Consider the following 57,671-nt stretch of genomic DNA (forward strand, 5'->3'; position numbering starts at 1 on the left):
GAGAACTCTAGAAGATTTTGACCCTTAAAAATATTCATATTTCTATATGTTTACTAATAACAAAGATAGGTGTTTATCTATTGACCTCTATAATTTAGATTAACAACTGCATATTTTTCAATCAAAACAATCTAAATGAGCTTTTCAAAACCAATAACTTTGCCCTTCCAAAAGATGGTAACAAAGTTATTTCTAAGGCATTCATTACCATTGAAAGTGCATTTTGACTTCTTCTCCTTGATTAATTGTAATCCCATCAACAATTACTCGAACTTTAGATTCTTCTTGTTTAAAGTCTACCTGTTTCTTGGTGCCATTAAATTGCATTAAAACATTTTTGATTTTTGCTTTTAAAGGCATCTCAAGAGAAATCTCGTTAAGGTTTAGTACTCCCCATTCTACCTTCAATATACATTCTTGGGTATTTTCAAATCGTTTTTGACTATATGAGCCCCATCCCTCAGCTGCGCTGTAAAAACACTTAAAATTTTCTGGTGTTAAACGAGGTGCAAAGCCAATTTTACCAGCGGGTCCATCGTATTCAAACCCCGAAATACCGAGTAACATACCCCATGCTGCCATCGCACGTGTATAATGATCTCCACCTTCAATCTCGTTCCAAGGGTTATTTGTTTTACCGTCGTAGCGCAAATGCGCACCATAAGCAATTGACATACCTTCTGTTAGCAGACCTTCCCTTAACATATGCGAGGCAACCTGATATTCATAGCCAACCCATGGATCGTCATTTTGGTGTAACGCATTAACTGGAATCTCACCATATGGATAAGTTAATCCAACCATTCCGGGTTCTCCCACATCAGCCAAGTGAATAAACCTTTTATTCCTGACTTTGTAGATGGTTCCAACATCGGGAGTCCAATTGTATTTATATACACTTCGCAAAGCGGCTTTAACTTTTGGTTCGGGATAGACATAGCCTAAGCCCAATTGATGTGCCCAGTTTTGTCCGAATAACTGATCAGACAAACACCCATTACCATAAGAATTACCATAATTAATACTATCTGAATTTGTTAACAACTCAGAAGGTAAAACTCCTGCTGGTGCTGGACTATATTTATGTATAAAATATTCTCCGTTCCATAGATTTTTTAGTGTCCAATCACTTCCATTTTGATACAACTTATTGCATACATCAGCAAAAGTAGTATCCCCCATTTGTAAAGCCATTGTTTCAGAAGCCCTTAGCGAGGCTAAATATAACGAACCTGTAAATGTATTTGGACCCCATGCAAGGTTATCTGTTAAATGCTGTAAGCCTTCCAAAACACCATCGGTTTCTCCATATCTTCCATCCCTTTTTATCAAATATTGCATAGCTAATTTTATATTTGGCCATAGCTCTGTTAAAAATGAATAATCAGGAGACACCAAGTGCTCACGATATGCCTTTAAAACATATCCAGCCTGGGCATCTGGAATATAACCCCAATTCATAAAAGACTCACTATTATCATAAAAACCTCTGAAATTTATTCTCCCCGATTGCTTTTGGGCTAAATCCATATTGAAATCCTGCATACGTCTAACGGAACGTTCTAATTCCGGGAATAAGCGGGAAACCGTTTGTACATAATTCCAAACATGACCACAGGTACCATGACAAAACCCTACGCCCTCGAAAGAATAAAATCGCCCGTTCTTCCACCATTCAACTGAAGCCGAAGCCAAATTAGCAGAGGATGCTGCAGTTCGTTGAACAAACCAGTATGGCAGAGTACTTTCCAGATACATGGCATCTCTATACTTATGAGTACTTTGATAAAGCATTTCATAATGATCGGCAATATAATTTACCACATCCAATGAGTTGTTATACCAGTTGGAGTACATTCTTCCTACATTACCAGGACATCCTGGACTATCATTTTTATAGTTAGGGAAATACCAACTAATTACAAAGCTTATAGTTCTACTTTCATGAGGTTTTAATGAGAAATATTTTGAAACTCCCCCGCTAATTTCATCGTTAAGTGATGATATATGTTCATTAACCCCTTTTTGATTTATCCAGTTAGCATTGGCCTTACCATCATTATCCAACAATGCAATGGCCATGTTTCCAAAACCAACATGATTAACAGGAAACATATGTTCTTTCTCTAACTTATCATCAGAAAACCTAAAATAATCAACCGCTAAAGCACCATTTTCATCAGTATCAATAATTTCAATAGTTGCATTTTGCCCACGATAGTTGGACACGTCCCAGGATACCAGGCTCATTTTCCAATTATCTTCTCCGGTTGCTGTCCTAACAACTTCCCCATCGACCAACAAATTAACGCAACACGATCCTCCTTTGCTTTCGTGAGCTGAGTTTTTACCGGCTATCAAAAATGAGATATAGTTTTGAGTTATATTTACTTTACGTTTAGCTTTTCCAACTTTATCAATTCCATTCAATTGACTAAAAAGGAAATGACTGCCCTCGTGCCCTTTAAATCCCCATACGAGCTCGCCATCATTACCTTGCTGTACCTGATAAATACTTGCGGCTTTGTCTCCAAATGCATCTCCCTCAATATTCCAATTTATTAAACTACCTAAATCTCCTGGTGTTCCATCAGCATTTACTATTGTCGTCTCAAAATCTTCTATAAGGTCAATTGATTCAGAAATTTGGTTTTTACCGTCAGAATTCACAAGATTCATATATGCGGCCACAAAGCTTTCGTTATTGTAAACTGAGTTGTAACGTTTTGCTTTAACTTGAGTATTGTACTTTTTTAAAATAGCATTTTCGAGCCATCCGTCAATTTTAACATCTACTTCTTCTTTTGATGAATTTGTTACTTTATAACTAAAAATAGTAGCCGGTATTGCCGAATTACGTGCATCTAATGGGATAAAAGGAGAGAACACTTCAAGCTCAATATCAACAGGGATATTCTCTTTGGGTTGCTCATACATGATAGTTGCAATGGGGTATTCACCTATAAATCCTATATCGTTAAACCCTTCCTGACTTAGGGGCAGCTTTATAACCTGTCCTTTTTTTGTTTTTGTTTGAATAGCAAAGCCCTGATTAACATCCGATTCTGGTCTATAAGTTTTATAACCTTTTTCATGTGTAGTTTCCTGATAAAATGTTGTGTTGTAGTTATCGTTAAAAATCCACCAACGTGCCAGTGTTCCATCTCCTCTCACATACAGCTGACCGGCACCAATACCTCCGCACGGCATACCAATTGTAAACAACTCGTCACCCCGATACACTTTTCGCTCTCCCCTTGTATAAATCATTTCTAACCATTCCTTACTCAGGTTTTTCTCTGCAGGCACATAATGCTCATAACTGTTGATAGCATCCTGGGCATTGCTAGGGTAATTAATACCTATAATACTTATTGTTATAAGTATTAAACTATATTTAACATTACTAATCTTTACTCTCGTAATAAAAACAAACATCTGAATTTTATCATTTTATATCTGTATGATTGATTCTTAAATAATTACCCTCCCATTTCGGAAGTTTACAAATTATAGCCAAACAAATTAATTTACTTCGACCTGGTTAATGTATAATGTTCTCCTGGTTTCGTTTCAAAATACACAATCCCATTGTCGTCGACCTTTATTTCCTGAAGCATAGCGTTGTTATCGTTTTTTATCTGGGTCACTTTCCAAGGACTTAAAAAACGGAACGTACCACCCACAGTGGACTTAACCTCAACAACTTTAATCTCTGAATCTTCTTGACTCGCCGAAACTAAAAAGCCTCCGGCGGTACGAAGCGTGGAAAATTCAGCATCTTTATTTTTTGGCCAGGCAGGAAAAATGCGAATGATATTATCAACGCTTTGAAGAAGTAGCTCTGATACAGCACCTGAAACAGCAAACATTTCCGTGTAATGCCCAAAACCATTGAATGCGGCATTTTGTCCAGATAAATTCAAACTCCCGTTTGGTTTTTGCCGCATTCCTATTTGTTCCTTTAGCCAGGATAAGGCATCTGGGGTACTTAATCTTGCTTTTGCAACGGCAAGCATTATGGTAGAATTATTACCATTGGTTTTAATATTCTGTAAGGTTTTGGTAAAAAGTTCCCTGTCGTCCTCAGAGGAAAAAAATGTAATTTGTTCTGCTGGAAATATAGGTGTCGTTGGTACAGGTATGTTATACTCCAATGGTTTCCCTGCATTTCTGTCCACTAAATAACCCGACTCCTTATCTATAGGGTACGGAGGAAGTCTCTTTAAATATTTCCTTACTTTTTGTGCCAATTCCAAATCCGCATTTAGTTTTTCGGAAGCTTCAAGAAAACCTACAAACATTAATTTCATGAAAGCAATATCAAAAGGGCAGTTATATACTCCAAAAGGCATATGCTCTGGGGACACAGTCGGTCCTAAAATTAAATAGCCTTCATTATCAAGGCTACATTGTTCAGAAAAAGCGGCATAAAATCGAGCCATTTCACGAATGGCAGGATATATCTTGTTCAATTGCGCTTCTGTTGGACAATATTTATAGGAGAGCCATAAATTGTGCATTAAAAAACCTGAGAGCCCCAACGTATAAGCCCAAGGACCTCCAGCAAACATCCTGTTATTGTTGGATTTACATTGCTCAGGATTAACAGGCTCATGGCGATAAATATTATGGGGATAGAATGCCCCTTCTACTCCATAAGTTTGTTTTGCAAACCATTGAGCACGCGGCAAATAATCCAAAACCACTTTATTGTAAGGATTAAGAAACTCTATATGATTTGTATTTAGGAAGCTCCAAAATGTTTGTTGAAAATTGTAGTTTATGGTATAATTATCGTGCCAACCATCAAGTGGCTGAAGTAACGGACCTATAAACAGGCCTATAGCCTGCGATTTTGGGTTTTGTGCACAACGCGCAAAATAAAGATTTCTATACCATACTTTTGATAACTCCAAATCGGATAGCTTTATACCACTTGCCTGCCAATAGTTATACCAAAGTCCCTCATGCTTCTCAACTACGGCAACTTCCTCCTTTTGCACATATTGCTTTGCTAAAGCAATGGCTTTATCCAAAGGATTTTCGGCTTCAAGAGAACTTACTACGGCGATATAATGATTTTCTCCTTTACTGGCCATAGCGGTGACTACTTGCATACCTTTCCAATCGCCACTTTCATCAGGTGGCAGTTCTTGTTTCACCCATTGTACCCCATCATTACTTCCTGTTAAAGCAGGTGGAATTGGCTCCCAGGGCTGGGCTTTTAATTTAAGGTTACGAGCTGTTTTTATATAATAAACGTTGTCCTGCAACAATGCCCTAACAATTATCTCTCCCCCATTAATATTAGCATTGGCACGAAAAACATCGATAGTTGTCTGTTGGCTTCCCGAATAATCAATTTCAACATTCGCAAAGTTAATCGACAAAGGATAGGGTTTATTCCAACTTGGCGGCAAATCAAGTTCACGGGATGTTTTTCCTGTTTTTATATCAATTCTTGCAAGCTCTTTATCTTCTTCAGTATCAATGCGTGCATCATAAACATCATTTTTGGCTAGCCTTAAAACAATTAGATTTTCTTTTGCATATAAAATGGAATGCAAATCTCCATTGCCTTGTATAACTGCATCTTCAGATGCAGAATCTAACCTATCTAATGTAATTTTTGCCTGTTCCAGCATTTCGGGATATGGAACTCCCCCTGCTAGCCATTCTTTAACAATTTGATCAGAACACGCCATTAACGTGCCCACTAAAAATACGGATATGATCCCTGTAATCCTGAAGCTCCTCCTCATTTCAAACTTAATTTACTTAATAAAAATTGATTCTGTAAGTAGTATATCCTTAGATGAACTTCCTACCATAATTTCAAATTCACCAGGCTCAATAACGTATTCCATATTTCTGTCCCACAGCCCCAGTTCTGAAAGAGGTATCTCGAACTCAATTGTTTTAGATTCCGATGGGTTGAGGGCTACTTTCTTAAAAGCCTTTAATTTTTTAACGGGTGTTGCCACCGAGCTTATTTTATCATTAACATAAACCTGAACAACTTCTTTACCGGCACGCCTTCCTGTATTTTTTATGCTTAGAGAAAGCTTAACACTTTGCCCATCAGATATCTCATCTTGCGCTATTACCAAATCTGAGTATTCAAACTTCGTATAACTTAGTCCATAACCAAACGGATATAAGGCATCGGTTGAGCTAAACACATAATCACGTCCTGGCGCCTCTCTTGTTCCCGGCTGATGGTAAAATCCCCTTCCTGATGGCTGGTGACTATAAAATACCGGGACATGACCAACACTTTGTGGGTATGAAACAGGAAGCTTACCTGATGGATTAACATCGCCAAAAATTATATTTGCTACGGCATTTCCTCCTTGTTCCCCAGGATACCAAGCGTCTAAAATGGCAGGTATATGCTCACTTTCCCATTTTATATCATAAGCCCTTCCATGAACCATAACCATTACAATGGGCTTTCCTGTTTTTTGAATTGCTTTTATTAATTCTGGCTGAACACCTGGAGGTCTTAAATCTGCCCTGTCAAACCCCTCACCGCATGTTGGATGGTCTTCAGAAGAATCCTCTCCCCAGCCTATACCAGAAAGCGTCATACTTGTACCACCGATTACCAAAACTACAACATCACTTTTTGTTGCTACATCTACTGCTTCGGCAATGCCCTCTGTACTCAAATCGGTAATATCACAGCCTTCCGCATAATTTATAGCTACCCTATCTCCTACATAATTCTTTATCCCTTTCAAAACCGTAACTCCAGAAGATTTTGCCTTAGTAGCACTATAATCTCCGTACTGCACCCTATCTGCATTAGGCCCGATAACCGCTATGGATTTGTAGTCTGAAAGGTTTAATGGCAACAGATCATTTTCGTTCTTTAACAATGTAATGGATTCTTCAGCTATGTATCGCGCTACGTCTATAGACTCCTTTGTATGTACTATTTTAGACATATCCTCGGGAGCCTTATAAGGTTTTTCAAAAAGCCCTGCTTTAAATTTTACAGTTAAAATGTTTGTAACGGCTTCATCTATTAATGCTTCTGACAAACGTCCATCTTCTACCAATTTCTTTAATTCTGAATAAGCATATGGCTGTGGAGCCTCTAAATCGACCCCTGCAGTAATGGCCTGCAATGCCGTTTCTGATTTATTTGCCGATGTTTTATGAAAAAACTCCAACATGTGTATGGCTCCATAATCGGAAAACACATAACCGTTAAACCCATATTCCTTTCTTAAAATATCGCGTATAAGATATGCATCGGCATGTAATGGAATTCCATTGACTTCGTTGTATGAAGGCATAACCGAATAGATATTGGCATCTTGCACGACTTTTTTAAATGGATACAGATGAAGATCTCTTAAGTTTCTCATCCCAACTTCATTCGGACCTAAATTAATGCCCGCTATAGGTGTGCTATAGGCTACAAAATGCTTGGCGGTACACATTAAATGGTTCTCTGGAATGTGATTTTTTGTAACCTCTGGATCGCCTTGCATACCGATTACAAATGACTTCCCCATCTCAGCCACATGAAATGGATCCTCTCCAAAACATTCTTCAACACGCCCATACCTTGGGTCTCTGGCTAAATCAAATAAAGGAGATAGTGCCTGGTCGACGCCTCCCGCAGTGGCCTCTTGTGCTATGATTTGTCCCATTTTTTTTATCAACTCAGGATTCCAGGTACTTCCTTGCGCTATGGCTTGCGGAAAAATGGTAGCTCCAAAGGCCAATTGCCCATGCAGGCATTCTGCAATTTGTATCCCAGGAATTCCCAATCGGGTGTTTTCTCTCAAGTATTTATCTGCTGCTTCCGAAAACTTCGCGATCTCCTCTACGCCAATAAAAGGGCTTTCCAGACATCCAACACTGTTTCCTTTAAACAACTTTTTAAGAGACTCATCCATTACCTTTCCATTCTCATCTGTTTCTAACTTACTTAAACTTAGCATTGACATTTGAGCTATTTTTTCTTCTAATGTCATCCGTCCCAGCAAGTCTGACACCCTTTCCTTTGTGGAGAGCTCAGGATTTTTATATGGCAAAACAATTTGGCCAAATCCTAATTGAACCACACAACAAAAACAAACTACAAAAATAAATTGTATCTTAACTATATTTAGGAATTCTCTCCTCTTTATCATGTCAGAATAAAATTTTAATTACACTACAAAAAACTATTATTAACAAATATGAACTTCAATCACTTATGGCTTCTAGAAAAATATCTAAAATTATAAAATGCTGCCTTCATATAAAAGACAGCATTTTATCAAATTGAAAAAAAACTAACTCAAACTAAACTTTTATTTTTAGTACCCTGTCTTCTGATCTAATTCGGGGTTTCTATCTATCTCAGACTGAGGAAATGGCCAATTATAATGATGGGATTTAAAGTTAAGACCACCAACACCTAAACCAGGCTCATCAACCGCACTTAAAACATCTTGTATGGTTCCCCATCTTTTAAGATCCAAATACCTATGTCCTTCGAAAGCTAATTCAATACGTCTTTCTAATCGGATATGATCCCTCATCTGATCTTTTGTTAATCCTGTTGGAAGATCTGGCATGTTAACACTTGGTCTAGAGCGCACTTCGTTAACCGCATCATGCACCGATTGATCAGGTCCAACAGCTTCATTTTGTGCCTCTGCATACATTAACAATACATCGGCATATCTTAAATGAATAATATCCATATCACTAAGAACATCATATCCAATAGGGCCAATTGTCTTATCAATTCCTTTCTGAATAGCATATCCTGTTTCCGTAGGCTCTTGTTGAATTAATTGCCCATCAATATACCAAGGTTCTACTTGTACGGTTTGCAATAATCTTGGATCCCTGTTAACATAAGGATCTGCTGGATTATATAATGGAGATGATGTAATAGGCAATCCATCTGTAGCCTGATATGCATCAACCAGTTCCTGTCTGGGGTTTGGCTGTAACCACCATGCCACATAAATTTGATACCAATGGGTATTGTCTGGTGCTAAAAATTTTGTAGAAAACAAAATCTCATCTGGATTGGATTCCTGCCCAGAGGTTAAGAAAAGTCCTGTAAAATCATTGTAAAGACTCGTTTTCCCTGAAGCCATAACTTGCCCTGCTAATGTCGCAGCCTGAGACCATTCCCCACTATGTAAATGCACTTTAGCTTTTAATGCTAATGCCGAATTTTTTACAATATTACCAGTATAGGATTCATTGGGAAGACTAGCAATGGCATCATCTAAATCACGATGAATTAAATCCAAAACCTGCTGACTAGAACTTTGCTTAATCCTAGACTCTTCAACTGTAGGAGGTGTTTCATAAATTACAACATCTCCATAAAATTGTTGCAAATTAAAATAGAACCAGGCACGAATAAATTTTACCTCTCCTACATAACGACTTTTTGTAGTTTGACTCATTTCTAAGTCGGCTATATTTTGCAAAAACACATTACAAGAAGAGATACCTTTATATGCGTCATTATACATGGTATTAATTACTCCTCCAGTTGAAGGCAATATATCACCCCTTGAAATATTCTGTACCTGATCTGCGTTTTGAAAATTATAACCATTGTCTGTCAGGCAATCTAAATTGTATCGTGTTACACTATAAATACTTGCCTGCAAGCGACTATAAACTCCTACTAAGGCAATATAAGCATCATCTTCACTTTTCCAGAAAGTTTGGCTGGAAACTTCGTCTAATGGGTTTTTATCCAAAAAATTATCACTACAAGAAGAGCACATCAAAAGAATGGATAACCCAAATATTATTATATTATTTTTCATATCTTTTTTTATTATAATTTAAGTTTAACTCCCATAGACAATATCTTTGTTTGTGGGTACACACTTCCTCTAGTACTCCACCATTCAGTCCCCAGTCTTTCGGGGTCAACATGTTTCATTTTAGTAAAGGTAAATAGGTTATCCCCTGAGAAATAAATTCTCGCATCTTTTAATTTTATCTTCTCACAGACTTCTTTTGGCAGGTTGTAACCAATTTGAAGGTTCTTAATTCTCATATAGGATGCATCTTGCAAGTAATATGTATTCTCGGTACCAGACATTGGTGTATAACCATAGGTAGAAAATGTCCACAAGGCAGGCATAGTTTGACTTGGGTTTTGCGGTGTCCAGGCATTTCTCCAATCTGTTGTAGGAGCAGTCCCTTGGGTAAAGGGCCAAAACGCCCACCAGGTTAAATAGTATTTTTGTCCTTCAACACCTTGAAAAAACACAGACATATCCCAATTTCTCCATTGAAGGTTAATATTGCCTCCATATGTAAAATCTGGTTGCACCCCATCAACAAAAACTCTATCATCTCCATTAATAACCCCATCACCATTAGCATCTCTAAATCTTAAATCTCCTGGTTGTGGATTCCCTGGGTGGGTAGGTGCCGAATTTATTTCGGCCTGAGATTGGAATATCCCATCCCATTCTATCATATAATATTCTCCTATAGGATGTCCTTCAACCGTAGAGTTTCTTCCATAACTAGGAGCACTTACTTTAGTTACTTCATTTTTGTTTTTAGAAAAATTAAAATCAACAGCATATGACAATTCACCTACTTTATTTTTATGACCCAATAAAAGTTCTATACCTTTGTTTTCCATTGAGGCGAAATTGATAGTCGGTGCAGAAAGTCCAACACTAGCAGGTATTTCTGCTCGCCTCAAAATACCTGTCGTTTCTTTCTTGTACCAATCAAAAACCATTGAGAACAATCCATTACCAAATGATAAATCCACACCTATGTCGGTGCTGGTCGTTTTTTCCCACTCCAAGGTTTTATCGGTTAGGCGATTTTGAACAACCCCTTGGTCTAGACCAGAACCTAATGGATAAGCAACCGTTGACAAAACATCTTGATAAGGATAGTTGCCAATATTTTGGTTACCCAATTCACCCCATGATGCTCTAAGTTTTAAATTATCCACCCAATCCACATCCTGCATAAAAGCTTCGTTGGAAACGCGCCATCCAGCGGAAACCGACGGAAAGAACCCCCACCTATTATCTTTAAAGATTCTTGATGTTCCATCATACCTCGCATTGGCTTCAAACAAATAGCGCTCTTTATAATTATAGGTCAGTCTACCAAAATAGGATTGAATAGCCCACTCAGTCGCTGTACCACCAAGACCTTGACCATCAGAATTTCCGGCATTTATCTCAGTTAATTGAGGAAAATTAAATGCCCTTCTAGAGCCTTCTAAATATCTCCAATGGAATTCCTCTTGATTATAGCCCACTAAAGCCGACACATTGTGTCCTCCAGAAAACTCTTTTGAATAATTTAATGTTGTATAAAATGTTGGCAACTGGCTTTTTTCAAACCTGTTACGCACTCCATTAAACACTGGCCACCCATCAGAATAATACTCACCAGTAGCAAAAGAATAGGCTTCTATGGGATAATTTACAAATTTATTAAAGGAATCGGAATAATCGATAGACCCTTTAATCTCCCAAGTCAACTCAGGAAGGATATCATATTTCAAAAAAGCATTAACCCTTATGTTCTTTGACTCAAAAAAGTTCCCTCCTTCATTGGCTACAAACTCGGGATTTCTATTTACCCAAAACTCTGGCCAAGCGTTATGGCTATACCTTCCACTGCCATCAGCTAAATAAGGACTGTACATAGGTTGTGCTCCATATACAATTAAAAGAAAATCGGAATCGGTTAACCACGGCTCTTTTCTATCTCCTATTGCCATGCTAATATTAGTACCGAAAGTAAGTTTATCAGTTATTTTTGTATCTAAATTCAACTGTCCCGTATACCTTTTGTAATTATGACCAATAACAGTTCCTTCTTGATCCCAATATCCTAAATTAGCATAAAAATGAGTTTTTTCATTGCCTCCAGAAACACTTAAGTTATGTCTATGAACGGGCACAGTTCTAATAGAATGGTCCAACCAATTAAAATTAGGATATTGAGGGTCGTTCGGCCCTGCATTTCTGTAAGAATCAATTTGTGATTGAGAAAAAAGGTTAGGTATACCCTGTCTTGAATGTGCAGTATTCCACATTTCCATATACTCAACAGAATTATTAACAAAATCCGGCAATACTGCAGCAGAATGATAAGCCACATTTCCATGGTAACTAATATCAATACCTTCCTTATTTCCTGTTTTGGTAGTGACAACAATCACACCATTAGCCGCTCTGGCACCATAAATTGAAGCAGAAGCCGCATCCTTTAAAACGGAAATAGACTCTACATTCTCAGGATCAATATTATCTAAAGAACCTGCAATACCGTCAATAATCACCAAGGGATTACTACCAGCGCCACTAAATGTACCCGTACCCCTTATCCTTATATAAGTATTTTCCTTTCCAGGTTGCCCTGACCCCTGGTTAATCCTAACTCCTGTTAACTTTCCCTGCAACATATTGGCTACATTATTTATTGGGCGCTTGGTAAGTTCTTCATCATCAATATTAGCAACTGATCCTGTTAAGTTGATTTTCTTTTGCTTACCATATCCAATAACAACAATTTCATCCAATTGCGATATTGTTAATACAACATCTATTGTTGTGTCAGACCCTACTGTGATTTCTTTGGTTTGCATTCCTACATAAGAAAACTGCAAAACATCACCTTGAGACGCAGAAATAGTATACTTACCGTCAAAATCGGTTGCAACGCCATCGTTTGTTTGTGTGTTTAATACCGTTACACCAGGCAGAGGCATGCCCGAATCGTCTGTTACAGTTCCCGAAATATCCGACTGTAACACAGAAGTATCGCCATCTACCAATGCATTTGCATTAAAACAGAAGAGAGATACTAATACCAAAATGCCTAGAAATGGCTTTTTTAGTTGATTTAATTTCATAAGATTTTTGTTAATAGGTTATTAATTGTTGTTTAATTAGTTAGCACCGCTATTAAAAGCCAATACTTGAAATAGTTTTTTTATACATATTAAGATTGTTTTTAAATTTAGAGAGGCAATTTACAAAAATTATTCATATATAAACAATTTATTCAGAATATTTTTTTCATATATAAATAACTAACCTCATTAATTAGGCTAATCAAATTTTAAGAAATGGAAAAATTAATACAGAATAAAATACCTTCCCCTATAGATCGACCCCCAAATTCTTCTTGATTGATTTAACGGTCTCTTTAATCTTATTGAGAATTTTATCCGAGCCAAGAAGCTCTTGAACCTGACCTGACAACATAGTCACAACTAAAGCCCCAAGAATATTAATCTCAGGAATATAAATTGGCACTCCAATATCAATAACACCTTTAGTCGTTTCACTTTCTTTTAAATCATACCCTTTTTCAGCGACCAACTTTATTTCACTTAAATAATCTAACTTATCAACCTCATTCAAATCACTGAAATTCGCATTCCTATTTAAATAGGTCAATTGCTCCTCTTCTTTTAATTGAGACAACATAATACGACCCGAGGTAGAATTAAACAAAGGAAACCTACTCCCCACTTCCACCGAAAGCGACACAGGGCCAGGACTAGAGCATTCAGAAACAATTAGAAGCTCATCAAAGTTTAAAATAGACATGTGACATGATTGCTTTGAAAAACCTGCCAATTCTTGCATCGGATAAAAAGCGGCAGACCTTAACGCATATAGAGGAGGGTGCCTATGAGCCAGGTAATACAATTTCAAAGACAGTTTGTACTTGCCAGAAACATGACTCTTTATTATATACCCCCTTTCCTCCAAACAAACCAACATACGATAAATTTCATTTGGTTTTTTATTGATCCCCGTAGCAATCTCAGTTTGCGACTGATCTACGGCCTGCATCGAAAGATATTCAATAATATCTAAGCCCTTAACCAGAGCTGGAGAGTTATACTTAGTCATACTTACAATAATATAGCTTCATTGTTATACAAACACACCTAAGCCATAAAAGTATAAAATTAATTTAACGTGATTATGTTTTTAAAAATAAAATCAAAACATTTTATCGTATTTAAATTTTATATTTATATTTGAAAACATGAATTCACTAAATACTATAATAGGCATTTTTCATCATTCCCTAGGAGGTATATCGGCTTCAACCTGTTACTTGCCGTTTCAGAAAGTTAACAAATGGTCTTGGAATAGCTACTGGCTGGTTCAGGCCATATTTGCCTGGTTGGTTTTCCCACTTGTTATTGGTTACCTAACGGTTCCAAACTTATGGAAAGTATTTATTGAGTCCCCTTCGCCAGTCATGTTTAACGCATTTTTACTGGGGGCTGTATACGGTTTTGGCGGTATGGCATTTGGTTTTGCCATAAAACATATTGGGTTTTCACTTACTTATACCATTTCAATTGGGCTCTCTGCTGTTTTGGGCACTATAGTCCCTTTAATCATACACGGCACACTTATAGAGCAGTTTTCAAAACCAGGAAGTATGGTTGTTTTAGCAGGCATGCTATGCTCTTTGCTTGGTGTTTTTTTATGCGGATTGGCAGGACGTAAAAAAGAGAAAGATTTGAAAGCATCCAACCAATTAAATGCCAACGGTTTTAATTTAAGGAAGGGCTTGGCCCTAGCTATATTTGCTGGTGTTTTTTCTGCCATTTTTGGTGTTTCCCTTGAATTGGGGGCTCCGGTTGCAGAAATTGCCCATAAATATGGAGCAGGTCATTTTGAAGGCAATGCCAATCTATTCCTCTCCACTTCGGGCACTTTTGCCACAAACTTTATCTGGTTTGTTGTTTTGGGCTTTCGAAAAAACACCATAAAGGAAGTAGTTGCCGTAAAATCTTTGGGTTACAAAACATGGGGCTTAAACACGTTTCTCTCCATACTAACAGGAGGATTGTGGTATTTACAATTTTTCTTTTATGGCCTGGGGCATGTTAGAATGGGTAATTTCAAATTTGCAAGTTGGGCCATCCATATGGCCATGCTTATCTTTTTTAGTTACCTCGTTGGGGTATTAATGAAAGAATGGAAAAACGTCTCCAAACAAACCTACATAGTACTAATTACCGGATTGATTGTTTTGGTATGCTCTTTCGTAATAATTACCTATGGAAGCACGCTTGGATCCCACTAGCACAAACAATACCCGTAAAAGCATAAGTTAAAAATGGACACAAATAAAAACAACATATCCTTAAAAGGCATTGCCTGGAATCATACCCGGGGATTCACCTCTGTAGTGGCCACTGCGCAGCGATTTGAAGAGTTAAACCCAAATATGAGAATTACATGGGAGAAAAGATCGCTTCAAGCATTTGCCGATGCTTCGCTTGATGAATTAACAAATAACTACGATTTGTTGATTATGGACAACCCTCATGTTTCAATAGCAGCTCGTGACAACAACCTACTGGCTTTTAATGATTATTTAAATGCCGAATTTATTGAAGAATTAGCGAACAACAGTGTGGGAAAATCACATGCCAGTTACAACGTCAATGGCAAACAATGGACATTGGCAACTGATGCAGCAACCCCTATAGCTACCTGGAGGGAAGATTTGATACATCAACAGAACATTCAAATTCCTAATACATGGGAAGATTTATTAACACTAACCAAAACCGGAAAAGTAGCTTTTGCATCCATCCCTATAGACACATTAATGCATCATTATATGCTATGTGAGGCCTTAGGCGCCTCTGTTTTCACTAGCAAAATCGTAGTAGCCCCACGGGAAATCATGATAGATGCCATAAAAATGTACAAAAAGCTGGTTGACTTAGCACCTTCATATTGTTTAGAAATGAATCCAATACATATCGCTGAACTTATGACCAGTACAGATGAGATCGTATATAGTCCATTTAATTATGGGTACTCCAATTATTCGAAAAAGAATTATGCCGACAAGGTCTTAAAAGCTGGAAGTTTGGTGACTTTAAACGGCAAAAGGTTACGCTCTGTTTTAGGTGGCGCCGGAATAGCGGTATCTTCTAAAACCAAACACGCCAAAGTTGCAATGCAGTATGCCGAATTTAACGCTACTGAAAAAATACAATCAGGTTTATATTTTGACTTTGGAGGACAACCAGGACATAGGAAGTCATGGTTGAACGAAGAAGTAAACAAACAAAGTAAAAACTTTTTTAAAGACACATTACAAACCTTAGATAAAGCTATAATGCGCCCTCAGTACTATGGATACATGTATTTTCAGGACAATGCAAGTCCAGTAATACATGAGGCTGTTTCTGGAAAAGTTTCTATTGAAGCTGCTGTAGATAAAATGAACGCTTTATATGCTGAATCCCTTAAATTATAAGAAATACATCAAATGAAACCTTTAGAAGGCATATTAGTTATTGAATTTAGTCAGTTCATGGCTGGTCCGTCAGCTGGATTGAGATTAGCGGATTTAGGTGCTCGTGTCATTAAAATTGAACGTCCTGAGGTTGGCGAAGGGAGCAGACAACTGGCAATTAAAAACCTATTTATTGACGATGACAGCTTGTTGTTCCATACAATTAACAGAAATAAAGAATCCTATACTGCAGACCTAAAAAATCCTGAAGACTTAAAACGAATAAAAAAATTAATAATATCTGCCGATGTCATGACTCATAACTTTAGGCCAGGAGTTATGGAAAAGATTGGTTTGGATTATGAAACAGTAAGAGGTATAAATCCAAAAATGGTTTATGGTGTTGTTTCTGGTTATGGACCGTTAGGCCCCTGGGCAAAAAAGCCTGGACAAGACTTATTAATTCAGGCTTTGTCGGGCTTAAGCTATTTATCCGGATCCGCAAACGACCATCCAACCCCTATGGGATTAGCCGTATGCGATATTTTAACCGGTATACATCTAGCACAGGGAATTTTAGCGGCACTTATTAGACGTGGCAAAACACAAAAAGGGGGCCTGATAGAAGTTAGCCTTTTAGAATCTACCCTCGATTTTCAGTTTGAAGTTTTAACAACTCACTTTAATGATGGCGGCAAACACCCTAAACGTGCAAAGCAAGGGAATGCACATGCCTACTTAAGTGCTCCTTATGGCATTTACAAAACCAAGGATGGCTATTTATCTTTAGCAATGACACCGATCACCAAACTTGCAACATTGTTGCAAATAGATATTCCTAGAGCCTATAAACTAGAGAAAAATTGGTTTGACAAACGTAACGAAATAATGGATCTGCTGCGCAGTGTCTTTATTACTAAAACTACCGAACAATGGCTTGTATTACTTGAAAAGGAAAATATTTGGTGCTCCAACGTTTACAGCTACAAAGATCTTTTGGAACATGAAGGCTACAAAGCTTTACAAATGGATCAAGATATTATAACATCCAACGGAAAAAACATTCGCACAACAAGATGCCCTATTAGAATTAACGAAGAACGTTACTACAATACAAAATCTGGCCCGAAATTGGGAGAGGATACAGAGCGTATCATCAAAGAATTTAGTTTATAACTATGGATATATTCATCAAAACCATTAAATAATGAATGTAATTAAATGTTTACTTCCAATAATTTTACTTGCAAGCTGTGCTAAAGAACTTGATTTAACAATAAACGCTAGCTCCACAGACCCTTACAATATAATTTGGAAGACACCTAGTAAAGATCACACAGGATCAATGCCAACAGGCAATGGAGACATTGGATTGAACGCTTGGACAGAGACTAATGGTGACATTTGCTTTTATATTGGAAAAACAGATACTTGGGGAGATAATGGTCGCTTACTTAAAGCAGGGAAAGTACGCATAAAATCTACCCCCCCCATTACCATTCCCAATGGAGACTTTAAACAAGAATTAGATTTAAAATCTGGAACTATAAAAATAGATTCAAAAGGAAACATAAGCGGGAAACCAGTAAATCTTAGCTTTAAAATATGGGTAGACGCCAACCATCCTGTTATTTATATTAATCAATCAAGCACTGTACCCGTATCCCTTACTGCAAATATAGAGCTCTGGCGTACTAAACGTGATTCACTACCTGAAATTGGTGTTAGTGACCTTTTAGAAAAAAGGGATATGCCAGGCAGCCTCTACCAACCTGTTATTGTTGAACCGGACAACTTAATCTCTGGGGATAAAAATTACATAGGTTGGTACCACCATAACAAGAAATCGGTAGGATTTGATTTAACAAATAAATTGCAGGGGCTGACTGAATACTTTGAAGGGGACCCCATACTCCATCGCACATTTGGAGGCACAATTACTGGAACAAAAGCGGATAAGATAAATGATTCTACACTCGCCGTACCATCGGCCAAGGAAAGCACCATAAAAGTTCATGTCCTTACCCAACATCCTGCAACACCCGAAAATTGGTTGGAAACAATGGAAGGCATTATTTCTAATGTTAATAAAATACCAATAGACGAACACTATAGGGCGCACAAAGAATGGTGGCGTACTTTTTGGGACAGAAGTTGGATTAATGCAACACCTAATGACAGTATAGAAGCTAACAATAAAAACAATAACGCCTTTATTATATCACGAGCATATACATTACAACGATTTTTAGATGCTTCAGCCGGAAGGGGAAATTATCCCATAAAATTCAACGGATCTATTTTTACAGTACCAACCAACGATAAGCCCGGAGGAGCAGATTATAGAAGATGGGGACCGGGTTACTGGTGGCAAAATACGCGCTTGCCCTATTTAAGCATGTGTGCATCCGGAGATTATGACTTAATGCAACCACTTTTTAAAATGTATGCTGATGACATCTTTAAACTTTCAAAATACAGAACAAAAAAATATTTTGGATTTGACGGTGCTTACTTTCCAGAATGCACTTACTTCTGGGGGTCTACATTCACGGCGACCTATGGATGGACGCCCTATGAAGAAAGAGAAGACCCACTACAAGAAAGTGGTTGGCATAAATGGGAATGGGTAGCAGGTCCAGAATTAACATTTATGATGTTGGACTATTATAATTACACACAGAATACAGATTTTCTAAAGGAAAAAGTAATTCCCGTAGCCAATGAAATTATAAAATTCTTTGACAACTATTATAAAACCAACGATGCAGGGAAATTAGCCATGTACCCTTCAATGGCCGCTGAAACATGGTGGGATTGCACCAATCCCATGCCAGAATTATCTGGCCTCCATAGTATTACAAAAAGACTTTTATCCCTACCAGAAAATTTAACCCAAATTAAAGACAGGGAATTTTGGAGTAAAATGAATGCTAAACTTCCCGATTTACCTTTAAGAGACACCCCTTCCGGTAAAGCTTTGGCTCCAGCCGAACGTTTTGAGGACAAAAGAAATGTAGAAAACCCCGAATTATATGCCGTTTTTCCTTTTAGATTATACGGTGTAGGTAAGCCAAATATTGAATATGGAAAGAACGCATTAGAACATCGCTGGGATAAAGGTGCTTTCGGTTGGAGACAAGACGATATATTTATGGCTTATCTGGGAGAAACAGAACAAGTAAAAGCAAACCTAATAGAGCGTTCAAGAAATTATGACAAAAATTCTCGATTCCCTGCCTTTTGGGGGCCTAATTATGACTGGACACCAGACCAAGACCACGGAGGTGTTTTGATGAAAGCTTTTCAATCTATGCTCATGCAAAGCGACCCATATTCTGATAAAATTTACCTCTTACCGTCATGGCCAAAAGAATGGAATGTGGAGTTTAAACTCCATGCTCCAAAAGAGACAACATTAAAAGGGCATATTGTTGATGGGGAAATTAAGTCCTTAGAAGTGTTTCCTGAATCAAGAAAAGCCGATGTAATAATATTAAACAACAAGAGTATTGAATGAAGCCCCTTGAAGACATATTAGTTATCGATTTAAGTCAATTTTTGTCTGGACCTTCTGCGAGTTTAAAATTAGCAGATTTAGGCGCTAGGGTCATTAAAATTGAACGTCCAGAAACGGGAGATATCTGCAGGAAACTCTATGTATCCAATGTAAATGTAAATGGTAATTCTACCGTATTCCATGCCATCAACAGAAATAAAGAAAGTTTTACTGCCGATTTAAAGAGTTCTACCGACCTTGAACGTTTAATAAAACTCATAAAGCGAGCAGACGTAGTCATACACAACTTTAGACCCGGAGTTATTGAAAGGCTTGGCTTGGATTATAAGACTTTAACAAAGATAAATCCGGAAATAGTTTATGGTGAAATATCGGGTTATGGCAAAGAAGGCCCATGGAAAGCCAAACCTGGCCAAGATTTATTACTGCAATCACTTTCCGGACTAACATGGCTAAGTGGAAACAAAAGCGATGGCCCTGTGCCAATGGGGCTTGCGATTGTAGACATAATTTCTGGCGCACACTTGGTTCAAGGTATTTTAGCCGCGTTAGTACGTAAAAGCATTACGGGCAAAGGCGCCAAAGTTGAAGTAAGTATGCTGGAATCCGTAATCGATCTACAGTTTGAAACAATTACAACTTTTTATGCCGACGGAGGACAGCCCGTTGAAAGAACAAAATCCAATAATGCCCATGCCTATTTGGGCGCACCCTACGGCATTTATAAAACAAAAGACGGATATTTAGCTTTGGCCATGGGGCAAATCCCCGTGTTGGGCGAACTCTTGGGTTGCGAAAAACTAAAAGAATATCAAGACATTAACTCTTGGTTTGATAAAAGGGATGAAATAAAACATGTGTTGTCCAATCATTTAGCTACAGATACAACCCAAAAATGGTTGTCGCTCCTAGAGCCTGCCGATATATGGTGTGCAGATGTTATGAATTGGGAAAGATTAATGAAAACTGAGGCCTACCAAGTGCTAAATATGGAACAAGAAGTAAAAATGGGAGATGGTTTTAAATTTAAAACAACGCGGTGTCCCATTCGTATTGACGGAGAAATACTTTTATCTCCTAAGGGAACCCCCAATCTGGGCGAGCACAACAAACATATTGTTTCAGAATTTAATTTATAAAAATCATGAGCAACAAATTTAGAGTAGCCGTTAGGAAATTTGGCCCCTTTGAAACTGCCTTGCAGAAAACATGGGATGCATTTTGCAAAGCACATAATTGCACAATGGAGCTAGAAGCAGTCCCCATGGATTTACACCCTCTTTATGACGCTACACTTGGCAAGGACAATGGCTTGATAAATGGCGATTGGGACATAGCCCATATTAATACTGATTGGATTACCGAAGCACAACACAAAAATGCTTTAGAGGATTTAGCACCATATATAGCATCAAGTGCTCCTGACAATTTTCCTGATGGATGGTCCAATTCGCTATTGCACATGCAACGCTTTGAAGACAAAGTATTAGGCTTACCTTTTCACGATGGCCCGGAATGTTTAATATACAGAAAGGACCTGTTTGAAGACCCAAAAGAACAACAAAATTTTAAAGCACAACACAATAGAGACTTAAAACCGCCAACCACATGGGATGAGTTCCATGAGATTGCACGTTTTTTTAACCGACCAGATAAAAATTTATATGGTTCTGTGTTTGCTTTATATCCTGATGGACATAATACGGTATTCGACTTTTGTTTACAATTATGGACAAGAGGCGGCAATTTATTAGATAAAAACGGGGTAATCAATATTAACACTACCGAAGCTATTGAAGGATTGGAGTTTTATAGAAATATCATTAAAGACACTAATGCCATGCACCCAAAATGCAAGGATTTTGATTCCGTCCAGTCCGGTATGGCCTTTGCCAATGGCGAAATAGCTATGATGGTCAACTGGTTTGGTTTTGCATCGATGTGTGAAGTATACCCAGACTCCAAAGTAAAAGGATGTGTAGATATCACCCATGTGCCCGCTGGTAAAAATGGACAGGGTGTTTCCTTAAACGTCTATTGGCTTTACACCATTGCAAAAGGCAGTAAAAATAAAGATATTGCCTACGACTTTATAAAGTATGCCGTAAACCCTGAAAATGATAAATTACTGACCCTAGAAGGTGGTATAGGTTGTAGAAAATCGACTTGGACCGACCAAGACGTTAATCAAACCGTACCGTATTACCACAAATTGGACATGTTGCACAGCAACGCCAAAACCTTGCCCCGCAAAATGAACTGGAGTAAAATTTCTGAAGTAATAGATGTTATGGTTACTGAACTCTTTAGTACTGACAAAAAAGTATCTGAACTGGTAAGTGAAGCACAACAAAAAATTGACACCATAGAAAGCCCATGATACCTATAATATCTAAACCTAAATTACCTAAAACCAAAATACCCATAGTAATCATTGGAGCTGGAGGCATTGTAAAAGATGCCCATTTACCTGCCTATAAAAAAGCAGGTTTCCAAGTTATTGGTATATACGACCTCAATCCGGATAATTCAAAATCATTAAGTGAGCAATTCAATATTAAAACGGTATGCCATACTATTGAATCCTTGGTTGAATTAGGAAAAGAAAACCATGCTATTTTCGATTTGGCTGTCCCAGCATCTGAAATCACAAATATACTCCCTAAATTACCTAATAATTCATCGGTTTTAATACAAAAACCTATGGGAGAAAACCTCCAAAATGCTGAGCATATTTTATCTATTTGCAACTCTAAAAACCTAACTGCCGCTATTAACTTCCAGTTGCGTTTTGCCCCTTTTGTAAACGCTGCTAGATCTATAATCGATTCTGGTGCTATTGGCGAGGTTTATGATATGAAGGTAAAATTATGTACCTACACACCTTGGCATCTATGGGATTTTTTAGCCAAAATTTCACGTGTTGAAATTTTATACCATAGCATCCATTATATAGACGTGATACGCTCTTTTTTGGGAGACCCAAAAGGCATTATGGCTAAAACCGTAAAACATCCAAGCTCTAGGGTTGCCTCAACAAGAAGTAGTATTCTATTCGATTATGGCGACGAATTAAGTGCCTCAATTAATACAAACCACGATCATAACTTTGGAAAGGAACACCAGGAAAGCTTTATAAAATGGGAAGGCACCAAAGGCGTTATCATTGCCAAAATGGGACTGCTATTGGATTATCCCCATGGCGTTCCAGATGCATTTGAATATTGTGTTTTAGATGATCAGGGAAACCCAGAATGGCATGTGGCAACCATTGAAGGTAGCTGGTTTCCAGATGCATTCATCGGCACTATGTCCAATTTAATGCGATTTGTAGAAGGGTCTCAAGACGTATTGACTTCTTCAGTTGAAGATGCTATAAAAACCATGGAAATTGTGGAGATGGCCTACCAATCGAGCGATTCGGGAAAAAAAACGTTAATGGACAACACATAAACCCATCAAAAAAAACATGAATTTCAAAACCCAATTTTTTGAAGATTACCAAATTGGCCACCACAGGGAAACTCTAGGTAGAACCATTACCGAAACCGATATTGTGATGCATGCGGGCCAAACCGGTGATTTTTTTCCACACCATATGGATACTGAGTGGTGCAAGACACAACCTTTTAAAAAAAGAATTGCCCATGGCACCCTTACCTTTAGCATTGCCATTGGGATGACGGCCACCGAAATAAATCCAGAAGCTTTTTCAAAAGGATATGATAGACTGCGATTTATTAAACCGGTCTACATTGGAGACACTATACGAGTCGTAGTAACAATTAGTGACAAAAGCGATTCCAAAAAACCCCATTTGGGACAAGTTACTGAGCACGTTGAAGTGTTTAATCAAAATAACGATATCGTCATGGTTTGTGATCACATCCTTTTGGTAAACAGAAAAACAGACAATACATAGCAATGATAAATTTTCGCATTACCATATTATTTAATCTCCTTTTTTTTATGGTATTTCTTATGGGGCATAGCCAAAAATTGGCAACACCCACAGAAGCACAATACAACTGGCACGAACAGGAGCGTATTATGTTTATTCATTTTGCACCAACAACCTGGTCTGAAGCAGAACAAAACGATCATTCGGTACCCTTAGAACGCATAAACCCAACAAAATTAGATACCGATCAATGGTGTGAGGCCGCATTGGCCTGGGGTGCCAAACAGATTATTTTTGTTGCCAAACATTCTGGTGGCTTCTGTTGGTGGCAAACCGACACAAGTAATTACGGCATAAAAAATACACCCTATAAAAATGGTGAAGGGGATGTGTTAAAGGAAATATCAGAATCCTGTAAAAAATATGGATTAAACTTAGGGGTCTATATATATCCTGGCGATAAAACTTGGGGAGCCATGCTTGGTGGTGGCGGTAAAACACAAGATCCTACTAAACAAGAAGCCTATAACAAAATTTTTAGAACCCAATTAACCGAAGTTCTAGCAAACTATGGTGAAATGACTGAGGTTTGGTTTGATGGCAGCTGTGTTATAGATATTACCGATATCATGGAAAAATACGCAAAAAATGCGGTTGTTTTTCAGGGACCTCATGCTAACCTAAGGTGGCCGGGAACAGAATCTGGAAACTTAGCTTATCCTGCATGGAATTCGGTAAAAACCGAAGACTTGAAAACCGGTGTTTCCACTCAAATACACGGCACACCAAATGGTGATGCTTGGGCACCTTTAGAAACCAATACAACCTTATATGACCATTATTGGTTTTGGTCCCCTAAGAAAGTACGTTATAGAAAATCACTCGATCATTTAATGGAAAACTACTATAAATCTGTTGGCTATGGTAGTGTTTTTCTATTGAATGCCAGCCCAGACACTACAGGTTTGATTCCCCAAGGTGACATAAAATTATACCATGATTTTGGAAAGGAAATAAAACGCCGATTTGATAAATCATTGGCCGAGGTAAAAAACATAAAGGGCAACTCAGTAACCATTAAATTTAATGAACCCACCAAGATTAACCATGCCATTACTATGGAGGATTACCGGCATGGTGAGCGTATAAGGGCCTACACTATAGAAGGATTAGTGAACAATACATGGGTTGAAATCGTCAATGGTATTTCCGTAGGACGTAAAAAAATTGATTATTTTGACGATATTGAAGTCTCTGAATTGAAACTTAGTATAACTAAGTCTGCAGCAGAACCCATCATCAGATCGTTTTCAGCCTATTACGTTAGTGATTTTACCCCTCCTGTAAAGCGTAAAATGCATGTTTATGCAAGGCCTCAAACAGTTGGTTCTTGGAATACAACCGATTTAAACAGTACGCATCTGGAACTAAAAATAAACTTGAAAGACAAAATCAATATCCCCGGACAATACATTTTGGAGATAAAGCCCAATGACGGGAAAAAAGTACAAATAGAACATGCTGCTATGTACTATAATGAAAACAAAGCCTTAGATGAGTTCATCCAAATAAAAGGGAACCAAATATTCATGAACCAAACGGCACAAATTACGGACAACAGTAATTTATACGTGACACTTAAACTAAAATTGAATACGCCATGCAGTGGTGAAATCACATTTAAGCCAAACATAATACATTAAACAACTTAAGATAAAGTAATAATGAAAGCTACCCTTTACAAAGGAAATAAAACCTTCTCTGTTATTGAAAAAGAAATAGAAGCCCCAGAAGCTGGAGAAGTAAGAATAAAAGTGGCCTATGTTGGTGTTTGTGGTACCGACGTACATATTTACCATGGCATGATGGATAAACGTGTAAACATTCCGGAAACCATCGGACATGAAATGTCTGGAACAATTGATGCCGTTGGTGAAGGTGTTTCAGGGTTTTCAGTTGGTGATAAAGTTGTCGTTCGCCCTTTAGATGATCGCTTGGTAAAACCTTCAGATAAAGGCTTCAATCATATTTGCGAAAATTTAAAATTTATAGGTATTGATAGTCCAGGCGCTATGCAAGAATATTGGAATGTTCCTGCTTTCACATTGCATAAACTAAATGAAAACACCGATTTAAAACTGGCAGCATTAATCGAGCCGCTTTCAGTAGCTACTCACGATGTTCGGCTTAGTGGATTGACCAAAGACGAAACGGCAGTGGTTCTAGGTGGCGGTCCCATTGGATTACTCGTTGCATTGGTGGCTAAGGAAACCGGTGCGCAGGTGATTGTTTCCGAAGTGAACGAAAAGCGTATTGCCAAAGCACAATCCATGGGTATAGAAGCAGTAAACCCCACAAAAACAGATCTCGTTACATACGTAAGGGAAAAAACAGAAGGTCGATTGGCCGATGTGGTTTTTGAAGTTGCAGGCGTGCAACCCGCACTGGATATCATGACCGAAATAGCGGGTATTCGAGGCCGCATAGTCATGGTCGCCATCCATGGTCAGCCTAAACCTGTCAATCTTTTCAAATTCTTTTGGAAGGAACTAAAACTGATAGGTGCAAGGGTTTATGAAAAAGAAGATTACGAAAAGTCAATTGCGTTAATCACAGCAAACGAACTCCCGTTTGAGGATATGATAACAGATGTTCAACCATTATCAACTATTCAAAAGGTTTTTGAACGTATTGATCAAAATCCTGATGGTATGAAAGTTTTAATGGATTGTAGCTTATAATGATATAAAAAATTAATAATGAGTATATTAAACAAATTTAGTTTAGCAGGGAAAACAGCCCTGGTTACCGGTTGTAAAAGAGGAATAGGCAAAGGAATGGCAGTAGCATTGGCCGAAGCTGGTGCTGACATTATAGGCGTGTCTGCTTCATTAGCGTTAAGTGGAAGCGCTATTGAAAAAGAAGTTCAAGCCACAGGAAGAAACTTCACTGCCTATCAATGCGATTTTTCAGATAGAAAAGCGGTTTATGCTTTTATTGAAAAGGTAAAAGCCAACCACCCGCAAATAGATATTTTAATAAACAATGCCGGTACTATTTTAAGAGCTCCAGCTGTAGAGCATCCAGATGAGTATTGGGACAAGGTGATTGAAGTCAACCAAAACGCCCAATTCATATTAACACGTGAGTTCGGAAAAGATATGGTTGCCAGAGGACATGGGAAAATAGTGTTTACAGCTTCGCTCTTAACGTTCCAAGGCGGCATTACGGTTCCAGGCTATGCCGCCAGTAAAGGTGCCATTGGCCAAATGACCATGGCTTTCGCCAACGAGTGGGCTGGTAAAGGTGTTAATGTAAATGCCATAGCACCTGGCTATATCGCTACGGACAATACAGAGGCTTTAAGAAACAATCCTGATAGGAATAAAGCCATTTTAGAACGAATACCCGCAGGACGATGGGGTACTCCCGAGGATTTTGCTGGCCCTATTGTGTTTTTGGCTTCTGATGCTTCTCAATACATGAATGGATCCATCGTCTTGGTTGACGGTGGTTGGATGGGTAGATAAATTATTAAAAAAAACAATTGTATGAAACTATTAAAATTTGTTGCAATCCTTTCTTTTTTAGTACTAAATGCTTGCGGTCAGGAACAAAAAAAAGACACTGTTGCAAAAGAAGTCCAAAATGCTTTAAGGCCGAATTTGGTTTGTCCCCCAGTGATTACATACACGAAAAAAGAAATGTGAACCAGAATTGATTAAAGATTTATGAAGCAGGTGTTAAAACTATATTTATTAGCAATACTGATTATTTCGTTATCTTCTTTTAAAACGGAAGAGATACATTATTTTGTTTCCCCATCTGGAAATGATGTTTACGAAGGCACAAAAGCAGCTCCATTTGCCACACTGGAACGCGCATTGCAACAAATACAGGAGGACAGGCAAAAAGGCAACCATTCCATGGTCAAAGTTTTTTTAAGGGGTGGCACCTATTACTTTCAAAGTACAGTAAAAATTAATGGGACCCTTTCCAATATACATATTCAGCCCTATCAGTCAGAACAAGTAATTTTTTCGGGCGGTATTGCAATTCCATCACCATTTATTAAAAAAAGTACTAAAAGCACTTTTAAAAACCACTACAGTGTTAATTTAAAACATGTTGGCATTACAAACTATGGTACTTTACGTCATGTCGGGTTTGCTCGTCCTTACGGTCCAGCTTGGGGAGAACCCTTTGTTAACAAAAAGCCTCTACATCTTTCCCGTTGGCCAAACCAAGGTATGGTTCCTATGGGAAAGGTACTGGATAAAGGCTCCGTGCCAAGAAACGACGACTTCTCAAATCGGGGCGGTCTGATTAAGTATAACGACGCTCGAATCGATAAATGGGCCAACGAAACAGATGTATGGATGTCTGGATATTTTATGTGGGGATATGCCGATGATATGGTAAAGATAGCATCTGTAGACACAAAAGCACAGACCCTAAAAACAGCATCTGCCACTTTGTATGGTTATGGAGACAGTAAACCGTGGCGACAATGGTACGGTGTTAATATACTGGCAGAACTAGATGCCCCCGGAGAGTATTATATTGACCGTAAAGAAGGGATACTGCAATTTATTTTAGAAGACGATGAGATTGAATCGCTCGAGTTTTCAATACTAGAAGCTCCATTTTTTACCATCCAGAACACCACGCATATACTGATTGAAGGTATTCAATTTGAATGCTCCCGAGGATTGGGCATTGCTATGGATAATACCCATAATGCAACCATTAAGGACTGTGCTTTTAGAAATCTTGGCAGTATAGGCATTTTGGTAGGCAAGGGCGTAGAGCCATTTGACAAGTACAGACATGAGGGGACGGAAAAAGTAAAATCCGGTATTGTTGGCAGTTTGCAACAACACCTTTACGCCAATTCTACGTTTTATAGTGAAGGTGGTAAAAATAATAAGATCATAGGGTGTGAGTTTTACAATCTGGGCGCTGGAGGCGTTATTCTTGGGGGAGGCAACCTAAAAACACTGGAAAAAGGCAATAATAGTATTGAAAACTGTGTATTCCATGATTTAAACCGCATAGAAAAATCGTATCGCCCTGCTGTCCACTTAACCGGTGTGGGTAACACAGTAAGGCATTGCGAAATATACAACACCCCAAGTATGGCCATATACCTTATGTTTGGAAACGACAATATAATTGAGTACAATTACATTCATGATGTATGCCTTGAAGTAGAGGACCAAGGTGCTATTTATTACGGGCGTAACCCTGCCGAACGTGGTAATATAGTTCGATATAACTATTTTGAAAATATTCCAGACCATTACAACACCTGTGCCGTTTATCACGATGATGGCGCCTGTGGCATGACCGTATTAGGCAATGTTTTTTATAAGGCAGGCAAATGGAACGCGCTCATAGGTGGCGGATCCGATAATGTTTACAGAAACAATATTTTTATTAGCAATAAGATTGGCATACATGTTGACAACCGCCTGCAAAACTGGTCCAAGGCTTTATTGGATAAAAACGGATTATTTGAACAACGATTAAAGGCCGTTAACTTTACAGCTCCTCCCTACAGCAATAGTTATCCCGAAATTGTCACATACTTTGAAAACCCCGAGCATCCAAAACGCAACGTGGTAGAAAACAATGTTTTTGTAAATGTCGAACAGCTATTGGATGGAAAAAAAGAATGGCTCGACTACAAAGACAATAACTGGGAGACAGACCATAACATTGCTTTTGCAGATTGGGACATTCAGAATTTCAATCTGGATTCAAATTCAGAAGTTTACAAAAAATTACCCGATTTTAAAGAAATACCATTCCATAAAATAGGGCTTTATGAAACCAAAAGCATAAAAAGTATTAGAAAGAGAAATGGGTTAAGGGTTAGTGTAAATGAAAACAACATTCATGAGTGGCAAAAAATACAAGAAAAGGAATTGGCTTACCAAGTAAAAGACCCAATAATTAATAACATTTTAAAGACCATTTCCGAAGATAGTAAAGCGGTTATTTTTCCAAATCCCAATCCAGGAGCCCAGTGGTTTGGTGAAGGACATTTTGGCTTGTTTATGCACTGGGGTCCACATAGTACACAGGGTTCACAACCTTCCTGGGCAATGATTAAAAATTATCCGCATGGTTATGAAGAAAAGTATGCCAATCCTGAAGACTACTTTGCCCTGGCAGAAAACTTCCATCCAACCGATTGGGATCCAGACAAGATTTGCAAAGCGGCTAAAGAAGCTGGAATCACCTACGTAGTACTAGGAGCCAAACACCATGATGGTTTTGCATTGTGGCCTTCTACTTACGGAAATTATAACATTAGCACCTATGTTCCCGATACTGATTTGTTAAAACCCTATGTAGAGGCCTGTCGTAAATACGGTTTAAAAGTAGGATTCTATTTTTCGCAACGTGACTGGCATTTTCCAAACTATCCATTGGGAGACCAGAATTTTAATTTTAGAACTCGAAATAAATTTCCCTTAGTAGATCCTGAAATTGACTCGATGAGGTATAAAAATTGGTGGGCATATACTATTGGACAGTTAAAAGAATTATTAACGAATTATGGTCAAATAGACGTGTTATGGTTTGATGGTTTTTACTGGCCGGGAAAAGAAAAGGAAGCATATACAGATGGTCTATTTAATTGGATAAGAACCTTACAGCCTGGTATCGTAGTAAACGACAGGTGGTATAAAATGCGTAGTCCCGATGCAAAGGAAGAAGAAATAGGTAAAGGCGATTTTGCCACGGTTGAATGGAAGGAACCGGAAGAAGGCATCAATAAGTGGTGGGAATTTACTACTTCGTGGTGTGGTTCATGGGGCTACTCCTCCTTACGCTTCAGTGCAAAAGAAGCCTTGGATAAATTGATATTAGCCAGAAGTTTAGGCGGGAATTTTCTTATTAACATTGGTCCTTCTGGCAATGGCGTTCCACCAAAAGACTTTTACAAAAATATGGCTCAATTAGCCGAATGGATAGTTCCAAATAAAGAGGCCTTATTTGGAAAAGAACTACTCCCTGCTCCTAAAGAATGGGCTAATGCCCCCATTACCAAACATAGGAATGCCCTATATTTACACGTATTACCGAATAGATTAGATGATAAGGTTTCATTATTTTACAACGGAAAAATAGGTAGAGTAACGAATTTATCATCAGGTAAAAAAATTAACATAAAAAAAGAAAAAAATGGCTATAGCTTTTCTCTTAAAAAAAGCAAACTTGATTTTGACACATACCAAGTGATTAAAGTTGAAATAAAGAAGCTATAAGAAAGTATCAAAATTTTTTACTTATAGATTTTTCAAAAAAGTATAAAAGTTTAAAAGCCTAGGAAATAAATATTTCTCATTTATATTTCATATCTCAATATGAAATGTATGTGACATTAACCAAATAAAGGCAATAAAAACAAGAAAACACTGATAACCATACAATTAACAGTGTTTTGGTTTTACCTACATTGGGTTGGTCGGGATTGGTCAGTTTTATTGCCTCGATACTGTTCAAATCTATTGTTAAGTTTATTAAGAAAATAAAAATATAAGCTCAGGATCTTTCTGGCTTTTTTATTCTAAATCTTTTCAGTCAATCATAAAATTTACCTTCCTTTTTTATATGCAAAAGCATATAATTATATCTTTTTCATTAAGATTATATGTAAAAGCATATAATTTCGTATATTTACTTAGAATTATATGCAAAAACATATAGTTTAATATTAATATAAGATGAAATCATTAGCAGAATTTGTTAAAGAACGAAGAAAAGAAGTTGGGCTTACACAAGAAGAGTTTGCCGACAGAGCTGGTGTTGCTTTAACCGTAGTACGAAAAATAGAACAAGGTAAAACCAAACTTAACATGGAAAAGGTTAACCTTGTCCTAGCTATGTTTGGACATGAATTAGCTCCTGTGAACAGTAAAACATTGAATGATGAGACAAGGTACGGTCTATTATAAAGATTATTTGGCAGGAACTATTACCGAAACTGATGAAGGTGATTATGTGTTTCAATATGATGCAACTTATATAGAAACCCATTCTTCTGAATTTATAACGTTTACTATGCCTGTTAGGAAAGAAGCTTATACTAATAATAAGTTATTTCCTTTTTTTGAAGGTTTAATCCCCGAAGGTTGGTTACTAGATATTGCATCAAAAAACTGGAAAATAAATCGAAATGATCGCATGGGATTATTATTAGCCTGTTGCCAGAATTGTATTGGGGCGGTAAGTGTTGTACCTAAAACTAATGACAATGAAGAATAGATGTTTATATTGTTATGAGCCTCTTGAAAATGACACTGATTTTCATGAAAAATGTTCTATGGATTTCTTTGGCACTACAAAACCTCCAATAATCCCCTACATTATAGACCAAATGGTGGAATTGGCAAAGAGTGTTGTTGAGCGTAGTGTTGCTGTACCTGGAGTACAGCCTAAATTATCCATGTCTTTGGTAAAGGAAACCCAAGAACAAGCTGATACACGATTAACTGTTGTGGGAGCACTTGGTGGCCAATATATATTTAAACCACCCTCCCATCAATTTCCGGAAATGCCGGAAAACGAACATCTGACTATGCGGATTGCAAAAGCTTTTGGCATACGGGTCGTGCCTTCAAGTTTGATAAAATTGGCTTCGGGTGAATTGTCTTATGTTACCAAACGTATTGACAGAACTGAAAAAGGGGAAAAAATCCATATGCTGGATATGTTTCAAATTACAGAAGCACATGAAAAGTATAAAAGCTCCATGGAAAAAGTTGGCAAAGCATTGGACAGTTATTCCAATAACACTTTGTTGGATAAAATCTTCTATTTTGAATTGGCAATCTTTAGTTTTCTAACAGGAAACAATGATATGCACTTGAAAAACTTTTCGATGATAGAGAGTCCTTCGGGTTGGGTATTGGCTCCAGCTTATGACCTACTTAATGTAGCTATCGTATTGCTGGAAGATACCGAAGAGTTGGCACTCACAATTGAGGGAAAGAAAAGAAAACTTAAAAAAGCCCATTTCGAGCATTTAGGACAAAGGCTTGGATTAACCGACAGACAAATACAAGGTGTTTTTAATCGTATGTTCAAAAATAAACCTAAAGCTATACAATGGATAGATAATTCTTTTTTATCAAATGACATGAAAGCTGCTTATAAGGATATTCTTGAAACAAGATACGAACGTCTCACTTAACGGGGCAAAGTGTTGTAGGTGGAAGTAATTTTATAAGAAAATTGTTAATTTACCTACTATTATAAATAATACATGAATGGGTTAAGTTTTCTTCCATGTAATATTTCATGATATTTATCTAACAAACAAAATATTGAAAAGCATAATTTACCAGTTAAGGGAAACTTTGATTAAATGATATTCTTCAAAATTGAAATGGAAATTGATAATTCTGAGCTAAGCGTAAAGTTACTTAGTGAAATGTTAGGAATAAACTCGACAAATCTATACCTAAAAGTAAAAGCGCTTACAGGTCAAACAGTAACAGAGTTTATAAGAAATATTCGTTTAAAACGTGCAGCTCAACTATTGAAAAAAGGAGGGCTAAATGTTTCTGAGGTGATGTATATGGTTGGTTTTACACATCACTCCTATTTTACTAAGTGTTTTAAAGACATGTACTTGATGAATGTAATTGTTTAAAGCTCGTGCTTCTTGAGAATTCCCTTTAACCTTGCCCTTGTTTTTATCCCAAAGTTTTTGGGATACGTTTCTTTTTAAACTGATTTCGGAACGCTTGCCATTAACAGTAATACGAAGAAAGATTAGGGCTTGGTCAGTCTTTTTGGAATTGAGACGCGTAAAGAATATTACGCCAAAGGTGAAATTTGTTTTCATTTTGAAAGTGTTTTGGTTGAACGATAGACTCGTAACACGAAAATCAAATCACTTTCAAAAAATTCTTATGTTTTGGTGAGCTCACCGAATCACTCACCTATTAACTCACTTTTGTTCTAAACGAGTTTGTTTATCAAACACAACCAATCCCTTTATTTATATAGTGTTTGGCTATTTTTTTGTGTTTTTGGTTTTATTTAAAACCTTAAAAAGTCGGGATGACAGGATTTGAACCTGCGACCACACGGCCCCCAGCCGTGTACGCTAACCGGACTGCGCCACATCCCGATTTTTATGATCGAATCATATATTATTTATCTTTTAGTGGCTTCTCTACTTTACAGAATCTACAGTGGTGCAATTTACCTTGTGCCAGTAGAACGGCCACATTCCAAATTTATCCATTTTGGAGATATCTAACAATACCTCTCTTTTTTATTTTCCGTTCTAACCGAACAGCTTCTGAACGGTTTGGACATATATATGTTTCAATCAACTTCCATGGAATACCCTTAGTGGTATATTTTTTCCCTCCTTGGTTGTGAATCGCTAAACGTTTAACAATATCTTTTGTTTGGCCTACGTAATATTTGTCTAGTGCTTCACTGTATAATATGTAAACAACATAACTCATTATATATCGACCATCACGCCTTTGGCGTGATACGCTAACCGGACTGCGCCACATCCCGATTTAATTATGGGCTTCAAAGAAAACACTTTTTGATATAATTACAAAACAAAAAACCAAAGCATTTTCATGCTTTGGTCCATATATAAAAAATCAAAATGCTTTTAGTTATATGTTGATGTTGAAACTTCAAATGAAGCATCCTTTGCCGCCAACCAACGTTCTGCATCTAAAGCAGCCATACAACCAGTTCCTGCAGCCGTAACAGCCTGTCTGTAAACGTGGTCTGCTGCATCGCCCGATACAAATACGCCCTCTATGTTCGTTTTAGAGGTTCCCGGTTTGTTGATGATATATCCCGTGTCATCCAACTCCAAATAATCCTTAAAAATATCTGTATTGGGCTTATGTCCAATAGCTACAAAGAATCCTGTTGCCGGAATCTCTTGCTTTTCATTGGTCTTATTATTGAACACCCTAACACCTGTAACCACTTGCCCGTCGCCCAATACCTCATCGGTCTCAGTATTAAACAATATATTTATGTTTGGCGTATTCTTAACTCTGGCTGCCATAATTTTAGATGCCCTAAATTCATCACGTCTTACCAACATGGTTACTTTAGTACATAACTTGGATAAATAGTGAGCTTCTTCACAGGCACTATCACCAGCACCAACTATAACGACCTCCTGATTCCTATAAAAGAATCCATCACAAACCGCACATGCCGAAACACCGCCTCCTAATTTTAGATACTTCTGTTCTGATTCCAATCCTAAATACTTGGCTGAAGCCCCTGTTGATATAATGACCGTATCACAATGAATTTCTTTTGTGTCATTCACCCACACTTTATGGACCCCTCCTGAAAAATCAACTTTAGTCACCCAGCCATCACGGATATCGGTTTCAAAACGTTGTGCCTGAGCCTGTAGTTGCATCATCATTTCCGGGCCTGTTACTCCCTCTGGATACCCTGGAAAATTTTCTACTTCATTGGTCGTTGTCAACTGCCCTCCTGGTTGTGTGCCTTGGTATAAAACAGGGTTCATATTGGCCCTTGCAGCATAGATAGCTGCCGTATAACCTGCTGGCCCTGAACCTATAATTAAACATTTTACCTTTTCTATTGTATCAGCCATAATTCAATTTATTTAATTTGAGCAAAAGTATAGTTTTTGGCCTTAATTTTAATTATAAGTTATCAACAGTTTTTATCTGCTTATAGTAGTTTCTTATTGGCTTTTTAGATTTATGAGTTATTTTTTGTAACTTGTAGATAACTAACTACATATCTTCTAATCTTACCAACTATGAAAAATTATTTTTTTATCCTCTTCATTTTGCTACTGTTTTCATGTAAGGAGAATTCAAATACAGACTCCACAAATCATAATTCTGAAGTATCCAATGAAAAACCTCTTTCCATGCAAGGCGCATGGGAGTTGATTAGCTACTTTAATTACAGAAGTGATGGCTCTATTGATACAATTAAATCTTCAAATACACTTAAACAAATTAAAATGTATTCTCCTACCAAGGTCATGTGGTCCAGATTACGTGTTTCAGATTCTTTAGATTGGTTTGGATATGGTGATTACACTGCAAATGATAGTGTTTTAACCGAAGTTCTAGATTATGGCTCGAAAGCTATGAATAATATTATAAAAGAAAATAAAGAGTTTACATTTAAACTCATCTTAGAAGAAAACAAATTTTCTCAAATTAGCCTGGATGAACAAGGGAACCCTATGTTTGCAGAAAACTACAAACGAATAGAGTAACTGTTTGCACCTAGAAATCAATTAAAACAGCTATTTAAGCCTTTATAAAAAGATAAACCTATATTCATAACATATTTATTACAAAACTTGGAATAGTTACCTTAATAGCCTGCAACAAAAAAGAGGTTAAGGGGTGCTTATTTGAACTTTATAATAGTTAAAATAAGGTTTCATTAGAATAAAACCATTACAAGTAAATGAACATATAAATACCTTATTTTTCTCAATTCATTCAGAAAGCCTTATGAATTAATATTTGGTCATTTTATTAATAACAGATTACATCATTTTTTATAAATTGAAGCCTATCAAAATTAAAACACATGAAAATGACGCTTACAACTGTTCTTATTTTAATTCTTATAGGTATTCTAACTGGTGTTTTTAGTGGCTTACTAGGAGTGGGTGGCGGACTGATTATGATTCCCATGTTTGTATTCTTTTTAGGATTTTCACAACACATGGCACAAGGTCTTAGCCTAGCGGTAATGCTTCCCCCTGTTACATTTTTAGCTGTTTTGAATTATCACAAAGCAGGTGCAATAGATTGGAAAATGGCTTTAATTGTTTCTGTGTTATTTATGATTAGTGGCTATTTTGGTTCAAAATTAGCGCTTAGAATAGACCAAGCTTTTCTTAAAAAGATTTTTGGGGTCTTTATTATTCTGGTAGGCATTAAAATGATTCTTGGAAAATAAAATCAACAACTATTGTATTTTTTTATTGATTGAAGCAAAAACATGCTTAAAATAATCTAAACCATAAGGAACAAAGCTAAATGAATCGGTTTTAGATTCTATTTTTTTAATTAATTCTGAAATTAATATCAATTGGATTCCTGCAACTTCTTCGACCTGAATTTGTAATTTTTCAATAGGAACCGTCAACTCTGCCACATACATATAATGGTATTCCCTATCTATATAATCTTTATGATGCCTGAAATCTGTGGCATAATTTCCTATAAACGTTAAATCACTGGCTATTATATGGAAGCCGACCTCTTCACCTACTTCTCGTTGAGCAGCTAACAACACATCTTCTCCCGCTCCAATATGGCCAGCTACAGATACATCCCAAGTATTGGGAAACTCTTTTTTTGTGGCTGCCCGTTTTTGTATTACAACCTCACCTTGTTTGGTATAAAGCCAAACATTAATACACTTATGCCAATAGCCTTTGGCATGTGCTTCAGACTTCATACAGGTTTTTCCCGTTGCTTTTCCCTCTCTATCAAGTATGTCAACTAATTCATCCAAAACACACTAATTTAGAAGTTCCAGTACGCTCAAAACGGCACAATGGTCTGTTGCTTTATCATTACAGATGATTTTGGTATCCAAAACCCGCCAAGCATTCGCAGGTTTATATAACACATAATCTATTTTTGCACGAGGGGCATCAGAAGGCATGGTTGGTTGAAAATCGGGCAATGAAGGTTTCCAGACACTAAAAAGAATTTTCATGGTTTCACTCTCTGGCTTCGCATTTAAATCGCCTGCCATAATCATAGGTACATTCTCTTTTGCAAATAATCCGTTAATTGTATTTGCTTGATTTATTCTATCGGTTTCATCTTTAGTATGGTCTAGGTGCGTTCCAATAAACTTAATGGTATCGCCACTTTTAATGACAACATTTACTTCTAAAGCAGCCCTAGGCTCCTTACCCTCCCTAGCAGGTAAGGCATGGTTTTTAGTTGAGAGAAATGAATACTTAGACAAAATACCTTCACCATACTCACCACCATCAAAAGCCATAGCTTTACCAAAAATGGCCTGCATCTTGGTACGTAAGCCTAACTCGGTGACCAAATCGACACCTAAAACACGATTGGTTTTAAAATCAACCTCCTGTAATGCTACTAAATCTGGTTGTTCATCGTTAATAACTTTGGCCAATAAATCAAAATCAAATTGTTTTTCGGCATTTACCGTTTCACCATGATATATATTGAATGTTAACACCCTGACTACTTTAGATGAATCTATTTGGGTTTGGGCATGTATACTTATACTTAGAATAAATAGGAGTTTAAAAATAATTTTTATTCGATTCATTGAAATAAAAATTTTTATAGTTTATGATTTTTTCTTTAGAATAAATAAGGCTCCAACACTTATAATTAGTAATAAACCTAATATGGAATACCAAATTATTTGGTTTGAAGTATTCCTTGTGCCTCCTTCAACTTTTGTTAATACTTTATGTTCAATTTCAGGGATATCATTGAATTCTTTATCTAAATCAACAACAATGGGCTCGAAAGAAATACCATCCGGAGTTTTAGGTGCTCTATTTTCAATAGCCAAAATACGGCTCATTTCAGTAAGTACCATAGGATTGTCAACATCAAATCCTAACCTATCGCTTAAATCTTGCCTTATATCTTTCGGCCAATCCAAAGGCACTTGATAACCCAACATCCATTTTCTATCCAATCCACATTCGCAATCTGCTCCTATAATGGATAGCAATTTATATAGCTTTTCACTTATAATACCCTCAAAATCAATTTGCTCTCCCATAATGCGTCCTTTAGCATATAAAATAAAAGCTATTGGTTTTTTGGGTACCTCATCCACCCCTAAACTCCAAAGTAACACTTTTTCATCTTCAAAATTGCTTTGCTCAATAACAGTCATATCTGGTCCCAGATCAACTTGCTTTGGCATATTGGGCATAATGTTTTCTATATGCTTACAAGTCTTTAAAATGTGTTGTTTAGCAAGTTGGTTAGCTTCTGCATCTCTACCTTCTATTAATAACACCGTAGCATAATTAACGGGAAGCTTTTCTTGTAACAGTTGCTGTATGGGTGAAGCCAATACTCCTGAAGCAATATTATTTTCATACTCTGCCGCAGATAAGGCCAGCATGCGTTTATTAATATCCACCAAAACATAAACAGGAAACCCTTTGTTTTGCGACTTTGCAAATGCAATAACCTGATTATCTTTTTCAATACTTGCATTTATAGCGTGTGTCTTTATATTGGAGCTTGTAAACCCTGCTGCTAATTGATTCGGAAAAGTAACTGTTTGACTATCTACACGATAAAGGATATAGGTTACCTTATTAAGTGCTGAAAACCCTATTTCCCTAATTGTATATCGACATGCTTCAACCTGTATTATATTGAACAGAATAGCTAATACCATTAAACTTATTTTATTTCTTACCATTATTTTGTTGTTACAAACGATATAACATATGGGCTCCTACACTTTGTTTAACCATATTTGGACCCTCAATTAGCAAATCATAATCTGAAGGGCCTTCGGTCACAAAGTGATCAATTTGTACAGCGTGCAATCCTTTTTGTAAAGCAAAAACCTGGCTTTCTTCATTATTTCCCCGACTTTCAATTACCGCATCATGAAACTGAACAAAATTATAACTTCTAGATGATTTACTCGACAAAATATACATACCATCAACAGGAATATCTATAAACCCACTAAACCTTAAAGCACACTTATTACTGTTTTCATAAGGTGTAACCTGTATTTGATTAACAATCGCTTTTGTTTTAGGGGTTAACTCTTCCAGTTTGGGTATATCCTTAAACTCGCTTTGTTCCTTGTAATAATATCTTGAAATTCCTTGCTGGGCTTCAATCTGCACAGCTGGTTTTAGTTTTGGAATTAACATTTCAAAATTAGTTTCCTTACTTTCAATTACACCATTGCTTTCTTTCCAAAAGGTTTTAGCCTTTACCATACAATTTTTAGAATACTGGACTGGGCTAGTGTATAAAGGTGAATTTATAGTTGGTTCTGTTCCATCGGTAGTGTAATGTACTGCTCCTGTAGCTCCTGTTTTTTCAATATAAAACTCCCATTTTCCATTTAATAATTGGGGTATTTCAACTATTTTCGGTTCAGGTCTTGCTTTTTCAAATGTTTTTGTTCTACTATAACTAATCTCCTTACCGTTCTTTTCTACATATATAATGGCCTTTAATGTAGTGGTTTTATGTAATGGTATTACCTTTTTATATAATGTTGATGACCTTGATGGCGTGCTACCATCTGTTGTGTAATATATATTTTTATTAGATGTATCCCTTGACTTTATTTCCACTGAAACGGAATCCATAAAAATTCTATCTCTATAAATAAACGTTATAGGTGCCCTTGATTTTGGAGCAAATACCATTGAGGTTTCCAACCAATTACCACAACTACAGCCTCCACCCGCTTCAGGTGACAATACCATTCCCTGTGCCGGTATGGTACTTATCCAACAATCTGGACGCAAACGATCCCATTGTGAAAACTTCTCGGTGTCAAAATTATATTGCGTTACACTACCTCCCCTATAAAAAACAGATTGTTCGGTTAAAGCGTAAGATGCACAGCCATGTCCTGCTTTCGGAACTTCCTTGTCCATAAGCTTACCTGTATCTAGATAATACATTGCGGGTTTAACTATTAGGCGATTATTAACTATAGCAGGTTTAGAATAATGGCCTCCATGATGTGTGTCAAACCATGGTTGTTTTTGTTCCCAGTTTAGTTCACCGGTAATATTGTTGAAATTGTAAATGTAATAATAGCCTGCATTTGCCGTTAATAATACATTTTGGTCTTTACTTGCTGCCATATAAATATTAGTTATACCTGGCATTACATTTATAGAATGATTAAGCAATTCTTTTCCAGAGTTAACATCTAAAACAACCAAATATAAATTTTTAAAAATAGTTGGGTCTGCCCTAAATTCCTTAGTTAGCTTAAAATCAGGATTTTTAGAGACTATAAAACTAATTTGGTTTCCATTTATTGTGATTGTTGGATTTATAATGAACGTGTTTGGTTTTTCATAAACCCAAACATCATTAAGTTTGTCTTTATCTTTTGCGAACAAGGAATAACTTACCACCTTATCCGATAATGGTCCCGATACACTGTCATACCATCCCTCGTTTCCATAATAATTGATATAAGCACTATTTTTTGGAACTGAGGAACCAATAATTAAATTCTTATTAGAACTTATGTATCCCCAATCATTAACAGAATTTACCTTACTATTAACTACTGGTATAATGGCCTTAATATTTCCATTATCACTATTTATTTTAAGCAAATTATGCTTTACTGCAGCATAAATGAAGTTATCGTCAGCCGACCAATTACTACAATCCTTAAGAACATTCATTCTATTAAAAAAAGGAATTTCCTTAGACCAAAAAATGTTACCATTGTATGCATCAACAGCAACAATGCGATCCCTCCCTTGTACAAACATCTTTCCGTTTACAGCCAATGGCGACGGTTTACGTCCGCTCCTATCGGTTTGAAAACGAGGTCCAGGGCGACCCATCCATTGGATTTCAAAATCCTCTGTACCTGTTGATCCCCAAAGACTTTCTCCTCCAAAAGCAGTGTTGTCGGGCAACCCATATTGATGGGTCCACGTACCGGTAGCTTCATATGGTGCTTTTTTTAATACATCAAAATCGTTGGTATGAGTAACTCCTACCTGCCAACTATTCTCAGCCTTTTCCAACCAATCTCCATAATCTTTGCCTCTCTTATCAATAAGGGTATATCCATTAGGTTTTGTTAATCGAATAGCTTCATTGGCACTAAGGTTATCATTATTAATAATCACAAGATCAGCTATATCGGCTGTAATAGGTAGATTGTCCATATCTGTAACATGTTGTACTTCAATTTTACCTCCATAAACTCCTGTTTTTTGAACTTTTCTCCTAAGCTCTTCTACAAGATCCTTGGAATCATCAAAAAGAAACACCTTCACACCCTTAATTTGAGCAATAGTTTGTGCGGTTGATATGTTTTGAGCTCCAAAAACAATAGCTATAGATTTACTATTATTAATTAAGCTTTTTACTTTTGAAAGAAGTTCCCTATCCATTGATTCCTCAACTGCTTGAAAAGATAATGTGTTTTCATAATTAAAGAAATTATCGAATTCAAACACCTGTGTTTCAGAATCTTCATGTTTAATTTGATAAGAATAGATAAAGTCCTTTTTAAGACTATCTACTATTATTTTATGCTGTTTTGAAGAAACTGTTGCCTTAATTTCTTTTTCTGAAACGCCATCAGACCATAAAACTGAAGGCATCGTAGTATCGTAAGTTTCAAAATGTATTGCCACCGAAGTAGGAGATACAGTATTAACAAAAGGTCCAGCCTGAAGTGACAAGGTAGGATTCACTTGCTTTAATTTATCAGCTACTGGCTTATCAAGTACTGGGTTTTTGTTACTATTTTCAGCCAATAGTTTATTTTCAGTCTTACCATTTCTAAAACAATATATTCTACCTTCACCAGTACTGGCAAACAAGGCATCATCTGCCACAGCTAGAGCATACACCACGCCCCTAACTGGCGCTTTCCATAAAGGCAGTCCATTTTTAGTGCTTACGGCATAAACGGTGTCTGTAGCACCCACAAAAAGCCTATCTCCTGATTCAATAATGCGATGGGCTCTATAATTATGCTTTATCCAAATCACTTTTTTTGAGGTTCTACTATACGCCGACAGGGAATTATCGGTGAGGATATAGCTGATACTATCCTTAACCACCATTTCCTTTCCGTTTTTAAAGGACATAAAATCTGCTTTTGTACCCTTATCTTCTGGTGGATTTTCAGCGAAATCCCCTATGGTTTCCGTTATGCTTTTATATCTGGAGGTTTGAGCATGTACAATATTCTTTTCAGGAGTTACTAAAACAAAGCAACCACCTGTACCAGCAATTTGACCTTTACTTTCTCCATTAAACTTATTAAAAAACATAGGAGATATACGTCCTTGAGGTTGAATTAGTTTCTCTCCTGTTGAAGCCATAGCGCCTTCAAGTGTCATATTTTCAAAAACCTTCACGTAGGTACCTTCTCCTTCGGGCTTTCCGGTTTCAGCATTTATAGCACAAAAGTATGAGTCTTTCCAAGGGAGTAAAGAGGCTCCAAAATAAGCAATACCATCTTCTATCAACACACCCGTACGTATTGGCCAAAATGAAATTAAAGATCTATTATTAAGTACTTTGCGTGCTTCCTTATCTGAAGGCGAATAACTCCAAACCAAATTTCCGTTAGTCGCTTTAATACAATATACAAATCCGTCGTCTGAACCAAAATACAAACGATTATTATGAAAAGTAGGGGCTATCCGTATTGGCCCTCCCGTTGTGAAAGTCCATAATTCTTTACCTGTTTTGGTGTCTAAACAGTGTATGGCATGGTTTGAAGTTGAGCCATAAAACAATCGGTTTCCAACAATAATGGGATAATATGACAGGTCGTAATCTCTCATAGAGGGCAAAGGACCACTTTTGGCATAGGTATCCTCTTTTGCTGGGCCATACCAAGCTGGCACTGGCAATTGAGAAGCATTGTATTCCCATGCTTCACCTAAAGTCTTTAAATCCAACTGGATGGTACCATTACCACTTCGGTAATTATCTCTCTTAAACTGTGGCCAGTCTTGATCTGGATTGATTTGTATGTTGTTTTCACAATTTGCAACCAACAACAAGCAACATAATAGGCCTATTGTTTTCTTTAATTGTTTAAATACTGATTTCATGTTTTAACTTTATTGTTTTTTAAGTTCACATGGAATATCCCAATTATTATTCCGCCTGGATGATTAAAATCAATATTGGAAGTCTCATATGTACTTTGGTATCTATTTTTATATAAGTTGTCCCTTTTGTAACCTAATGGTTCTTGTGGCATAGTTATCGGCAAGATGGCCATGCGTGACCATAATTACCGTTCCTCCTTTTTCTTGATATGCTTTTAGATAATTCATAACCTCAATTGTATTTTTCTCATCCAAATTTCCAGTAGGTTCATCAGCTAATATTAATGATGGATTGGTAATTAAAGCTCTTGCTAAGGCAACTCGCTGCCTTTCACCTGCACTTAACTGAGCGGGCTTATGGTAAAGCCTATCTAAAATCCCAAGTTGTTCCACCATTTTCAATACCGCTTCTTCGGTTATGGTAACAGTATTTAAACTGTTTGAAACCATAATATTTTCCTTCACATTAAGATATGGTAGTAAATGATAAGATTGAAATACAAATCCAACATGTTTGGCTCTATAGACATTTCGTTCATGTTCAGATAATTTAGCTATATCACTATAGTTGACTATGACTTCTCCTGATGAAGGTCTTAGCATCCCACCCATAATAAATAATAGTGTAGATTTACCGCTACCGCTCTCCCCTTTTATCAATACAAACTCAGACGCTTCAACTTTTAAATTTATATTTTTTAAAGCTAATACTTGATTTTTACCAGAACTGAATTGTTTACTTATGTTTTTTACCTCCAACATCATCTATTCTTTTAAAAGTTCAGCTGCATCCCTGTTTACTGCCCATAGCACTGGTAACAATGAAGATAATGACGAAAACAAAGGTCCAATTATAACAGCCAAAAACAATAATATATAATTGGGAGTGATATAATCCTTGGCAATACTAAATACATTTGGACCAATTTGATAGGACAACAAAGTCCCAACAATAAAGCCTATAATGGCTCCTAAAAAACCTATTAATAGCGCCCTTAAAAAAAACAGTTTACTAACCTTAAAACCACTAAACCCTAGGGCCCTCAGGATACCTATTTCGGAAGTACGCTCTCTAACATTCGTCATGGTTACCGAACCTAACCAAATCACACAAATGAATAAAATAATTGGGAATAGATACATGAAGTATTTATCAATCATTTTTCGTTGTTTCTCTCGGGCTTCTGCAACACTATTTTTCATAATAACATCGGCTTCCGGAGCTATTTTCTGAAGTTCATCCCTCAACTCGCCCAAAGGATTACCATTTTTGGTAGAACACATACAGTTTATAGCCATAACCTCATTAATACGCCCTTCCATATGAACTAATTCTTGCAGGGTTTGTAAATTTAAAAACAGGCGTACATCGTCTTCACTACCCGATTCGGTTAATGTTTTTGATATTTCAAAATCTTTTCCCAAAACACCTATGGTATCGCCTTGGTTAAGATTGAATTGTTTTGCTATTTCGTAACCTACATACACCTTATCCATGTCAATGGCAAAAATCATCTTGGATTTTTTTGCACCTGATGGCTCTCGTTCTTCGCTAGCTATGCCCGTTAAGATTATGTCCTTACCTCTGAACTGAATGCGTTTATGCAACGTTGCAGTTAGATGTGCATAATTAACCGACTTTTGTTCTACAAGCTTATCTACTACCTCTTGGGACATACTTAAGTTGGAATACCCATCAACCCAAAATTGATTTTTATCGGTTCCTCCAGGTATAATGCGTACATTGAAACCCATATCCCTTGTGAGGCGTATGGTTTCCTTTTGTGATGCACGGGTCATGGTATAGAAAAAAACTACCAAACCTACAATGGTGACCATTCCTAAAAGTCCCATTAAAAAATTGAACTTTCTATGTACTATTTCGTGTAAAATTAACTTCAATACGCTTTATTATTTATGGCCACAAACCTCACAATCTTTACGCCTGTTTATCTTAATGGATTGCACATCCATAGTTCGCATATCCATAGTCAACAACCTATTTTTTAAGGGCTCACCAAAACCTGAAATGACTTTTATGGCTTCCATAGCGCCCAAACAGGCTATCGTACCAGAAACCGCTCCAAACACTGGAAACCGTCGTTTCCAGGCTATGGGCTTATCCGGATACAAGCAAGATAAGCATGCTGTCTCACCTGGAACAATAGTTGTTATCTGAGCCTCTAATTCATACATGGCACAGTCAACCAAAGGCTTTCCTTGCTTTACCGCTTCCCTGTTCATTAAAAAACGTTCTTCAAATAAGGGAGCCGCATCTACAATTACATCGGCCATACTAACTAGCTTTTCAGCATTGCTTTCGTTAATATTTTCTGGAACCGAAATAATATTCAACCTTGGGTTAAGCTCTTTTAATCGTCTTTCTGCCGATGTGACCCGTGGTTTGCCCAACCAATCATGTGTCATTAACAACTGACGATTTAAATCGCTATGTTTTACATTGCCCGCATGAGCCAATATTAAAGTTCCAACCCCGGCCGCAGCCAACTCATAAGCAACAACACTGCCCAATCCCCCACAACGAGACACTAAAACAGTACCGTTCTTTAATCGTTCTTGACCAGCTTTACCATGCCCTGTAACATCCAGTTGCCACTCGTAAGTTGCCAATTCTTCTTGTGTTAATCGTTTCATTATCCCCCTGATATTGGTGACATTAACATAATTTCCATTCCATCTTTCATTTTGATATTCTCTTCATACCTTACTTGGTTTTGATTTACTACAATTAAATTGGAATGACGATACACGCCACTTTCTTCAAACAAAACCGCACCAAAATCGGATCCGTATGTCTTGGGCAATTCCCTTATTAAATCTTGTAATGTATCCTTTTCATTAATCAAAATGACATCACTATCTACTCCTGCCCTATCTTTTAATTGTGCCGTAAATTTTAATTTAATACTAATCATAAAACATTTGTTAATTTCTTTTGATGTGTTATGGCTCCAGCTTCAAAATACAAAATGCGATCTGCCAGTTTTGAGGCTTCAAAATTTGAATGGGTTACATGAATTACAGTGACATTCAAATTTTGCTTCAGTTTTTGCAACAGTTTTACCATATCGTCTTTGGTGTCTTCATCCAAAGCACTTAATGGCTCATCTAAACACAATATTTGAGGATAAAAACTCAAGGCTCTTGCTAAGGCTACACGCTGTTTCTCACCACCACTTAAACCATCTATACGTCGCTCCAATAAATAATCTATACCCATAAGCTCCACCAATTCGTTTGTTCTTTCTTCTATTTTTTGTTTACTGTACTTTCTTATTTTTAAGGCAAATCCAATATTCTTTTTTACGGTCATAGTATTAAAAAGTGCAGCATCTTGAGGCACGTACCCTATTTCACGTTTGGCCGGGACTTCATTGGATACATTTTTGTCGTTTATCCAAATTTCACCTGATGACAACTTTCTTAGCCCACATATAGTTTCCAAAAGGGTTGTTTTACCACAACCTGTTTTTCCCATAAGTACAACATATTCCTTTGCCTCAATGGTAAAATTAAGGTTGGATAATTTAAAATTCCCTTGATGTATGTTTAAATTAACACCTCTTATCATTGCTAAACAATCACTTTTTTATCACCAAATAACCGAACTATCATAAGCACCGCAAATCCTGAAAAGATCATAATTAAGGATACTGCTACAGCTGCTTCTATATTACCTACGGTCATTTCTAAAAATACCGTTGTTGGTAAAACCTCAGTACGCATTCTAGTCGCTCCAGAAAAGATAAGAATAGGTCCAAACTCTCCTAAAGCCCTAGCCCAGGCTAGAGAAGCCGCTGTTAAAATGCCATTCTTTGCTTGTGGTAATAGGATGTTAAAAAAAGCTTGCTTTTGATTACAGCCCAATGTTAGAGCCACCTGTTCCTGTCGGTTGTTAATTTGGGAAAATGTTACATACATGGTACGTACAGCAAAAGCACAGGCCACCATAAACTGAGCAATTACAACACTATATACCGTATAAGTAATACGCACATGGCTTTCTATAAATCGGCCCGGAGCGGTTTGAAATAAAATCAACAAACTCAATCCTATTACTAATGGTGGTAGTACTATAGGAATGTCAAGAATAGCGTCGATTACTTTTTTAAACGGAAATTCAAAACGTGACATAAAATACCCTAATGGAACAGCAACCATTACGCTTAAAATCATAGTAACCGTACAGGTGACCAAGCTCAATTTAATTGCATATTGGATTTCCTTACTTTTAAGTGCTTCAAATATATGTCCTGGTGACGTATAGGACATATCAGCCACCATCATAGCAACAATTAGAATGATATAAGTAGAAGCAACAATACCCATCATTATATAAAAAGGGGTATTGGGTTTAACTTTTAAAGGTTTAATATGTTCTTGTAACGCTTTAATCTTATTTCTTTTATTAGATTATCTTCTTCTATACAGTATAGATTTAAATGCCCTATCTAAAATAGATATAGCTTTTTTAAGTTCTTCCCTTTTAATAGTCAACGCTGGTGATAATTGTAAAACATGTCCTTGAGATACCTTAAAACTTAAGCCCTGTGTTAAGCAACTATACATAATCTTCTCTGCTTCAATAACTTTTGGCTGATTGGTTTCTGGACACCTTAATTCAACTCCCCATAAAAGTCCTAACCCTCTTACCTTACTAATAATAGGGTATTTACATTTTAAGTCGTTCAAAGCTTGTTTCATGAAAATAGCATCTTCTTTTACTTTTTGTAATACCTTGTTCTCATTTATGTAATCAATTACTGCCCTAGCCGCTGCACATCCAACGGGACTCTTCTCATGTGTAAAATGTCCTAATGAAATATCCTGAGCTACATTATACTCTTCTCTACATACCATTGCTGCAAAGGGAATAACGCCTCCTCCGAGTCCTTTTCCCAAACATAAAATATCAGGCTCAATATTAAAATTCTCAAAGGCAAACATTTTTCCTGTCCGCCCCAAGGCAATTGGTATTTCATCCAAAATAAGCAATACATTATGCTTAGTACAAATTTCCCGAATACGTTTCCAGTATTTTGCAGAAGGAATCTGAACATCTGTATTCCTAACTGTTTCAGCAATAAAAGCCCCTATTTCACCTTCCTTCTCAATAACATACTCGAGATAATCTGCAGATTTCATTTCATCTTCAAAAAAACCCCCTGTATTCATCGGTGGAGGAATACGTATGACTCCTGGCATCATTGGCCCCATATGCTGCCGAAATACTGCTTCTCCTCCAGCACTTATCGCATCTAAAGATGCGCCATGAAAGGAATCCCAATACGAAATAACTTTATGTCTTCCAGTAACAACTCTTGCTAACTTTAAAGCCATACTTACTACAGACGTCCCTCCTGGTGCAAACAATACTCTATCTAAACCTTTGGGCAGTAAAGAGGTTATTCTTTTAGCAAAATCGATGGCTACTTCATTTGTATAACGACGGGTAGAAAAAGATAATTCGTCTAGTTGCCTTTTGACCTGATCAATGACATAAGGATTGGAAAATCCAACTTGATGGACATTATTTCCATGAAAATCAAGATAATCCTTTCCTTCCAAATTTGTGATTTTGGCGTCCTTACATGAACTAAGAACATCAAGACAAGGTGTAGACATGGACTGATGTAAAAATAAGGCCTCATCTTCGCTTAACAACTTTTTGGTTTTTTGATTAAGTATTTGCTCTTGTTGCCATAGCGCTCTTTCTTTGGAAAGATTAATATCTCCTTCTGTTTTTAAAAGCTCCTTCATTGTTTTAAATCTGGATTAGTATATTCCCAACCAAAACCATATTCTAAAAATTTATTTTTAGAACTATTTTCAGTCAAGGCATTTATTAATCGTTTTGTTAAATATTTGTAATTGGATTGAGCAGCAACCCCAATATTTTGAAGTGCTATAGCCTGATCCAAATCTATTGACACCACCTCTAATCTGTCCTTAACTTTCGCAACATTAGCATAATATACTATTACAGCATCTAATGAGCCTGTTAAGATTTGATTCACCAACAAATCTGCCGTTGGTGCTTGGGAGCGTATATTTTTATAAACCGCTTCCCACAACCCTTGCCCCTTAAGCAATTGCTTGGTTAGAGCTCCTAATGCGCTTTGCTTATCATTGCACACACCTAGTTCTATATTATTTTTTGTTAAATCGCTAAGACTTAGAATTTGTTTTGGATTTTCTTTTTTGGTTACAATAACAATTCTTGTATTTGAAATATCCATAATATTGGTAAACCTATCCTTTACCTGTTCCATAAATGATACATCACATGTTAAGTAGGCATCTGGGTTTTGTCCTGCTTTAATTTGGGAAACCAATATTCCACAACCATTGTACACGCGTGTTACTTTTATACCTTCACGAGTTTCAAATGCATTGATAGTTTCGTCTGCTGCTAGCCTATTTACGCCACCACTATAGAATAAGAGTTCTGGAGTTTCTTCCCAAAGATCACCTTCTATAGGGTGATAGCCCAAGGCCCTAAAAATTTCCAAACCTTTATTCTTAGCAGAAAGATAACGTAAAAATTTTAAGGCTTCAGTTGGTTCCTTGGAAAATTTAAGCACGCCTAATGTTACTGTTTTTATGTATTTGTTAAATGCCATTTCCTCGACAACATCAATATCTTTATAATTATTGGCCGTAGCATCCCAAATAATACCTGCATCAACTGTTCCCAATTTAATAGCATTAGCCACCTCGTTAACCGTTGGCATCTGTACTTCTAGATGGTTTTGAATACTATCCCAAAGTTTTGAATCCTGAAACATTTTTTTAGTGAGACGTCCAATGGATGCTGCATCGGGATTTGCAATAGCAATTCTTAAAGTATCACGAAATACACTAGATAAGCCCTTAACTCTTTTTGGGTTACCTTTTGGTACTGCTATGATAGGTTTTAAAAAAGATAAAGGTTGCGTTTCTTTGACGAGTTTAAACTTTTGGGCTTCTTTTATATAACTGCTATCTGCTGCTAAATATAAATCACCTTGCTGTGCCACCCTTAAATTGGAAAGTAAGGTACCGGAACCCCCATATTGAATATCGATACGCACACCATATTCACTGAAATAATTATTTGCTACTACTTCAACTACCGGTTTCATTCCTGCTGCACAATAGAGCATTAATGATTTTTCTTCCTTATTCTTTTTACATGAAAAAAGTATTAGTAGTAAAAGTAAAGTGGTAATATAATTTTGCTTTATGAACACCCTAAATATAAATCGTAGTATTTTACAAACTTGCAACTTTTTTTAGTTATATTCAAATTTATTCATATTAAAAGCACATTAAAATTAATACCTATCTAAGCTGCGATCAACCTCCATGCTATATTTATCTATACCCCCCTTTAGATTATAAACTTTGTTAAAGCCATTGTCAATTAAATACTCTACAATTTTTTTACTTCTACTACCGTGGTGGCACATAACAACTATAGTTTTATCCTTTGGCAAGACATCTAGTTTATTCGAAACTTGTTCTTGGGGAATCAAGACAGAGCCTTCAATTTTTGCGATTTCATATTCATATGGTTCACGGACATCCAACAAAAAAAGATCTTTTTTATTAATCAAATTAAAAAGATTCTTAGGCATTATCTCATTATTACCGTGTAACTTTTTCATAGACTCTACTTCTTTCATTACACCACAAAAAGCATCATAATCAATAAGCTTTGTAATAGTCGGCTTATCTCCACAAACCGAGCAATTATTATTTCTTTTTAATTTTATTTCGGAAAAATGCATTTGCAGTGCATTGTAAAGCAACAAACGTCCAATTAGTGGCTGACCTTTTTTTAAAATCAACTTTACCACTTCTGTCGCCTGAATGGTTCCCATAAGTCCGGGCAATACACCCAACACTCCAGCTTCGCCACAAGAAGGCACAGTACCATGCTCTGGTGGTTTTGGATACAAACACCTGTAACACGGTCCTCCTTTAGCTCCAAAAATACTGGCTTGACCTTCAAACTTATAAATTGACGCATAAACATTTGGCTTTCCCAATAACACACAGGCATCGTTAACCAAATAGCGGGTTTGAAAGTTATCGGTACCATCGGCCACAATATCGTATGATTTGATTATGTCCAATGCATTTTCTGAAGTTATTGCTCCACTATACTGAACAATATTAATGTCGGGGTTTATATTTTTAAGTGTGGCTGTTGCAGATTCCAGTTTTAATTTACCTATATCGGAAGTCCCATGAATGATTTGTCGCTGAAGATTAGAGGCTTCAACTTCATCAAAATCAACCAAGCCTAAAGTACCTACTCCCGATGCTGCCAAATACATGGCTAAAGGTGACCCCAATCCACCGAGCCCCACAACTAAAACCGATGCTTTCTTAAGTTTTTGTTGCCCTTCAATACCTACCTCACTCAACAACAAGTGTCTTGAATAGCGCTTTAATTCTTCTTTAGATAACATTTTTTACATTCTATTTTCAAAAAATTATCAATACCGCTTTAAAATTAATGCTTTTAAAATAGAAATCGTAAAACTCAACTAGGTCTTATTTATTATTTGACCAATAGCTTCTTCAGCATCTGGCCAAGGCACTTGCTGATTGGTGTCTGTTCTAGTTGGCATTTGTGCATTGACTCCTCTTAAATAATCACCAAGCTCTACAGCCAAAGCTTTTAACTTTTCTTTTTCTGTACTGGCCAAATTATTGGTTTCACCTATATCTTCTGCAATATTGAACAATTCAAAATGACTATCTATATGATAATAGATTAATTTATAATCACCTTTACGTATAGTGCTGGTCGCACCAATACCCGGGCCCGTTTGCCCCCAATTATTGGGATAATGCCAAAACAAAGGCCTTTCATTGTTATTCACTTCTTTAGATTTTAAAATTGAAACAAAACTTTTTCCATCTATAGTTTGAACAGCTTTATATTTTTCAATCCTTGCCATTTCCAATATGGTTGGAAAAAAATCTTCTATAATAACATAGTTACTTGTACTAGAATTTTCTTGAGTTACCCCGGGCCACTTTACAATCATTGGTTCCCGAATACCGCCTTCATGTGCCGACCCTTTACCGCTTGAAAGAGGTTTATTATGCGTATGGGGTTGGCCACCCCTGGCCACTGCACTCAATCCGCCATTATCGGACATAAACAAAACAATGGTATTATCGGCAATACCTTTATCGTTTAAATAATTCATTAAATCACCCAAACTCTTGTCCATACCCTCTACCATAGAGGCATATTTGGCTTCCTTGGGGTCTAGCCTTGCATCCAAATATTTTTTTTCAAACCTATTATCCCCGTATAAAGGCGTGTGCACTGCATAATGTGCCATATACAAAAAGAAAGGTTTTTTGACTACTACAGCACTATCCATAGCCAGTATAGCCTCCTTAGTTAGTGCTTCGGTTAAAAATATATCTTCACCATGATATTTTTTCAAACCTGGCACTGCCCATATTTCCTTTCCTTTTTCACCATTTCCAAAATTTTCTGTTCCCAAATAACTTTCTGGGGCCCCTGCAGCATGTCCTGCTATATTAACATCAAATCCAATACGCTTAGGGTTTTCTGCTGGTGTTCCAATAGCACCAAAATGCGCTTTACCAGCGTGAATTGTGTAATAGCCTGCTTCTTGCAATAATTTTGGCAGTGGTGTAGCATATACTGCATTTTTAATATCTGGTACCGGACTCATGCCATTAACATTCCATCTTGGAAATTTCAATTTTTTATGGTTTGCTTCCACAGGTTGCAGCATATCTTTCTTAAGTGTCCAATTAGTAACTCTATGCCTCGCAGCATTCATTCCAGTCATTAAACTAATCCTTGTCGGGGAGCATACAGACGTAGCATAAGCTTGCGTAAATTTCATGCCTTCCTTTGCAAGACGTTCCATGTTTGGTGTTTTGTAGCGCTCATTAAAAGCTGTTTTCTCTGTCCAAAATGGCACTGAGGTATCTTGCCAGCCCATATCGTCAACCAAAAACATTATAATGTTTGGTTGCTCACTAACCCCCTTATCTCCTTGCCCTACAGCCTTAGCATCTTTCTGTTTACAAGAGATTACGTTAAAACAAATGGCTAAAACACCTATTAATTTACATATGTTATTCATAACCTAAATAATTTGTAGTTACATTCCATTACTCTAACACTTTCGCATAGTTAATTCCTAAATCGTCCCAGTGACTTTGAAATTTCTTTAATGCTTGCTTAAAACTTTCAAAATCCTTATTTTTCAGTTGAGTCCACCCCACTTCAGCATATGCGGCAATCCTAGGAAATGTTTGATGTTCAACATCTTTATTGGTAGGTGTCCATTCGCTCCACATCTGGCAGCCAAAACCTAAAATATTTTCATGGTACTGTTCTTCCAATCCTTCTGGAATTGGATTGAAACTATAAGCCTTTTGTAAACTAATTGATTTATAATTATAATCTAAATAAGTATTACTGTGTAGTGAATTCACAATATCATATCCTTTTTTAGCAGCATCGGTAGCCAATTCCAAATCACCTTTCCAGAAATGAACAACAACATTTTTAGCTAGCTCTGTCTCGGCTTCTTTATCGTCTTTCTTTTCTTCAAAACCATGATGTATGTTTTTGCCTAAAATTTCATTCCAACCCATCATTCTTCGTCCATTCTCCTCTATGAATTTTGAAATTTTATTGGTAAAAGCTATTTGTAAATCTGCAGAGGTATTAATTCCATTTTCTTTCATGTACTCCTGAACATGCTTTGACTCTTCCCAAACCTTATATCCCACTTCATCTCCACCAATATGAATAACTTTAGAGGGGAACAACTCAAATAATTCCAGAAATACATCTTTAATAAACTGCTCAACTTCAGGCTTGGTAACATCGTAATTATCGTAATGTCTACCAAATTTAACAGGAACATCAATATCCTCTCCAGCGGTTCCCAGCCATGTATAAGCTGCAATAGCCGCACTCGAGTGTCCTGGCATTTCAAACTCTGGCACCACAGTAATGTTACGCTGTGCAGCATAGGCTACAATATCCTTTATTTGTTCTTGTGTATAAAAGCCACCATGTGCTTCACCAGATGTTTTACCACTGCCCCACCATTCAATTTCTGAATCGGTTCTAAACGCACCAACCTTTGTCAATAATGGATATTTTTTAATCTCAACACGCCATCCAGCATCATCTACTAAATGCCAGTGAAACACATTCATCTTCAATAAAGCCATTTGATCCAGTATCTGCTTGACAAATGCTTCACCGTGAAAATAACGCGACTCATCTAACATATAGGCGCGCCACTTAAAACGCGGACTATCTTCTATGGTAACACAAGGCACTAACCACTTATTGGATTCAACACCATGACTTACTGATTCATGTGTTAAAAGTTGATATAATGATTGCACTCCATAAAAATAACCAGCAGCCTCACTAGCACTAATAATAATTTGGTTCGGATTAACGTCTAATTGATACGCCTCAGATTGGATACTTTCAACAAATCTAAAGATAATCCTACCCGAGTTTTTTTCCTCCAATTCAAGTATTTTACCCGTGGTATTACCGATTAAGTCTATTAAATGATTTGCTGCGATTTGTTGATCATCCGATTCGATTGAAACCTTGTCACCTTCTTTAACAGCAAAAGAAAACTCCCCCAAAGTAAGCTTTGATGGTTTAGGTAAAATATTAATTTCTACAGGTAGAAAGGTTCTATTTTTTTCAGCACAACTACTGAATAATAAAACTAGAAATAATACAATAAAGGCATTATAGCGCATAATGGGTATTTTAATTCTTGATTTATTGTGCTCGAACATAAACTTACAGCTTAATTGATTAGAATACAAATTAATCACCTTAACATTAAGGTAATACTGAAAAGACTAAGGCGTAGAGCAACTATTCAACTACTAATAAAATATGGTTTACACTTAATCTAGTATAACTTATGTTTCAGGAAATACAATTGTTTTATTTCCATCAACGATTATCTGGTTATTCAAATGAAACTTAACCGCTCTAGACAAAACCATTGTTTCTATATCGGCACCAATACTCTTGAGAGTGCTTACCGTAGACTCGTGGGTCACTCGCTCTACATCCTGTTCAATAATCGGACCCTCATCTAAATCTTGGGTAGCGTAATGCGCTGTTGCCCCAATTAATTTCACCCCACGCTCATAAGCCCTCATGTAAGGGTTAGCACCCTGAAATGCAGGCAAAAATGAATGATGGATATTAATGATTCTATAGGGATAATGACTTATAAAATCTGATGTCAGTATCTGCATGTACCTTGCCATTACTATTAAATCAATTTCATTTTTATCAAATAAATCCTTTAATTCTGCTTCTTGCTGGTTTCTAGTCTCTTTATTTACAGGTGCATAGTAATAAGGAATACCAAACATTTCGGCCACAGGCCTTAATTTTTCATGGTTACTAACCACCATAACGACTTCACAAGGCAATATGCCCTCTTTGTATTTCGATAATAAATCATATAAATTATGATTGGTATGCGACACCATTATAGCAACTTTTTGCTTTTTGTCACCATAATCTATTTTCCATTCAATATCAAAACTTTTGGATAACTTATCAAACTTTTCCTCTAGATCAATAGTTATGTTTTGCTTAGTAGTTAAGCATATACGCATAAAGAATTTTTTTTCCCTTACATTGGTATACTGCTGCAAACTAATAATATTAAAACCCTCTTTATAGAAAAACCCCGTTAATGTGGCTATAATTCCCTCTCTATCTGGACACTTTATCAACAACGTAACCGTTTTTTGTTCCATTTAATTATATTTTGATTGTTATTTAAGGTGAATAACAAATACGTTTTTTATATCACGAAACACTAAATTTCTATTCCTTTTAAATTGAAAAGCACTTTGAACTTACAAACATTATTTACATCAATTAGATTACATGATAAATTCATATTCCCTTAAGCAAAATAAGTTTAAGTATTTTAGAATTGCAAAATAAAGTTAAAGCACTACCAGACAAATCTTTGTAAATTCAATATAGTGATTCAATAAATAATGCTTAAAGGTAGCAATCCCTAAAAAACCTTTTCCAAACAAATCTTAAAAAAATCATTCATTTATTTTCAAATAAAACTTCTATAAAAAAGTATCACTTTTATAAGTTATCTTTATTAATATTTTTACAAAAATGCTCATTATTATTAACCTTCTTTTTTATTGGAACGTGCATCTGCACAACGTTGCCTAAAACTAGAATTGAACGGATCTATTTCACCAAACCTATCAACACCAAACGATTCTATGTTAGTAAATAAAGGGACATCACATATTAATTCTGCAATAGCACGTCCATACCCACCTGATGTAGCTACGCCAGCACCAGAGCAACCTGTTGACAAATACAACCCATCAACATGCTTCGCTCTTCCAACCACCAATGATGCATCTGGGGTATAGGTCGAAAAACCAGAGACACAATGCGCTATTTCCATATCATAGAATTCGGGAAAAAATTCTTGAAAAACCGCTCCTTTTTCCATTAATATATTCCATGATTCTTGTTCAGAAATGAGGTTAAATCCATTCATGCTTCTTGGTAAGAGTCTAGGATCTAAATGAACTCCTGCACTTTCCCGTATACCAAAAAGCATAGACATTCCATCCGGTCTACAATAAGCCGATGCATCTGGTAAAATAACCATGGGCTGGTTAGGATTAAATAAATCTGGGCGTTCTCCAGCTATCCAATAAACACTCCTTACAGGAGCCATTGGGACCGCCTCACCCACTTGCATTGACAACAGGTTACTCCAAACTCCTGCAGCATCTACTACTACATCGCAATCAATAACACCCTTATCTGTTTGTACTCCTATTACCTTACCTTCATCTGTTAATATTTCTTCAACATTGGTATATTGCTTAATAACTGCTCCAAAACGTTTTGCAGCTTTTGCAAAATTTGTTGCCAAAACGGTTGACTCCATGTAACAGTCCTCCTCCATAAATGCGCCACCCCTAACCTTATCAATATTGAGCCATGGCAGTCTTAATTTAATGTCTTGAGGTTCGAGCCACATACATTTTAATCCAAAAGATAG

General features: G+C 36.8%; 44 protein-coding genes and 1 tRNA gene (1 of these 45 running past the window's edge). 18 read left to right on the top strand and 27 right to left on the bottom strand.

From position 1 onward, the window contains the following. Window positions 1-204 precede the first annotated feature (204 nt). From K7G79_RS03075 to K7G79_RS03100, 6 genes are all read right to left on the bottom strand, one after another. The gene (locus tag K7G79_RS03075; protein WP_223549042.1) at window positions 205-3,438 is read right to left on the bottom strand and encodes a GH116 family glycosyl hydrolase; all 3,234 of its coding nucleotides are present in this window, start codon (window positions 3,436-3,438) and stop codon (window positions 205-207) included. A 92-nt stretch (window positions 3,439-3,530) separates the two neighbouring features. Beyond that, a complete protein-coding gene (locus K7G79_RS03080) occupies window positions 3,531-5,765 on the bottom strand; it encodes a glycoside hydrolase family 95-like protein (RefSeq protein ID WP_223549044.1) in 2,235 nt (744 codons plus the stop codon). A gap of 12 nt (window positions 5,766-5,777) precedes the next feature. Beyond that, on the bottom strand, window positions 5,778-8,153 hold the full coding sequence (locus K7G79_RS03085) for a glycoside hydrolase family 3 N-terminal domain-containing protein (protein WP_223549046.1): 2,376 nt from the start codon (window positions 8,151-8,153) through the stop codon (window positions 5,778-5,780). A 168-nt stretch (window positions 8,154-8,321) separates the two neighbouring features. Then, complete coding sequence (locus K7G79_RS03090) at window positions 8,322-9,806, bottom strand: RagB/SusD family nutrient uptake outer membrane protein (RefSeq protein ID WP_223549048.1); 1,485 nt, start codon at window positions 9,804-9,806, stop codon at window positions 8,322-8,324. A gap of 11 nt (window positions 9,807-9,817) precedes the next feature. Next, window positions 9,818-12,886, bottom strand: a complete 3,069-nt coding sequence (locus K7G79_RS03095) for a TonB-dependent receptor (RefSeq protein ID WP_223549050.1) — start codon at window positions 12,884-12,886, stop codon at window positions 9,818-9,820. A gap of 250 nt (window positions 12,887-13,136) precedes the next feature. After that, window positions 13,137-13,898, bottom strand: a complete 762-nt coding sequence (locus K7G79_RS03100; protein ID WP_223549051.1) for an IclR family transcriptional regulator — start codon at window positions 13,896-13,898, stop codon at window positions 13,137-13,139. Window positions 13,899-14,037: 139 nt separating this feature from the next. Here K7G79_RS03100 and K7G79_RS03105 point away from each other — a divergent pair, with 139 nt between their 5' ends. The 16 genes from K7G79_RS03105 (at window position 14,038) to K7G79_RS14765 (ending at window position 33,354) form a co-directional block, all read left to right on the top strand. Continuing rightward, a complete protein-coding gene (locus K7G79_RS03105; protein WP_223549053.1) occupies window positions 14,038-15,093 on the top strand; it encodes an L-rhamnose/proton symporter RhaT in 1,056 nt (351 codons plus the stop codon). 33 nt (window positions 15,094-15,126) lie between these two features. Then, entirely contained in the window at window positions 15,127-16,284 is a 1,158-nt protein-coding gene (locus tag K7G79_RS03110) for an extracellular solute-binding protein (protein WP_199114473.1), read from the top strand. Between the two features lie 12 nt (window positions 16,285-16,296). Beyond that, entirely contained in the window at window positions 16,297-17,439 is a 1,143-nt protein-coding gene (locus K7G79_RS03115) for a CaiB/BaiF CoA-transferase family protein (RefSeq protein ID WP_223549054.1), read from the top strand. Between the two features lie 31 nt (window positions 17,440-17,470). Beyond that, complete coding sequence (locus K7G79_RS03120) at window positions 17,471-19,783, top strand: DUF5703 domain-containing protein (protein WP_223549056.1); 2,313 nt, start codon at window positions 17,471-17,473, stop codon at window positions 19,781-19,783. Continuing rightward, a complete protein-coding gene (locus K7G79_RS03125; protein ID WP_223549057.1) occupies window positions 19,780-20,922 on the top strand; it encodes a CaiB/BaiF CoA-transferase family protein in 1,143 nt (380 codons plus the stop codon). The genes K7G79_RS03120 and K7G79_RS03125 overlap by 4 nt, the downstream gene beginning before the upstream one ends. Window positions 20,923-20,927: 5 nt before the next feature. Continuing rightward, entirely contained in the window at window positions 20,928-22,163 is a 1,236-nt protein-coding gene (locus tag K7G79_RS03130) for a sugar ABC transporter substrate-binding protein (RefSeq protein ID WP_223549059.1), read from the top strand. Next, complete coding sequence (locus K7G79_RS03135; RefSeq protein WP_223549061.1) at window positions 22,160-23,236, top strand: Gfo/Idh/MocA family protein; 1,077 nt, start codon at window positions 22,160-22,162, stop codon at window positions 23,234-23,236. The genes K7G79_RS03130 and K7G79_RS03135 overlap by 4 nt, the downstream gene beginning before the upstream one ends. A 16-nt stretch (window positions 23,237-23,252) precedes the next feature. Continuing rightward, the gene (locus K7G79_RS03140) at window positions 23,253-23,705 is read left to right on the top strand and encodes a MaoC/PaaZ C-terminal domain-containing protein (protein WP_223549062.1); all 453 of its coding nucleotides are present in this window, start codon (window positions 23,253-23,255) and stop codon (window positions 23,703-23,705) included. 77 nt (window positions 23,706-23,782) lie between these two features. Continuing rightward, entirely contained in the window at window positions 23,783-25,387 is a 1,605-nt protein-coding gene (locus K7G79_RS03145; RefSeq protein WP_223549064.1) for an alpha-L-fucosidase, read from the top strand. A 21-nt stretch (window positions 25,388-25,408) separates the two neighbouring features. After that, entirely contained in the window at window positions 25,409-26,425 is a 1,017-nt protein-coding gene (locus tag K7G79_RS03150; protein WP_223549066.1) for a zinc-binding dehydrogenase, read from the top strand. Window positions 26,426-26,449: 24 nt separating this feature from the next. Next, complete coding sequence (locus K7G79_RS03155) at window positions 26,450-27,214, top strand: SDR family oxidoreductase (RefSeq protein ID WP_223549480.1); 765 nt, start codon at window positions 26,450-26,452, stop codon at window positions 27,212-27,214. Window positions 27,215-27,415: 201 nt separating this feature from the next. Continuing rightward, on the top strand, window positions 27,416-30,964 hold the full coding sequence (locus K7G79_RS03160) for an alpha-L-fucosidase (protein WP_223549068.1): 3,549 nt from the start codon (window positions 27,416-27,418) through the stop codon (window positions 30,962-30,964). A 459-nt stretch (window positions 30,965-31,423) separates the two neighbouring features. Further along, window positions 31,424-31,654, top strand: coding sequence for a type II toxin-antitoxin system Y4mF family antitoxin (locus tag K7G79_RS03165; RefSeq protein WP_223549070.1), 231 nt, complete (start codon window positions 31,424-31,426; stop codon window positions 31,652-31,654). After that, a complete protein-coding gene (locus K7G79_RS03170) occupies window positions 31,629-31,964 on the top strand; it encodes a HipA N-terminal domain-containing protein (RefSeq protein WP_223549482.1) in 336 nt (111 codons plus the stop codon). Before K7G79_RS03165 ends, K7G79_RS03170 begins: the two co-directional genes overlap by 26 nt. Beyond that, on the top strand, window positions 31,954-32,892 hold the full coding sequence (locus K7G79_RS03175; protein ID WP_223549072.1) for a HipA domain-containing protein: 939 nt from the start codon (window positions 31,954-31,956) through the stop codon (window positions 32,890-32,892). The genes K7G79_RS03170 and K7G79_RS03175 overlap by 11 nt, the downstream gene beginning before the upstream one ends. 240 nt (window positions 32,893-33,132) lie before the next feature. After that, window positions 33,133-33,354: a helix-turn-helix transcriptional regulator gene (locus K7G79_RS14765; protein ID WP_223549484.1), complete on the top strand. Its 222-nt coding sequence runs from the start codon at window positions 33,133-33,135 to the stop codon at window positions 33,352-33,354. On the opposite strand, the gene K7G79_RS03185 is transcribed toward K7G79_RS14765, so the two are convergent. The 4 genes from K7G79_RS03185 to trxB all read right to left on the bottom strand — a co-directional run bounded on the left by K7G79_RS03185 (window position 33,256) and on the right by trxB (window position 35,325). Continuing rightward, window positions 33,256-33,549 (bottom strand): Arm DNA-binding domain-containing protein, encoded by a 294-nt coding sequence (locus K7G79_RS03185; protein ID WP_223549090.1) that lies wholly within the window; start codon window positions 33,547-33,549, stop codon window positions 33,256-33,258. The genes K7G79_RS14765 and K7G79_RS03185 overlap by 99 nt on opposite strands. A 213-nt stretch (window positions 33,550-33,762) precedes the next feature. Continuing rightward, window positions 33,763-33,837: transfer RNA gene (locus K7G79_RS03190), tRNA-Pro, on the bottom strand. Window positions 33,838-33,946: 109 nt separating this feature from the next. Further along, window positions 33,947-34,237 (bottom strand): GIY-YIG nuclease family protein, encoded by a 291-nt coding sequence (locus tag K7G79_RS03195; RefSeq protein WP_223549092.1) that lies wholly within the window; start codon window positions 34,235-34,237, stop codon window positions 33,947-33,949. Window positions 34,238-34,344: 107 nt separating this feature from the next. Then, window positions 34,345-35,325 carry a thioredoxin-disulfide reductase gene (gene trxB, locus K7G79_RS03200; RefSeq protein ID WP_223549094.1) on the bottom strand — a complete coding sequence of 327 codons (981 nt, stop codon included), beginning with the start codon at window positions 35,323-35,325 and terminating at the stop codon, window positions 34,345-34,347. 171 nt (window positions 35,326-35,496) lie between these two features. Here trxB and K7G79_RS03205 point away from each other — a divergent pair, with 171 nt between their 5' ends. Further along, window positions 35,497-35,967, top strand: a complete 471-nt coding sequence (locus K7G79_RS03205) for a hypothetical protein (RefSeq protein WP_223549096.1) — start codon at window positions 35,497-35,499, stop codon at window positions 35,965-35,967. 323 nt (window positions 35,968-36,290) lie between these two features. Beyond that, a complete protein-coding gene (locus tag K7G79_RS03210) occupies window positions 36,291-36,665 on the top strand; it encodes a TSUP family transporter (protein ID WP_370634185.1) in 375 nt (124 codons plus the stop codon). A gap of 9 nt (window positions 36,666-36,674) precedes the next feature. Here K7G79_RS03210 and K7G79_RS03215 read toward each other — a convergent pair whose 3' ends face one another. The 17 genes from K7G79_RS03215 to K7G79_RS03295 all read right to left on the bottom strand — a co-directional run. Then, a complete protein-coding gene (locus tag K7G79_RS03215; RefSeq protein WP_223549097.1) occupies window positions 36,675-37,226 on the bottom strand; it encodes an NUDIX domain-containing protein in 552 nt (183 codons plus the stop codon). A 6-nt stretch (window positions 37,227-37,232) separates the two neighbouring features. Next, on the bottom strand, window positions 37,233-38,027 hold the full coding sequence (locus tag K7G79_RS03220; RefSeq protein WP_223549099.1) for an endonuclease/exonuclease/phosphatase family protein: 795 nt from the start codon (window positions 38,025-38,027) through the stop codon (window positions 37,233-37,235). Between the two features lie 21 nt (window positions 38,028-38,048). Continuing rightward, window positions 38,049-39,152, bottom strand: a complete 1,104-nt coding sequence (locus K7G79_RS03225) for an LPXTG cell wall anchor domain-containing protein (protein ID WP_223549101.1) — start codon at window positions 39,150-39,152, stop codon at window positions 38,049-38,051. A gap of 10 nt (window positions 39,153-39,162) precedes the next feature. After that, the gene (locus tag K7G79_RS03230; protein WP_223549103.1) at window positions 39,163-43,539 is read right to left on the bottom strand and encodes a PQQ-binding-like beta-propeller repeat protein; all 4,377 of its coding nucleotides are present in this window, start codon (window positions 43,537-43,539) and stop codon (window positions 39,163-39,165) included. A 108-nt stretch (window positions 43,540-43,647) separates the two neighbouring features. Next, complete coding sequence (locus tag K7G79_RS03235; protein WP_223549104.1) at window positions 43,648-44,304, bottom strand: ABC transporter ATP-binding protein; 657 nt, start codon at window positions 44,302-44,304, stop codon at window positions 43,648-43,650. After that, window positions 44,305-45,441, bottom strand: a complete 1,137-nt coding sequence (locus K7G79_RS03240; protein ID WP_223549105.1) for an ABC transporter permease — start codon at window positions 45,439-45,441, stop codon at window positions 44,305-44,307. Between the two features lie 9 nt (window positions 45,442-45,450). Further along, window positions 45,451-46,194, bottom strand: coding sequence for a HesA/MoeB/ThiF family protein (locus tag K7G79_RS03245; RefSeq protein WP_223549107.1), 744 nt, complete (start codon window positions 46,192-46,194; stop codon window positions 45,451-45,453). Next, window positions 46,194-46,475, bottom strand: coding sequence for a MoaD/ThiS family protein (locus K7G79_RS03250; protein ID WP_223549108.1), 282 nt, complete (start codon window positions 46,473-46,475; stop codon window positions 46,194-46,196). Before K7G79_RS03250 ends, K7G79_RS03245 begins: the two co-directional genes overlap by 1 nt. After that, a complete protein-coding gene (locus K7G79_RS03255; RefSeq protein WP_223549110.1) occupies window positions 46,472-47,131 on the bottom strand; it encodes an ABC transporter ATP-binding protein in 660 nt (219 codons plus the stop codon). The genes K7G79_RS03250 and K7G79_RS03255 overlap by 4 nt, the downstream gene beginning before the upstream one ends. Window positions 47,132-47,133: 2 nt before the next feature. Then, window positions 47,134-47,892, bottom strand: coding sequence for an ABC transporter permease (locus K7G79_RS03260; RefSeq protein WP_223549111.1), 759 nt, complete (start codon window positions 47,890-47,892; stop codon window positions 47,134-47,136). Window positions 47,893-47,973: 81 nt separating this feature from the next. Beyond that, window positions 47,974-49,320, bottom strand: a complete 1,347-nt coding sequence (locus K7G79_RS03265; RefSeq protein ID WP_223549113.1) for an aspartate aminotransferase family protein — start codon at window positions 49,318-49,320, stop codon at window positions 47,974-47,976. Beyond that, complete coding sequence (gene modA, locus K7G79_RS03270; RefSeq protein WP_223549115.1) at window positions 49,317-50,705, bottom strand: molybdate ABC transporter substrate-binding protein; 1,389 nt, start codon at window positions 50,703-50,705, stop codon at window positions 49,317-49,319. Before modA ends, K7G79_RS03265 begins: the two co-directional genes overlap by 4 nt. A gap of 171 nt (window positions 50,706-50,876) precedes the next feature. Continuing rightward, window positions 50,877-52,019 carry a molybdopterin-synthase adenylyltransferase MoeB gene (gene moeB, locus K7G79_RS03275; RefSeq protein WP_223549116.1) on the bottom strand — a complete coding sequence of 381 codons (1,143 nt, stop codon included), beginning with the start codon at window positions 52,017-52,019 and terminating at the stop codon, window positions 50,877-50,879. Between the two features lie 78 nt (window positions 52,020-52,097). Next, the gene (locus K7G79_RS03280) at window positions 52,098-53,690 is read right to left on the bottom strand and encodes a sulfatase (RefSeq protein WP_223549118.1); all 1,593 of its coding nucleotides are present in this window, start codon (window positions 53,688-53,690) and stop codon (window positions 52,098-52,100) included. 28 nt (window positions 53,691-53,718) lie between these two features. Next, window positions 53,719-55,389 (bottom strand): beta-N-acetylhexosaminidase, encoded by a 1,671-nt coding sequence (locus K7G79_RS03285; RefSeq protein ID WP_223549120.1) that lies wholly within the window; start codon window positions 55,387-55,389, stop codon window positions 53,719-53,721. Between the two features lie 129 nt (window positions 55,390-55,518). After that, the gene (purU, locus tag K7G79_RS03290; RefSeq protein WP_223549121.1) at window positions 55,519-56,376 is read right to left on the bottom strand and encodes a formyltetrahydrofolate deformylase; all 858 of its coding nucleotides are present in this window, start codon (window positions 56,374-56,376) and stop codon (window positions 55,519-55,521) included. A 395-nt stretch (window positions 56,377-56,771) separates the two neighbouring features. Continuing rightward, on the bottom strand, window positions 56,772-57,671 hold the 3' portion of the coding sequence (locus K7G79_RS03295) for an FAD-binding oxidoreductase (RefSeq protein ID WP_223549123.1). 321 nt of this gene lie beyond the right edge of the window; the window shows 900 of its 1,221 coding nt (coding positions 322-1,221); its start codon lies beyond the right edge, outside the window — the gene reads right to left on this strand; the stop codon is at window positions 56,772-56,774.

It is taken from the genome of Aestuariivivens sp. NBU2969 (genome assembly GCF_019931125.1).
In the GTDB taxonomy this organism is placed as follows: Bacteria; Bacteroidota; Bacteroidia; order Flavobacteriales; family Flavobacteriaceae; genus Aestuariivivens; species Aestuariivivens marinum.

Bases quoted from the DNA above. Each gene is read 5' to 3' on its own strand.
- K7G79_RS03110 (WP_199114473.1), top strand. From the start codon at position 15,127: ATGGACACAAATAAAAACAACATATCCTTAAAAGGCATTGCCTGGAAT.
- K7G79_RS03170 (WP_223549482.1), top strand. From the start codon at position 31,629: ATGAGACAAGGTACGGTCTATTATAAAGATTATTTGGCAGGAACTATT.
- K7G79_RS03230 (WP_223549103.1), bottom strand. From the start codon at position 43,539: ATGAAATCAGTATTTAAACAATTAAAGAAAACAATAGGCCTATTATGT.
- trxB (WP_223549094.1), bottom strand. From the start codon at position 35,325: ATGGCTGATACAATAGAAAAGGTAAAATGTTTAATTATAGGTTCAGGG.
- K7G79_RS03090 (WP_223549048.1), bottom strand. From the start codon at position 9,806: ATGAAAAATAATATAATAATATTTGGGTTATCCATTCTTTTGATGTGC.
- K7G79_RS03115 (WP_223549054.1), top strand. From the start codon at position 16,297: ATGAAACCTTTAGAAGGCATATTAGTTATTGAATTTAGTCAGTTCATG.
- K7G79_RS03105 (WP_223549053.1), top strand. From the start codon at position 14,038: ATGAATTCACTAAATACTATAATAGGCATTTTTCATCATTCCCTAGGA.
- K7G79_RS03285 (WP_223549120.1), bottom strand. From the start codon at position 55,389: ATGTTCGAGCACAATAAATCAAGAATTAAAATACCCATTATGCGCTAT.
- K7G79_RS03085 (WP_223549046.1), bottom strand. From the start codon at position 8,153: ATGATAAAGAGGAGAGAATTCCTAAATATAGTTAAGATACAATTTATT.
- K7G79_RS14765 (WP_223549484.1), top strand. From the start codon at position 33,133: ATGTTAGGAATAAACTCGACAAATCTATACCTAAAAGTAAAAGCGCTT.
- K7G79_RS03165 (WP_223549070.1), top strand. From the start codon at position 31,424: ATGAAATCATTAGCAGAATTTGTTAAAGAACGAAGAAAAGAAGTTGGG.
- K7G79_RS03120 (WP_223549056.1), top strand. From the start codon at position 17,471: ATGAATGTAATTAAATGTTTACTTCCAATAATTTTACTTGCAAGCTGT.
- K7G79_RS03250 (WP_223549108.1), bottom strand. From the start codon at position 46,475: ATGATTAGTATTAAATTAAAATTTACGGCACAATTAAAAGATAGGGCA.
- K7G79_RS03205 (WP_223549096.1), top strand. From the start codon at position 35,497: ATGAAAAATTATTTTTTTATCCTCTTCATTTTGCTACTGTTTTCATGT.
- K7G79_RS03280 (WP_223549118.1), bottom strand. From the start codon at position 53,690: ATGAATAACATATGTAAATTAATAGGTGTTTTAGCCATTTGTTTTAAC.
- K7G79_RS03265 (WP_223549113.1), bottom strand. From the start codon at position 49,320: ATGAAGGAGCTTTTAAAAACAGAAGGAGATATTAATCTTTCCAAAGAA.
- K7G79_RS03080 (WP_223549044.1), bottom strand. From the start codon at position 5,765: ATGAGGAGGAGCTTCAGGATTACAGGGATCATATCCGTATTTTTAGTG.
- modA (WP_223549115.1), bottom strand. From the start codon at position 50,705: ATGCTCTATTGTGCAGCAGGAATGAAACCGGTAGTTGAAGTAGTAGCA.
- K7G79_RS03235 (WP_223549104.1), bottom strand. From the start codon at position 44,304: ATGATGTTGGAGGTAAAAAACATAAGTAAACAATTCAGTTCTGGTAAA.
- K7G79_RS03255 (WP_223549110.1), bottom strand. From the start codon at position 47,131: ATGATAAGAGGTGTTAATTTAAACATACATCAAGGGAATTTTAAATTA.
- K7G79_RS03095 (WP_223549050.1), bottom strand. From the start codon at position 12,886: ATGAAATTAAATCAACTAAAAAAGCCATTTCTAGGCATTTTGGTATTA.
- K7G79_RS03175 (WP_223549072.1), top strand. From the start codon at position 31,954: ATGAAGAATAGATGTTTATATTGTTATGAGCCTCTTGAAAATGACACT.
- K7G79_RS03150 (WP_223549066.1), top strand. From the start codon at position 25,409: ATGAAAGCTACCCTTTACAAAGGAAATAAAACCTTCTCTGTTATTGAA.
- K7G79_RS03245 (WP_223549107.1), bottom strand. From the start codon at position 46,194: ATGAAACGATTAACACAAGAAGAATTGGCAACTTACGAGTGGCAACTG.
- K7G79_RS03135 (WP_223549061.1), top strand. From the start codon at position 22,160: ATGATACCTATAATATCTAAACCTAAATTACCTAAAACCAAAATACCC.
- purU (WP_223549121.1), bottom strand. From the start codon at position 56,376: ATGGAACAAAAAACGGTTACGTTGTTGATAAAGTGTCCAGATAGAGAG.
- K7G79_RS03225 (WP_223549101.1), bottom strand. From the start codon at position 39,152: ATGGTAAGAAATAAAATAAGTTTAATGGTATTAGCTATTCTGTTCAAT.
- K7G79_RS03125 (WP_223549057.1), top strand. From the start codon at position 19,780: ATGAAGCCCCTTGAAGACATATTAGTTATCGATTTAAGTCAATTTTTG.
- K7G79_RS03195 (WP_223549092.1), bottom strand. From the start codon at position 34,237: ATGTGGCGCAGTCCGGTTAGCGTATCACGCCAAAGGCGTGATGGTCGA.
- K7G79_RS03210 (WP_370634185.1), top strand. From the start codon at position 36,291: ATGAAAATGACGCTTACAACTGTTCTTATTTTAATTCTTATAGGTATT.
- K7G79_RS03075 (WP_223549042.1), bottom strand. From the start codon at position 3,438: ATGTTTGTTTTTATTACGAGAGTAAAGATTAGTAATGTTAAATATAGT.
- K7G79_RS03100 (WP_223549051.1), bottom strand. From the start codon at position 13,898: ATGACTAAGTATAACTCTCCAGCTCTGGTTAAGGGCTTAGATATTATT.
- K7G79_RS03130 (WP_223549059.1), top strand. From the start codon at position 20,928: ATGAGCAACAAATTTAGAGTAGCCGTTAGGAAATTTGGCCCCTTTGAA.
- K7G79_RS03140 (WP_223549062.1), top strand. From the start codon at position 23,253: ATGAATTTCAAAACCCAATTTTTTGAAGATTACCAAATTGGCCACCAC.
- K7G79_RS03185 (WP_223549090.1), bottom strand. From the start codon at position 33,549: ATGAAAACAAATTTCACCTTTGGCGTAATATTCTTTACGCGTCTCAAT.
- K7G79_RS03260 (WP_223549111.1), bottom strand. From the start codon at position 47,892: ATGATGGGTATTGTTGCTTCTACTTATATCATTCTAATTGTTGCTATG.
- K7G79_RS03160 (WP_223549068.1), top strand. From the start codon at position 27,416: ATGAAGCAGGTGTTAAAACTATATTTATTAGCAATACTGATTATTTCG.
- moeB (WP_223549116.1), bottom strand. From the start codon at position 52,019: ATGTTATCTAAAGAAGAATTAAAGCGCTATTCAAGACACTTGTTGTTG.
- K7G79_RS03220 (WP_223549099.1), bottom strand. From the start codon at position 38,027: ATGAATCGAATAAAAATTATTTTTAAACTCCTATTTATTCTAAGTATA.